Raw genomic sequence first — 50,288 nt, 5'->3', positions numbered from 1 at the left:
TTCCGATCTTCCAGATGGGAGGTACTATGTGTCCCTCCTCGTTGAGGATGGCCGAGAGCAACCTCCTCCTAGTCCTGAGGGGAAAGCAATAGGCATAGATTTAGGGCTGACTCACTTCGCAATTACGAGTGACGGCTCAAAGTTTGATCATCCTCGGCACTTAGCCAAACATGCTCGTAACCTAAAGCGCAAACAGAAGAAGCTTTCTCGCAAAAAGCAGGGAAGCAATAATCGCGATAAAGCTCGACAGCGAGTCGCTCGTGTTCACCATAAAATAGCTCGCTGTCGTGAAGATTTTCTACACAAGCTATCCCGCAAGATAGTCAACGACAACCAAGTGATTGCTGTAGAAAATCTTTATGTGAAGGGGATGGTGCGCAATCCCAACCTCGCTAAAGCGATTAGTGACGGTGGCTGGGGGATGTTTTGCACCATGCTCAAGTACAAAGCTGAAAGAGCAGGAAAGATATATATCGAAGTCAATCGTTTCTTTCCTTCTTCAACAACCTGCCATGTTTGCCTGAATCAAGTGGGTAGCCTACCGCTTGAGGTTCGCAATTGGAGGTGTGAGGTTTGCACTACAGAGCATGACCGAGATGTGAACGCTGCGATCAACATCAGAAATGAAGCCTTGCGGATATTGGAGCTAGGAACTCGCTCTACTGCCTTTGGGAGGGAACGTAAGTCATCTGGTAAAACGTCGGTTTTGCTAGATGCTGTCCCCGTTGAACAAGGAAGCCGCTTATCTATCGCGTAGCGATGATGAGCGGTAGTTCACGCTGTACTTTGGCTAGCGGCTCAGAGCTGTGTTTACAAAAATTCCTCGCAGTGTGCCACCCATAGCTGTTGAGGCTTGGGGGGCGGTATTCACATAGCGTGCCGAAGGCATAGCGACGGGCGACCAGAGGGAGTAATGAAGGGCATTGAAGGGCATCTAGGAAATAGGCAGACATGTCTTAGGCGATACTGGTTTGATGCTAAACATAACGTGGGCATTCAAGTTAGAACTAACTGCTGAGCAGGTTTCAAAGATTGAATACCAGAACTATCTCTATCTCTCCTTCAAGGATGGAGAGTTTCGGAGGTGCAGATGAGTCCATGGCAAACATTACGCCGCAATCCCCTAGTGATATTTGGCTTAGGGGTTTTAGTGGCGTTTTACCTGTTAGCGATCGCCGCTGATTTTGTTGCTCCCTATAACCCCTACGCCTTCCAAGAGGATGGTGCCCTTTTGCCACCGACCCGAATTTACTGGCGATCGCCGGCGGGGGAATGGCTCGGTCCCCACGTCTATCCCACCCGCTTGGGGCCTGTCAGTTTGGAAACAGGAGAGCGTCCCCTCATTGTGGATCGACAAGCCCCCTCCCCCATCCGTCTCTTTGTCAAGGGCAGTCCCTACCGCTTTTTAGAGCTAACCCTGCCGTTGCCTACCCGCTGGAGCCTTACCAATCCAGCCATTGAGCCGCGTACCATTTTTGCAGGCTTCCCTAGCGATCGCCACTTGTTTGGAACGATCGGGGCTGGCTATTGGAATATTCTGGGCACGGATGACCAAGGGCGAGATCAGTTCAGCCGTCTTTTGTTTGGGGCGCGCATCAGCCTCAGTATTGGTTTAGTGGGGGTGGCGATCGCCTTCCCCATCGGCATTTTAGTCGGGGCAATCTCTGGGTATTTTGGTGGCTGGTTAGATGCTATCCTGATGCGCGGCGTGGAAGTCCTGATGACCTTACCCACGATCTATCTGCTGGTGGCCTTGGCCGCCGTGCTTCCCCCAGGACTCAGTAGCGCCGAGCGGTTTTTACTGATTACCATTATCACCTCCTTTGTGAGCTGGGCTGGCCTAGCGCGGGTGATTCGCGGTCAGGTACTAGGGCTAAAAGCAATGGGCTTTGTGCAAGCAGCTCAGGTCATGGGCGGGCGATCGCTGTACATTATTGTTCGCCACATTATCCCGCAGACCGCCACCTATGTGATTATTGCTGCCACCCTGTCTATCCCCAGTTTTATTGTGGCTGAGTCTGTCCTGAGCTTAATTGGCTTAGGCATTCAGCAGCCGGATCCCTCTTGGGGAAATATGCTCTCCTTGGCAACCAATGCCTCGATTTTGGTGTTACAGCCGTGGCTAGTATGGTCACCCGCAAGCCTGATTATCATCACCGTTCTTTGCTTTAACCTCGTTGGTGATGGCCTCAGAGATGCCCTGGATCCGCGCCGCTCTCAGTAATCACGCCATCTCCTCTGATCAGCCTTGGGGGAGCACCCGCCGACTGCGCCGCTGAATTTCTTCGCGGATTCCCCGTGGTAGCTGTTGCTCTTTAGCCAGTGCCTGCTGAAAGTAGTGCCGACTTTGGGTCGTGTCACCGCTGGCCATCAAAATCTGTGCCTTTAGATATAACAGTTCCGGGTTGTTGGGAGCTGCCGCCAAGGCCTGATTCACCGCATCCAAGGCCGCTGACCATTGACGGCGATCGCGGTAAACTAGTGCTAGCCCCCGATACCGCAGATAGGAAGGAGCGGCATAGGTTTGTAGGGTTTCAATGGCGCGATCCATACTCACAAACCCCACATTGCTGGCAATGCCCCATTCCATAAAGCCACGGATGAGGTTTAGCTCTGGGTCTTGGGGGTTAACAGCCTGAGCACGGTTGATGTGATCTAGTACCCGCTGCACCCGTAACAGGGCGGCTGAAGCCCCCAGCACCGGCCCCGAGCCGGCATCGGAAATTTCATAGCCAGCAATTAGAAAATGCCCCACCGCTTGGTAGAGATTGCCCCGCAGTGGATCACGACTGGTCAAGGTTTGGGCAACCCGCAGGGTATCTTCGGCATAGCGCTTGTAGGCAGCCCAATCCTCATTGAGGTAGGCAATGGTGGCGGCTAAGGCGAGGGTGAGGGGTTCTTGGCGATCGCGCTCAAGGGCAGCAGGCAAGAGTTCTTTACCTTTCACATAGTTGCCATCGCGGAAGAGGGCTAAAAAAACCGCCTCGGTTTGCTCGGAGATAGGGCGTGCTTGAGTGCCACTGCGGAACGGATCACCAGCTAGCGCCGCTGTACTGAGTACCCAAGGGGCGATCGCCCCACTAAGATAAAGAGCAAGACGTTGCCATAACCGCTGTTTGCGTATTGGTTGTACCATTATTCCCTCCGGAGTCTGCATCTTGTTTACTATTCGCCATCTCAGCTATCATCCTGCGGCTACACCGCAGCCCATCTTAAGCGATGTCAACTTAGACTTAGACATGGGCGAATTAGGACTCATTATCGGCTCGAGTGGTTCCGGCAAAACTACGTTACTAGAAATTTTAGCGGGCTTAGCCCACCCAAGTCGGGGGGTGATTCAGTGGCACGAGCAGGTACTCACGCCTGAGCAGTTACAGCAGTTGGCAGGATTAGTGTTTCAGTTCCCCGATCGCTATTTTTGCGGCAGCACCCTTCTTGAAGAACTCCGCTTTGGCCATCCCGAGATTCCCTATGAGAACGTGTATCGCGCCCTTGCAGATGTTGGCCTCGATCACCTGCCCTTGCACACTCGCCCCGAGTCTCTCAGTGGGGGGCAACAGCGCCGCCTTGCCCTCGCTGTGCAACTCATCCGCCAACCCTACCTGCTGCTGCTCGATGAACCCACCGCTGGCTTAGATTGGTCAATGCGCCAGCAACTGGTACAGGTGCTGTGCCGCCTCAAGGAGCATTGGAGCTTATTAGTGGTGACCCACGAGGCCACGGAATTGCAGGAGATTAGCGATCGCTGTTGGCAACTTGAAGACGGCTGCCTTGTTCCCATCAGTTCGCCTGTGTTGCTTTAGTGTCTTCAATCTCTGAAGCCTGCTCAGCAGTTGGTTCTAGCTTGAATGCCCACGTCATGTTTAGCATCAAACCAGTATCGCCTAAGACATGTCTGCCTATTTCCTAAATGCCCTTCATTGCTCCCTCTAATCACCCGTTGCTATGCCTGCGGCACGCTACGCGAACAGCACCCCCAAGCCTCAACGGCTATGGGCAGCGCACTGCGATGAATCTTGGTAGGGCAGCCACCGCTATCCGTATCGTGTGTGTGCCTTACCGCTAAAATTGCTATATCACGTGGATGTGAACTAGAGATTAAAGCCATCGGGGCGCTTGTAAACCGTCCTGTAGGCTTCTAGTTCTCTGGCAAGATGACTGAAGTGCTGTTGCAAGCCCCTACTCTCTGTGTTAGGCAGGTTACGCAAATGTTCCTAGCAGTTGCAGACAGTGATGGCTGAGCCTCATTCCTTCTCTCAGATTAAGCGAGACATCCGATCGCCGTCGGGGAGGAAGTGGTTCGGTACGGAGACCCCTCGAACCCTTCTGTTGCTCCTCAGTGATCTTCTTGCCCTTGTGCTCGCTTGGACAATTGGGTTGCAACTGAATCGTCTCTATGCTCCCATTCCACCGGAACTGGTCTGGTGGCAGTTTCTGGGGCTTCCCAGCATTTTCTGGGTGTTGGCAGCGGCACTGTTGCTACTGGTGGCGCTGAGTGGCCTGTACCATCCCCACGGCCATTGGAAAAACTATTTGCGATTGGCCAAAGTAGTGAGTCTGGGGTATCTGCTGATTTTGGCGATCGGCTACTTTTACGATCCCAAGCTGGACTTGCCCCGGTCTCTTTTTTTTAGCGCGTGGGGCATGAGTGTTGTGTTTGCTGTGGGTCTGCGCCTAGTGGTTAGCCTTATGTTTAAGGTATTGCGTTCACGGCAACAGGTGCGAGTCTTCTTAATCGCGCCGGAGCACCGCCAAGACGTGCTAAGCAATATGCTACAGCGCAAGGAAAGTTACAGGATTGTCGGTATGGCTGCTGCGGCGGCAGCACACGATGCTGAGACGCTGCAACAGATTCTTGATAGTCGCGCCCAAGAAGTGGTGGTGGAGGGGCTACCGCCTGCCCACTTGGCCTCAACGCTGTACTGGCAACTGCGGCAGTATGGTATTCCGCTGCGGCTGGTTCCCTCTAGCCTAGAAATGCTCTACCGCCGTGGCACCCCGGAAGTCGTGGCGGCGTTGCCCACCCTGCGGGTCGATATGACCTACCTCAATGGCTGGGAATACCGCCTCAAGCGCTACCTCGATGTTGTCCTTGCCTTGGTAGGGGTGTTGCTGCTGGCTCCCTTACTCATAGGCGTGGCGATCGCCATTAAGCTGACATCTCCGGGGCCTGTGTTTTTCCGCCAAGAGCGGGTAGGCTTGCATGGGCGTGTCTTTCAAATGTGGAAGTTTCGTACCATGCGTGCCGATGCCGCCAAGCTTCAGGCAGAACTAGAAACCCAAAATGAATCGGCGGATGGGGTGCTCTTCAAGCTCAAAAACGAYCCCCGCCGCACTCCTTTAGGGGCATTTCTGCGCAAAACCAGTATTGATGAGTTGCCGCAACTGTTTAACGTTCTCTGGGGCGACATGAGTTTAGTGGGGCCGCGTCCTCTACCCTTGCGGGATGTGGCTCGTTTTAACTCGTGGCACCACATTCGTCACCACGTTATACCCGGTATTACTGGGCTGTGGCAAATTTCTGGGCGCTCTCACATTGGTCACTTTGATGAGGCTGCCCGCCTCGACCTGTACTACATCGACAACTGGTCACTGAACCTTGATCTTGAAATCTTGGTGGAAACCGTTCGCATTGTGCTGTTTGGTGAAGGTGCCTATTAGGCCACCCCTCAAATTAAATACTTTCGGTGTGGCTGAATGTGGCTATGAATTGCCCTCATCCCCAACCCTTCTCCTCGGGGAGAAGGGAGCTAAGAGTCTTGTTCCCTCTCCCAAAGGAGAGGGCTAGGGTGAGGGCGGCAAAAGACTCAAATCCGAAAATCATACGTCTATTCAGCAACGCCATACTTTCTTTTGCTGCTAATGGCAATCGATGCCAAGCGTTCAGATTCTTCAAGGGTGTTTAATAGTGGCCGGCAGTACCGCTGATACCCTGCATCTGTGGACGTGGCAAGCCCATCAGTCCTCTTTACTGGCCTTGGGACGCATCCCGAAGCCAACGCTGCAGAACAGTGATATCCCAATAACTGATGCATTGCAGTTGCCCATGCCAAAGGCTTAATTCAGGGGTGGTGCCAAGGGAGAGCGCGGCGAACAGTCTTGGCCTGCAATAGGCTTGATCGAGACGTGAGCACGGGACTGGTGCGATTTGAACGCACGACCTAGCGCTTAGGAGGCGCTCGCTCTATCCTGCTGAGCTACAGCCCCAGTGTCTCTATGGTATCGATTTTTGGTTGATACCAGTGACACTCCCCGCCGTAGAACGGCGAGGCTTCTCTAAGTTAGGCTAGAGCAAAACCAATCTGCCCTAACTTGACCTTAGAAGGGGCTGCCACAGCCCCTCTACACACTCCACTCAACTCGATATTGAGCTTTGTGCTTACCTTTCTCATGATATTGCAGGCTCCATTACAGTCTGCATTGATGAGCCATCCTTGAGCAGTTCGGTACAGACCTCTAAGAATTCGTTTTCCTGATGCCTTCCACCCTTCAGGTTTTTCGCCGAACGTAGGCAAGAAGTCATTATCAAAAAACGAGGCTTGAGACGTATATGATTCTTCGGTTTCGACTAATCGAATCCCGAAAATTAAACAAAGCTGCTCAATTCGTCCAAACAGCTTGTAGTGCGGAATTTGCACGAACTCCTGATTCGTTTTTGCACCCAAATTGATTTCATCTTTCTGCCCGTTGTTTCGACCGTAGATGATCGTATCGATGTCGTTTTCCAAGCAGAAGTTGACGACCCACCGTGCTGCTTTGTTGATGTAGTCTCGCACGTAGCAATTTCGCTTATGGGTATTAAGTTGGATTCGCTTCGAGGTCGCGCCCTTCATGGATGACTTGCCATGAGTCAGAATCGATTTGAATTTGGCAACCTGCTTATTGAACCAGATTTCGAGATTTCAACCCTCTACCATCCAGCACAAAGGCAAGTCCAGTATTTGTCACGCCGGTCAAGAGGTTATTCAGTCCTGGGTCAAGCGCTAAAACGTTCTCAGGACACAATTTGCAGCATTGAGCAGTCTTGCCCATCGTGAAGTGAACATACTCAACAACCCACTGCCCATTCGCCGGAATGAATCGCAGTTCTCGGATCTGCACATCCTTTAATCGTTCTGGTATCGGGATGTAGAACGCATCTCTTCCAAATGCAGTTTTTCCACCGTTGCCCAAAGGAACTCGAATCAAGCCTTTCTCTACTTTCAGGGATTGCCCCGTGAATACGACCCGATACAACCCGCCTTTGGTGCGGTATCGCGGCAATTTTGGTTCATGGTCGAACTGCCCCAGTTTGAACAGTTTTGAGAGGGATTTGAAGCTTTTGAACGCCTCATTCACAGATTTCAACACTTGCTGTGCAGCCTGAGAATGTAACAGCTTCCCGTTTTCACTCTCCTTCAGTTTTGCGTAGAGGTTGACATACTTCAGAACCTTGAACGGTTTCCGTCCTTGCTCAAAGAAGTATTGCCGAGACTCATACACGCCTTGGTTGTAGAGATTGTTGGCAAGACGCGCTAACTCAGTAAGCAACTGAGCAAGCTGCTTGTCAGGTTGAAAAACATCTTTTTGGACGGCTAAAAACATCATTGGGTTAAGATGGTATGCAGTTATTATAGAGGCCTATTTACGGAAATAGCAACCGTATGAGAAGTGCTAGCTTCTCAGGCGGCGAACATCATGAAAGGGTACAGTTCAAGACGGCTCAGAATGGAATTTCCACATCTCAAAAACCTGCATGAAAAATCCCAACTCTGGGCACACAGTTATTATTGGGGTACTACCGGGAACGTTTCAGCCCAGACAGTGAAACGGTATATCGAAGAATGTCAAGGCTGACTCTCCCTACTGCCGTAGGCGCGGGAACCGTTCTGTATTCCCGTCGTGAACGAGCAAGGTTTTATCCGGTTCCCGAACCCTCCGGTTTCTATAAAGAAGGTCTGTCTTTCCCTTGAGATATGATTTGGACATAGAACCACGCCACGTCTTTCACAGGGAACAGGTTAACTTTCCCGGCCGAAATGCTGATGTTGAAATGATTCCGCAGCAATTAATTCTCCGTAATTTTTTAAGTTATCGTCAGGCAATGCTCCCCTTTCGGGGGTTACACCTTGCCTGTATTTGTGGTGCCAATGGGGCGGGCAAATCCTCTTTATTAGAGGCCATTGCTTGGGCACTGTGGGGGCAAAGTCGCGCCAGCCGTGAGGATGATGTCATCTACTACGGTGAAGCTGAAGCCTACGTTGATTTTGAGTTTACGGTGCAAGGCCAAGGCTATCGCGTTGTGCGGGTTCGCCGCCGTCAACAGGGTACTGTCCTAGAGCTTCAGGTACAAACAGCGGTGGGCTACAGTTCCCTGACCCAGCGATCGCTGCGAGCCACCCAAGAGAAAATCATTCAAATTCTGCGCCTTGACTATCCAACCTTTGTCAACTCTGCCTATCTGCGTCAAGGCCGTGCTGATGAATTTATGGCGAAGCGTCCCAGTGAGCGCAAGCAACTATTGGCTGCGCTGTTGGGCTTAGAGCAATACGAGCCATTAGCAGAGGCTGCCCGCGATCGCGCCCGGGAGTACAAAGCACAAATCACCCTGCTTGAACAACGCCTGAGCGCTGAGGCCACTCAATTGGCGGCGCAGGCTCACCTTCAGGTGCAACACCAACACTTAACAGCGCGCATTGCCCAGCAGCGGCAGCACTTGCATCAGCAGCAGCGGGTTCTGCAAGAGCAGCAGGCCGCCTACCATGCCCAACAACTCCGGCAGCAGGAGTACCATAATCTTGTGCAGCAGCAGCATACCCTTGCCACCACCATTGAGCACCTCGAACAACAGTGCAATGCCTTAATCCAGCAACGGCAGGCGATCGCCAACTTACTGGAGCGAGCAGCGGAACTTGAGGTAGCGGCGTGCCAATGGCAGGATCTCACAGCGCAAGAGAGTGCTCTACAACAGCGCTTTAGTGACTACCAACGGCTGCGCCACGAGCGCGATCGCCAGCAGGCAATTTTAGAGGCGCAGCGTCAGGACTTACTGCATAGGCTGCACAAAGTGGATACCCAAATTCACCTGATCCAAGAACAGAGCCAGCACCTAGCCACCCTCATCGCCAAGGAGCCGGACATCCTCAGTGCCCTAGAGCAGCTCCAGCAGGCTCGTGCCCAGCTACAGGAACTAGAGGAACTGCAACAACAGGTCTTCCCCCTTCTGCGCGCCAAGCATCAGCTTGAGACCCAGCGGCAACAGCACTATGAGCATCTCAGGAGCCGCCGTGAGGAACTCCAGCAGCGATGGCACCACCTACAGGCGCAATTAAATCGCCAACCCGAGCTTGAGCAGGCGGTGTCGGTGATTACGGCGCAAATTGAGACCCTTGAAAAGAAACGCATCTATCAGGAGCACCTGCGGCAAAAGGGGCTTGAACGCCGTCAGTTTATGGAGCAATTGCAAGCACGCCAACGGGACTACGAGCGCCAAATTGGTCACCTTGATGAGTCCCTCGACCGTCTTGGCCAACCGGGAGCCGTCTGTCCGCTCTGTCAGCAACCCCTTGACGAGGAGCACTATCAGCAGGTGCTACGCCGCAATACCGCCGAAAAAGAAGACCTGCTCAATCAAGTGTGGGTTATTCGTGAGCAGCTAGCGGTCTCCGAGCGGGAAATTCAAGTCTTGCGCCGCGAGTATCTGGCGGTGGGGTATGAAGTCTCAGAACTCACGCAGTTATTTGAGCAGCGGGGGTACCTCCAACAGCAGATACAGTCCACCACTGATCTTGGCTCGCAACTCACTGCCCTAGCCACGGAACTGGAGGAACTCGATGCGCTCCTGCAAACAAAGACATGGGGGCAGGAGAGCCTAAGGGAACTAGAGGAGATTGAGGCGCACTTGGCCAGCCTGAACTACGACGAGAAAAATGTGGCGATCGCCCGCGCGCAGGTGGAACAATGGCGCTGGGCTGACGCTAAACAGCAGGAACTGCGTCACGCCAAACGGCAGTATCGTCAACTTCAGCAGCAACTCCCTCCCCTAGAAGCCCAGCAGCAACAGCTACAGCACGAGTTGGTAACCCTTCTGCACGACTCAGAGGCGGCGATCGCCCTGCGCGCCCTCGATGAGCAACTTGCCGCCCTCGCCTATGACCCCAAGGCGCATGCTGAGCTACAAGCTGCCTTAAGGGCGTTGCAACCCCAGCTAGAGGCCTATCAGGAACTACAGCGGGGGCGATCGCGCCTGCCCGAACTCGACCAAAAACAACAGGAACTAGAGCAAACCCTTGCCCTGCAAAGAGCCCAACGAGACAGTATTCAGCACCAACTGCAACAGCTAGCGCAATCCTGCACCGCCATGGCTGCCCAAGCCGCCACCCTTGAGCACCTCCAACAGCAGCTTACCCAGCAGCAGCACCACTTGGAAGCGGATTTGGCCGCTCACGGTAAACTAACAGCTGAGCTAGAACAACTGACGCGGCTGGCCAAGGAACACCAGCAGGGTCAGCAGCACCTTGAGCAGCTGCGCCACCACTTCCGTGTGTACAGTGAACTGGCTCAGGCCATGGGGAAAAATGGCATTCCAGCCATGCTCATTGAAACGGTGCTGCCCCACCTTGAGGCGGAAACCAATGCCATCTTGGGGCGGCTCAGCAACCACCAACTGCATATCCAGTTTATTACCCAGCGCAGTCGTCAGCGGGGCAGTGGTGACCGTAAACCCATTGAAACCCTTGATATTCTGATCGCCGACTGCCAAGGCACCCGCCCCTACGAAAGCTATTCCGGCGGTGAAGCGTTTCGGATCAACTTTGCCCTACGACTGGCCTTAGCACGCCTATTAGCACAACGCTCCGGTAGTGATGTCCAGTTTTTAATTATTGATGAAGGCTTCGGCACCCAAGATGCCCAAGGCTGCGAACGCCTCATTGCTGCCCTCAACGCGATCGCCCCTGAGTTTCAGTGTATTTTGGCCATTACCCACGTGCCCGCCCTCAAGGAAGCCTTTCAAACCCGCATTGAAGTGACCAAAGGCGATCAAGGATCTCAGATCAGCGTTATTGCCTAGGCATCCCGGATGGCAAAGCGGCAGCAGCAAAGACCCCTAGCAGATACAATGCCGATACAATAAAAGGCATAAAATACCGGTGCTCCTGCTGCCATGACGCGATCGCACCCTGTTGCTGCCACACCTGACCTCCTCCACGACCTGCAAGCGGTGCTTGATGACCTAAATAACTATCAACATGACCTCACCTACGAGGCAGCAAAAACGGCCTTAGAACAACTGCTGGCGGATTGTAGCGCCACTGCCGGTGAAACCTCACCCCTTGCCGGAGCGATCGCCCAGTTAGAAGATATGCTGGACAAACTCCACTACGGTGTGGTGCACATTGCTGTCTTTGGCCTAGTGGGGCGCGGTAAATCATCGCTTCTCAATGCCCTGCTGGGAGAGCCGGTCTTTGCTACAGGCCCCATCCACGGCGTGACCCAACAACAGGCAGCAGCACTGTGGCAGGTGTCTGACCCTGAAGGACACAGGCGATCGCCCATTCGCCTCATTGACACCCCCGGGCTGGATGAGGTCAACGGTGCCGAACGGGAAGCGCTAGCTCGGCAGGTGGCACAACAGGCGGATTTGATCCTCTTTGTGGTGGCCGGAGACCTGACGCGGCTGGAGTACGAGAGCCTCAGTCAACTGCGCGCCGCCAGTAAGCCCATGCTGTTGGTGTTTAACAAGGTGGATCAGTATCCAGAGGTTGATCGCCAAGCTATCTATGCCAAACTTCGCGATGAGCGAGTTAAAGCACTCCTCTCACCTGAGGAAATTGTAATGGTGGCGGCGGCGCCCCTAGTGCCCCACGTGCAGCAGGATGCCCAAGGCCGGGTGCAGGTGACCATGACGGTGGGCGCACCCCAGATTGAGCCTCTGAAAGTGAAAATCTTGGAGGTGTTGGCGCGCGAAGGTAAGGCGCTGATTGCCCTAAACTCGATGCTATTTGCCAACCAAATCAGTCAGGAGTTAGCACACTATAAACTCACACTGCGGGAGCAGGAGGCTAACCAACTCATTTGGAAAGGGGCAGTGGCCAAGTCCTTGGCGATCGCCCTCAATCCGGTGACGGTGCTAGATATGGTCAGCAGTGCCGTCATTGACGTAACAACCATTCAACTGCTCTCACGCCTCTACGACATTGAGATGACAGAGGCGGGTGCCAAAGACCTGCTGCAAACCATTGCGTTGGCCATGGGCGGCATTAGTTTGGGGGATTTTGCGGCCAACCTTGGCCTCAGTGCTCTTAAGGGGACATTGGGGCTAGCGGCGCCCGTCAGCGGTGGGCTTGCCCTAGGGCCTTACCTTGCGGTGGCCATCACTCAAGCCAGTATTGCCGGGGTCTCATCCTATACGATGGGGCAAGTGGCGAAAACCTATTTTGCCAATGGCGCTGGTTGGGGAGGGGCAGGGCCGAAAACCGTCGTCCAGAAAATTTTAGGCCAACTCGATCAACGGCATCTCCTGAGCCGTCTCAAAAGCGAAATTCAGAGCCAACTGCGCCCGCCAGCTAGGGAAGAAGCTTTTTGACCGTTGCAATGAGTTGAGCGGGGTCAAAGGGCTTGGTAATGTAGGCATCGACCCCTTGCTTTTTTCCCCAGTGAATATCAAAGTCTTCGCTTTTCGTCGTGCACATAATCACTGGCACATTCTGCGAGGCTGGCTCCCCCTTCACCCAACGGCACAGTTCATAACCATTCATGCGGGGCATGACCACGTCGAGAATGATGAGATCCGGGCATTGCGCTTTGATTTTTTCTTGAGCTTCTAGGCCGTCCTCAGCTTCAATAACCTCGTAGCGTTGTTCCTTCATAATTTCGACAATCATTGCCCGGAGGGTAGGACTGTCATCAACAACCATGACTGTGGCCATAAAAGTTCTGCCTGATACCGCTAAGAAACGATACTGTGATTATGGATGAGGTGGAGCGTACATTATAATATTGCCCATGGTATAGCCTATCATTTCTTACCCTGTTTGCAAAAATTGGCGGCAGACACTACCGGTGACCCAAGAGGTCACGAAACAGATCCCCTAGGGCGTGGCTAAACTCAGCAACGGTGCGAGGGGGCTGGCGCTGGCGGCGCCACGAGGGAGGGAGGCTCAACCAGAGGTTTAAGAGGGTGGGGATGCCAAGGCATTGGCTGCTAGCCTGCGTCTGCCATTGATCAAAGACCACATCGGAGCAATCGCTGACAACAACGTGGCCGTCGGCAAGAATAATAATCCAATCGGCCCAGCAGTAGGCAAAGTCAAGGTCGTGGGTTGCAATCACGATGGTGGTGCCAGCGGCATGGATGCGATCCAGCACCGCCCTAAGGTGCTCCGTTTGGGTGTGATCTAAATAGGTCGTTGGTTCGTCAAGGAGGAGCAGGGGGGGGGCTAAGGCCATCACCCCCGCCAGTGCGACGCGGCGCTTTTGTCCCAAGCTCAGGTGGTGCAGCGGACAATCAGCTAACTCCAGTAGCTCAAATTCCCGCAGGGTTTGCTCAAGGCGGGCTTCAATTTCAGGGGTGGGTAGGTCTAAATTGCACAAACCGTAGGAAATATCCTCCGCCACGGTGGCGGCCACCAATTGTTGCTCTGGGTCTTGAAACCCTAGCCCCACTCGCTGCCGCCATTGCCGCAATGCTGCGGGTTGATGCACGAGTCGCTGTCCTTGCCAGTACACCTCACCGCGATCGCAGCGGTAGAGTCCTGCCGCCACGTAAAAGAGGGTGGATTTGCCAGAGCCATTCAGACCCAGTAGGGCGGTTTTCCGACCAGCACCAAGCGCCACCGAGCAGTCTTGCAACACCGGTGTTAGGGTGTTGGGGTAGCGAAACCAAACGTGGCGAAACTCCAGCAGCGGTACAGACATGGTCTCAACCAAGGATACGATTGACTAGCAGCAGCAGGCCACCGCCAAGTCCTGCTTCCACAGCATACCGCTGGGAGTATGCGTAGGGCGGCGATCGCCACACCCGAAACTGTCCCGTAAACCCGCGACTCAGGAGTGCAAGGTTTGTGCCTTGGTAGCGCTGTAAGGACTGCCGAAACAGTTGTGCTGCCAACAGGCTGAGGCTATAGAGCCAGCGCGATCGCCGTTGATACCCCCCCCGTGCCCGCTGTGCGAGCTGGAGGCTGACGGCTGTGTCCAGCAGAATAAAAATATAGCGATACATGAGCATCAAAATATCCAGCAGAAAGGAGGGGACTGAGCGCCGCTCAAGTACCCCTAGCAGTTCTGGAAAGGGGGTCGTGAAAAGGATAAAGACCAAACAGCTACTGGCCACCAAGGTGCGCAGCCCCACCCCAAGGGCTTGAGTGACCTGTGCCTGCGGAATAAAGACCGACCATCCACCAACACTGAGGCGTCCCAGCAGTGGCTCTGTTGTTGTCGTCACTAAGCTTGTGGGTGCCACCTGCACTAACAGGCTGGGCAGGCTCAACACCCAAAATAGGGCGATCGCCCCGAGCACCGCAGCATAAACCCGCCACGGGATGCGAGCATAGCCAACAACCCAGACACTGAGCCAGAGCCACAACAGCCCTTGACTGAGAGGATGGGCAAAAAACGTAAACAGGAGCAGGGCGATCGCAAAAAGGAGCTTCTGCTCGGGCGGTATGTGCCGTAGCCCATTCCGGTAGGCGTAGGAGTCAAGGTGATGGTGCATGCAGCACGCTACCGTTACTTCTCCCGGCGAATTTGAAGACGTTTTTGGCGGTGGCGCTCGGTGTATTGCCCCACCACAAAGCCAATCACCCCCGCCCCCAGACTGGCTTGCAGGACAAAGAGTAGTGACTCAACCTCCGCACTCTGGGGTTCAAACACCGGCGTAGCCCAAGGAGTATAATCGGGTGCAATGTCGGTAATGAGGTCTTCCGCTTGGGCGTCGGCACCTTCAAACTCGGCGTTAACAAACAGCAGCGGTGCTGCCCCAAGGAGCACAACGGCACCAAGCAGCAGCCAAACCTGCTTCGCTTTCGAGTTAACCATGGTGACCACGCTCCTGTAACAGATTAAGGGTGCGTAATTCTGCTGCGCAGTAAGTGGTGAGCCAGTTCCAGACTAAAACCGTCAATAGACCCTCACTAATGGCAAGGGGAATTTGGGTGATGGCAAACACGGCGGCAAATTTGCCAAACGCGGCTGCCACCCCGCCAACACTATCGGGAAAGGCTAGGGCTAACTGCCATGCGGTGAGGGCATAGGTAATGACATTAGCGGCAAACGCAGCAGTAAACAGGGCGATCGCCGGCTTTCCGGTCAGACGCAAGATGCCGTTATAGCAGCCCCATGCCACCCATGGCCCGACCACTGCCATGGAAAAGCCGTTGGCACCCAAGGTGGTCAAGCCACCGTGGGCAATGAGCAACGCCTGAAACAGCAAGACCAACGTGGCCAACACCGTCATGATCGGTGGCCGAAAAAGAACCGTTCCTAGGGCAATTCCCGTCGGGTGGGACGAGCTACCGGTGACCGAGGGAAGTTTTAACGACGATAAAACAAATGCATAGGCACCCGCCAATGCGAGTAGTAGGGTGGACTCGGGCTGTGTCTTCACCTGTTGCCGCAGTGACCAGAGTCCCCATCCCAAAAATGGCAAGAACCCTAACCACCAGCCCAGCGCCCAGCCAACGGGTAAAAACCCTTCACTGATGTGCATTGCCACTGCCGCCCTCGGGCTGGCAATCACCATATACATCACCAGCAGGGCGATCGCCCCCAGCAGAGGGAGCCGCTTCCATTGCCTGACTTTCATTCATCTGTACCTCGCAGATATGCAACAATCCTCGGCGGGCATCCTGACTCAGAGCGGCCAAAAACCGTCATCACAGTTGCGGGACAGCGCCGGACTTGCACCGGACTTTCCCCCTTGCGTTCTGTGGCTGCTCCCCACAGAAACCGATTAGCGCTATTATAGGTCAGGACTGCTCGGTTACCCTTGGAAGCGTTTGCGCCTCAATGCAGGATGTCAACCCAATCGCGGCCAATGCGCACCGTTACATCCGACGAAATCACCCCAGTCGAGTTGGCCGACACCCGCCCAACCCCCAATACAGAGCGCACCATTTGAGCTGCACCCAAATCTCCTTGCTGCGCCAAGACTTCGGTTGCGGCGGCTTCTTGGTGCCAGTCATCGCTAATGATGACATTGCTGTAGCCATGATGGTATAGAAAGTCCGCCATATCTTGAGCCGCATCGGGACTCCCCGAGGCATTTTGCAAGGCAATGCGTACCGAACCACTTTCACTCCAAGTGGGGTCGGCTGCCACTGAGGGCGATCGCGCTGCAAAGTGAGTCTCAACGATGCGATCGATCCCGTCGTAGTCAAGGAGCCAGTAGCTGGCATCGTACCCATCACCACTAAACCGCCCGGGCAAGAGAATCATGCGCAGATTCTCAGGATCCGTGCGCAGGCTAAATTGGGCGATCGCCATCAGTTCGCCAAAGGTCAAATCGGTATCTACGTGTTTCTGGAGAACCTCGTGGAGTTGGGGGAGCCGCGTCAACATGACTGGATTCGCTAGTTTCGTTTGCAGCGCCTTGATCAACATTTGCTGGCGTTGTGCCCGGCCAATGTCACCGAGGTCATCGTAGCGAAACCGTACAAAGCCCTCAGCCTGCTCACCGTTGAGGGTTTGTAATCCAGGGTAAAGATCAATGTAGAGTTTTTGGGTGTGATCACTGTAATACATCCGCTTGGGAACATTGACCTCTACGCCCCCCACCAAATCCACAAGGGCACGAAACGCTCCCGGGCCAATGCGAATGTAGCGATCAACCGGAGTGTAGTTCAGGGTTTGACTCACCACCTTGGCAACTAGGGGGACATCACCATAGACATTGGCCGCATTGATTTTATCAACCCCATAGCCCGGAATGTCAACGCGACTGTCCCGAGGAATACTCAACACTGTGATGGTGTTGTCATCAGGGTTAAACCGCGCCAGCAAAATAGTATCGGTGCGGCCACGGAAACTTTCTGGCGAGCCTTCCGGTGCCCCCAAAACCTTGTCAACCCCTAGCACCAATAAATTGATAGGCCGACTCATCTTCCCTTGCAAGCTGCGAGCCATCACCTCAAAAAAAGAGGCCTGCGTATCGCCTCCCTGCTCTGCTTGAAAAGGCGACAGTAAGACAACACTCATTCCCGCAAAGGCCGAAATTAAAGACACCGTACCAAAGGCCGCCATCCAACCCAACACTCGCCATGGCGATCGCCGCGATCGCGCCTTAGTGTGCAGCGCCACTGCCTTTGCCCCTCGAGCCGCCGGAGCCGGATTCACTCGCTTGACCTGTTTAACGCCTCGTGCCACAACGTTAACTCCCACAACCTGCGACAGTCCCTAGGACTGGTGGACTCAATTGATGTTTCTAGTGTACGGGATGGATCACAAATCCAGTATTTATACTTAGGTACTTAAGTAGTCCGCAAAAAGGAATGGGTTCCGCAAGTTAGCCCCGCAGCCGCCCTGATTTCTGAGGACAACTCCCAAGTAACGGAGAGCGATCGCCATCGTTTAGTTCGCTATTATGCTGCCGCCTAATCAGTTTTGAAGACCACTAAAACTAGGCGTAAAACGGTAACGCGATCGCCCCGCTGGTACCCCCTGCCACTATCTGCCACGATTATGTATCGGACAATCCGCTAAGATTTGTATTAGTAGAGAGACGCATCTAGGCGTTGATGGGATTTTAAGGATTGTTACATTGACTCAGCCCGCTACTTCCCCCCTTGCCACCCCCCCAGCCGAGGAACAGGATCTGCAACGACAACTCATTGTCATCCTTGACTTTGGCTCTCAATACTCGGAACTCATTGCGCGGCGGATTCGGGAAACCCACGTTTACTCTGAGGTCATCTCCTATCGCACCAGTGCGGATCAGCTGGCACAGCTTGCCCCGAAGGGGATTATCCTTTCTGGGGGGCCAAACTCGGTTTACGATGACCACGCGCCGCAGTGTGACCCCGCTATTTGGGAGCTAGGGATTCCCATTTTGGGGGTGTGCTACGGCATGCAGTTGATGGTGCAGCAGTTGGGAGGCACTGTCGAGCGAGCAACGGCGGGCGAGTACGGTAAAGCAGCATTAAGCATCGATGACCCCACCGATCTGCTGACTAATGTTGAGCAAGACACCATCATGTGGATGAGCCACGGCGATAGTGTCTCTAAATTGCCGCCGGGCTTCCGCCGGTTGGCCCACACCCAGAATACTCCCATGGCGGCGATCGCCCACCCAGAGCGCAAGCTTTACGGGGTGCAGTTTCATCCTGAGGTGGTGCATTCCATCGGGGGCATTGCCCTAATTCGCAACTTTGTCTATCACATCTGTGACTGCGAACCCACCTGGACCACCGCAGCATTTGTGGAAGAAGCGATCCGTGAAGTGCGCGCTAAAGTAGGCGACAAACGGGTGTTGCTGGCACTCTCCGGCGGTGTTGATTCCTCTACCTTGGCCTTTTTGTTGCACCGTGCCATTGGTGATCAACTCACCTGTATGTTTATTGACCAAGGCTTCATGCGCAAAGGGGAACCGGAGCGGCTCCTAAAACTCTTTCAGGAGCAGTTTCATATCAAGGTAGAGTACGTGAATGCCCGCGATCGCTTCTTGGCACAGCTACGGGGTGTCACCGACCCCGAGGAAAAGCGCAAACGCATTGGCCATGAGTTTATCCGCGTCTTTGAAGAAGAATCCCGACGCCTAGGTCCCTTTGATTACTTGGCTCAAGGAACGCTTTACCCCGATGTTATTGAGTCTGCCAACACCAATATTGATCCCCAAACTGGCGAGCGGGTAGCCGTTAAAATTAAGAGTCATCATAATGTCGGTGGCCTGCCCGAAAATCTGCGATTTAAGCTGGTGGAGCCGTTGCGCAAACTCTTCAAAGACGAAGTGCGCCAAGTGGGTCGCTCCCTAGGCTTACCGGACGAAATTGTGCGGCGACATCCCTTCCCAGGGCCTGGCCTCGCCATTCGCATTCTGGGAGAAGTCACGCCGGAACGCTTGGACATTTTGCGGGATGCTGACCTGATCGTGCGCCAAGAAGTGAACCGCGCCCAGATGTACCATGACTTTTGGCAAGCTTTTGCCGTGCTCTTGCCCATTCGCACCGTTGGAGTGATGGGAGATCAGCGCACCTATGCCTACCCGATTGTGCTGCGGTTTGTCTCCAGCGAAGATGGCATGACCGCCGATTGGGCGCGCACCCCCTACGATCTACTAGAGCGCATTTCTAACCGCATTGTTAACGAAGTGCCGGGGGTTAATCGCGTTGTTTACGACATTACCTCAAAGCCACCGGGCACTATTGAATGGGAATAGTACCCCTGAACATTGCCAGAGTAGAGGGCGATCGGTTTAACTGGGAAAGATGGTGGTGTGAGTAACGTTCCATGAGTCGTAAATGGACACTGGCGATCGGCCTTGGTACAGCTTTCTTAGTGCCTGTTGCCGCCGTGGCACAGCCGAATGCGCCACAATGGCAGATTGAAGTGCCTCCTAGCACCAATCCGACCTTTGAGGTTGCACCTACCCCAGCCACCACCCCTCAATGGCAGACCACCCCTCCGCTTCCGACAGAGCGGACATGGCAGCAGCCAACCCCTGAAGAGTTAGCCCAACCTATCTTGCCCCCCGTTGCCGAGGAACCCACACCAGCCCTAGTCGTTGTCGAAGAGCCTGCCTTCCGGATTCCTCCCTTGATGCGCCCCCCCACGCGGCTGTTTAACTTAGAAACCGCCAATATTCTCTTGGAGCAGACGGCAGAATTGCGGGGCGGGATTCGAAATTACGATCCAAAGGTTGCTGGAGGCGGCGGTGGTCTGCAAACCTTTTTTGGCTCCATAGACTATGCGTTTAATGACCGCTTGCAACTGAGTATTAGCGGCAATTATTTTGATGACCCCCTAGGCCGCCTTGTCAATGGACTGCAACCCAATGTCCAGTTGGGAGCCATTGCTGGCGGACTCAAGTATCAGGTTTATCGCAATGACACTGTGGCCGTTGCCCTTGCTGGCTCTGTTGAAGCAGTGCGAGTGCGGTCTGACAATTTCCTCTTTGTCCCTGGGGCAGACGTTGTGGGCACATGGACGGTGGCAGCCTCCCTCCAAGCCCCGATCACCTATACCCTTAACCCTCAATTGCAGTGGCACTTTACCCCCAATCTCACCTATTTTCCCGACACAATTAACAACGGTGCTGACTTCTACGGTACGAATTTTAACTTCGCTACGGGGCTGAGTTGGCAACCCCATCCCCGCTTTAACCTCTTTGCTGACCTGAATATGCCGGTGGGGCCGGGGGGGAATGCCGTGCGCAGTAGTAACGGTGCCATTGTTAACTTGCCGGTGTGGAGCGCCGGGTTCCGCCTCTTGGTTAACCCGTCGGTTAGTCTTGATCTTGCGGCCACCAATGCTTTTGGCATAACGCCAGCAACTCGCACCTTGGCCTTCCTGCCGGGTGCCGATCAAGTGGGGGTGATGGCAGGGTTGAGTTACACGCCTAATATTGGGCCTGACTTTGCGCCACCGTTCCTTGCGAGTTTTCGGCGTGGGCCACGGCAGCCGCTGAGCGATCGCGATCGCCAACTGATTCTAGATGGCATTACCCTTACCTCCGCTAGCACCCTCGATCCCGGGATGTTCCGCTTCAAAGGGAATACAGGCACCGTGGGCACAGGCGTTAACGTTGGCGTTGGATTAGCCTACGATGCCCAGTTTGCCGTGGCGATTGAGCAATTTGAACGCGGTGAAACCCTCATTGAAAACCTTAATTACAGCGGCAACCTGCAACTGGGGTTGGCCGCCAAGCTACGGTTTCTCGACCAAACCCAAGGGGATCCCTTTTCCTTGGCCTTTCAAGGTTCCTTTAACCGAGGCATTGCCCAAGGCGGTGGCAGCAGCCGCTCCATCGGTGGCTTAGAGCTAGCCTTTATGTTTCAGCCCACTGAACCCGTTGCCCTGTACTTCAACCCGAAGTTGGGGCTTTTTAACCCCAATCAGCAGTTAGTTGCAGGGATCGGGATGGGGGTCAATGTAGAAGTTGTCCGCAACGTCCAGCTGATGGCCGAGGCGACCCCTGTATTTGGCGAAACTGGCGTATTTAGTGCTGGGTTGCGCTACGTGATCCCGCAGTGGGGGTTAGGCATTGATCTCTACGGCAGTAATGCGGCGGGAACGAGTATCCCCAGTGGCGGTTTAGTGGGGCAAGGCTCGCCCGGCGTGGGGGTCAACCTGCATTGGTTATTTGGAGGTTCAAGTCGGCGCAATGATCAAAAATGACATCTGGATTCGCACAATGGCAGCTCAGGGGATGATCCAGCCCTTTGAGGGTCAACTGGTGCGGCGGCTGGCCGATCAGCCGGTGATTAGCTTTGGCTTGTCGTCCTATGGGTACGATATTCGCCTCAGCCCCAAGGAATTCCGTATTTTCCGCCATGTCCCCGGTACGGTCGTTGACCCAAAGAACTTTAATCCTGCCAACCTAGAGTCAGCCCCATTACACAGCGACAACAGCGGTCAATTTTTTATTCTGCCGGCTCACTCCTACGGGTTAGGGGTTGCCCTAGAGCGGTTGCAGGTGCCTGAAAATGTAACGGTGCTCTGCATTGGCAAAAGCTCCTATGCCCGGGCAGGGATTATTGCCAACCTCACCCCCGCTGAAGCCGCTTGGCGAGGTCACTTAACGCTGGAATTCTCTAACTCCTCAAGTGCCGATTGCCGCATCTATGCCAATGAGGGAGTAGTACAGCTGCTGTTTTTTGAAGGTGAACCCTGCGATGTTAGCTATGAAACCCGGCAGGGCAAGTATCAAGATCAGCCGGAGGCGGTGACGTTGGCGCGAGTTTAACAAATGTCGTAAGAAGTCCCCGATTCTACCGCAGGTGAATCGTGTGATGAATGGCGACCCATAAATCAACGTGCGTAGCACATCCTCTTTGCTATCTGGTAGGATATTATCAGTAACATCCAAAGACGCTAAATGTTGCAAGCGTRGGTTGGATAGGCTCTGAACTTGTACGCTTGCAACATTTAGCGTCTTTGGATGTTACTGATAATATCCTACCAGATAGCAAAGAGGATGTGCTACGCACGTTGATTTATGGGTCGCCATTCATCCCACGATTCACCTGCGGTAGAATCGGGGACTTCTTGCGACATTTGTTAAAATGATGTGCGGAATTCCCGACCGTCTAGACCGTGGGGATGGATAGCACCCCCTGATTGGCTCTGGATATACTGTTTCACTATTTCTAGGGGTGCACCACCGCACGAAACAATACACTTGGAATTATGCCAGAGTTTTGCTTTCCCCCAATATACCTTGTCTATTTCTGCTTTGAATTGCTGTCTCAACACTCAACTTGATGCTGACTTTAGGGACGAGACCAGATGAGAAATGTTGTTATCGGGATGCAAATCAATCAATAGATGCACATGATCTGACTCACCATGAAATTCCGTTAGCCAGCTGCGATTCGCAGATAGCACGCATTCTAAAATAGGTTTCATTGCGTCTAACATTGGCTGAGTCAGAATTTTACGCCAGTATTTCGTAACAAACATGATGTGTAGGTAAATTCTAAACACAACATGAACACCGCTTCTAAGCTGGTTCATCCAATCCCTACAACTTCAATGCGTGCTAGACTAACTAATTGTACACAGGCGACTGAAGTGTATAACGTGGACAGCAACACCACTGTAAATAGAAGACAGACATTTCGACTGTACCCAACCAAAGGACAGGAGAAACTCTTGTTGTCTGCCCGTCGCTTGCACTGTTATTGGTAGAATGCTTGCGATCGCCCACCGTTTATACAAGAGTTGTTTCTGAAGCCTAACCGCAGAGTCTGTTTGTAAGCGTTCTGCAATAGGAATATCTTGATCCATGCTCACACCCGCTAAGCGTGTTTCCTGTTTCGAGGATATATGATACTTGTCTAAAAGGTGCTCTCCACGGGGTTGAGCAATTCCCAGAGTCGTAGGGTACCATCGTCGCTGCTACTCAACCAAACATGATGCTTTTCACTATAAATCAAGCCAGTAATAGCCGATTCATGACCGGCTAATATACCGACTAAGGATTGAGAAGGAATAGACCAAAGCTCAATGGAACCTTCATGGTTGCCGAAAGCTAATATATTATGTGATTGACTTATTGCTACTGAGCGAATAAATAAAGAATTTGTAATCCACTGGCGATCTAACTCACCGGTAATTAACCAAATACAAATTTGCCCATTTTGGCTAGCCGTTATAATCCTTGAGTTATCAGGAGCTACCGTTAATGCAGAAACAGGATTGCTGGAGACCTTAAAACGGTGTAATAATTCGCCAGTATTGGCTTGTTGGATATAAACTATAGAATCTTGTCCAATACTAATGACTAATTTGCCGTCACTGGTTGTCGTTAATGCTCTTAATCCACTTTTATGCTGGCAAATTGGTCATCCACCACTTTTTTTTTGATAAATTCCAAAGACGAATAATACCATTTTGGCTACCACTTAAAAGATGGGAGCAATTGTGGGGAAAAGCTAGAGAAATTGTTGATTCCTGATAACTAGCTAGGGTTTGAAGTAATGAACCAGTTCTTGAATGCCAAATTTTGATATTACCTGATGCTGCGGCACTGGCTAGTCGTTCACCATCATAACTCCAAGTCAACGATTGAACACGACTTCGATGAGCTTGCACCTCATGGAAGCATTGCTTACTTTTAAGATTCCAAAAAAGTATTTTGCCATCACAATGACCTGTCACCAAAATTAGCTGATTAGGGGACAGCGCCATCGTTGTGAAACCATTGTGGCTAGCCCCTAAGACTGAGTGCAGCGCCAAGTTTGAAGCTGACTGGCAGACGAAGACTCATCACGAGCATTAGACCTAGCGTTCGGTGCTGATTCAGTGTTCTGAAACTGAGCTTTTAGTTCTAAAGCCTTGGCTTTTTTGAGATCAGCAGTAGCGGATAGCTCCAAGCCTAAAACTGAGTAGATGAAACCACGATGGCGGTAAGCCTCTACATAGTTTGGGTTTAAGCGAATAGCAGTTGTAAAGTTCGCAATTGCCTCTTGATAACACTGCTTTTTTGCATACTGACACCCCAAGTTATAAAACTCTACTGCACCAGTAGCGCGAGTCTGAACACTAAGATCACCAGAAGAAGATGTTGTTGAATCCGAAATTGCTTGACACTGTTGATCTTTGTATTCCAGAAGCTTTTCATAGGCGATATTAATTTTTTTGATATTCTCTTCAGCGTTTGTTTTTAGAACTGAATCATGGGGGTACAAGTCAGGATGCCAACGACGTACCAGACGACGGTAGGCTAACTTGATTTCTTCAATAGAAGCGTCTGGGGTTAATTCTAGTACTTTCCAGTATTTTTCTAAATTCAGCATCTGAATTAACCGTTCGTTTATCTTGATTACACTGTTTTAATCACTGAGATCGAACCTGAAATATTGCTGCTAGTTCATAAGGCTGCTGAATATCTTTATATTGAGATTCATATTGAGAAAAAATATTAACTTGATAGTCTGTTCCCATATCTATCAGTGGGATTTTAACGTCTCTTTGAGAGCGTAAGACTTTCAAATCTTTTTGTTGATTACTTGATTGATGTATTGGTTGATAAGTGGCGACTACATCAACTTCTAAGGGAGCACGAAGAGTAATTTCATCGAAATGCTTAAGGCTGATGGTATAGTCTTTAGGTTCAACAAGCTCTAACTTCTGATCAAAGAAATGTGGTTTTAGAAGAGGAAATTTTTCAAATGCTTCCCGTGTTATTTTTTGCGGTAATAATTGCCACTCAGGAATTTCAGGAAAGTGAGAATATTGGACATCATAACGAATGTTATGGGTAATCCAAACATAAGCAATTCTAGCTTTGTCTTGCTCAGTATTAGCACGTTGAGACAAAATCGCAGCTAATCTTCTAACCGATGTTCCAGTGTAAGGAATATGTTTACCATCAAAATCTATTTTTTCAAAGTTGACTTGAGATAGCCCTGAGCCACTAATTTCAGATGCTTTTGGAATGCGATGAATTGGAGGAACTAAAGGTGAAATACTAAATACTGTTGGTGTATTGATTGCTATTTGTCTTGATGCATCGGTTGACAAAAATAGATTAGCTGCTTGTTTATTTATTTTGTTGGCAATAATGATGAGAGTAAGGATACCAAGGGACAAGGATAGCCATTGAGCAAATACGCTGTAGCTGTAGGCTTTACCTCGATATCTAGGGGAACGTTTCATGAGCCTTATTCTATGCTCTATGCTAATTTTGAGTCAAAACGATGTTCACCGCAACGGTAGTCCTAAAGATGTAAGGATAGGCAAGAGACGTTGTCTCAATTACCAGTGCTATTCAGTACAAGCCAATGCGGCTAACACTCGTTGCCGCGCCTTATGATACTGCTGGAGCCGTTGCCAATCCCATTCGGTTAAGTGGATGAGTCGGGTGGCATCCATGTTGTCTTCTAAGTCATACAACTTGACTTGGGTGGCCAAAGGATTTGTGAGGATGCGATCAATAAATTCATCATAGGTCTCGTTTGGACGACGACTCAGGCAATCAATCGCAGCAACAATATCGGCTGGGAACCCTGCAGCAGCCAATTGATCTAATGTCCAGTCCGTATCTTCAACCACATCATGTAACACAGCAACGATTTTTTCGGCCTGTGTTGCCCCTCGCATCATCATCCGCAACGGATGCAAGATGTAAGGATTGTTGGCTTTGTCGAATTGGTGTTGATGAGCTGTTGCAGCGATGGCGATCGCGCTAGCAAGTAAAGCAGGGGCGTTGTCCAACATTTTTCCAAGGCTCCGTTTCAATCCTTGATCGCCCCGAAGGACGATCGCAACTCGCCGTTACCCCAGTCTAGCGTCCCCAAGTTTTGGTTTCAATCCTCGATCGCCGCGTCAGCCGGGTCTGCCATTCGCAGCAAAACCTCTGAATCACCTTGAGACATTTTTGCTGCCTGCGCTTGGCGGCAATGTTCCGCCCGCTGGCGATCGTATCCCAAGCTAAATAAAGCAAGCGTAGTCACCCCAAACTTTGACACTCAGTAATGGGTTCATAGACAGTACTCGAGCTATAGCGTATGAATACTCCTCCACCTGCTACGGGAGGTGGCGGTGTCTTAATTAGAAGGATTTATCCCTCCCGACAGGCGGTATTCTCGCCGTGTTCTGGGAACTTTTGCCCAGAGACACCCCCAAGTCGTTTCCGCTATGGGGCTTTGAGTGACACCTTGACCCAGAGTCCGACCTATATGAAGCGACTCTCTAGGATTTATAGGGTGCTTCTCCATCACTTGAGAGGTCGTGTCTCCGAAGTGTTCGGAGCTCTCAGTTCCGCCCTTTACCGTACCGCTCAAGATGTATAGCATCATACCATAGAAACCGCCGCTCCTTGACCCCCACCTGTTCCGAGGTGGGGGAATGCGTTGCTAATTTTGTTCAATCCTCGTCACCAGTTACACAGCCGGTGATGCTCAAGGTCTAGTTTAAGCTGGACTCGTTTTAGGTCTCGACTCAAGAGGATGTTTTTTGTTGGTTTTTTCTTGATTGTCATAATAAATTTATAGTTGGTTCAATAATGGGTATAAGCTGGCGCAGTCACAAAGGAGACTAGTATGGATGACCTGACGCTGCCACAGCAATTGAGCTTTCCGTGGAATCCAGTTGTGACTGAGAACCAAGTGACACTGGCTCATTCTGTTGCCGATAGCCCCCAACAGCGTGTCCAACAACTAGAGCAGATCCTTGATCAATGTCAAACCTATATTGATGAACTCAAGCAACAACTCCGTAATCAGCAGTTTCTAGAAGACTTGCTAGCCCGCACTGAAGAAACCGCCCTCATCCAGCAGCAGGCCATCCTCACCCTACAAGAACAGCTTCACTCCCAAGCCACCTGCGCCCACCAGTTAGCAGAAATGACCAGTCGTCGCCAATCTTTGGAGATCATGGTGCAACAATCGCAAACTGAAATTCAGCACTTACATCAGGAGGTGGATCGGCTGCTGCACATTCAAGATGCTCTCGAAGCAAAATTAGTCAACAGTCATCGGTTGCTGCGGCAACGGGAGCACGACTTACAATTACTGGAATCGCAGCAACGGCAAGCTCATGAAGAAAAAGGGCTGCTCCAAACTCGCCTAGAGCAACTGCAACAAGAACTTAGCGATCGCGAAAATGACATCCGTGATCTGAGCAGTCGCCTGACTCAAGCCAATTACCTGATTGAGACCCAAGAACGAGTCATTAGTGCCCTGCAACAAACTCAAGGTCAAGAGTCCAGCAAAAATACAGTAATTCAGGGGCTTAGTAAAACCCTCTTGAAAACCCAAAAGACGCTGCAAGACCTAGAGCAAGAGTACCAGCTTCAGCGGCTGCAATACATGAAAGTGCAACACTACACCCAAGAGATAGAAGGTCGCTCCACGCAGCAACAGGCACGCCTCCAAAAGTTGGAAGCTCAGGTAGCCGAGCTTCAAGAGCAAATTCTGCATCAAGCCCAACAAGCCCGCGAGCAGGAAACCGCCATTCAGCATTGGAAGGATCGCTATAGCGCAGCGGAACGGGTGATTAGTCAACTGCAACAGGTGATTACCCAAATGGCGGCGGATAAGCCCACGCCACTCAATTCCCTACCATCAGGAAGCAGCTCCTAGACGTAATTGAGAGATCGATCGGGGTTCGCTATACTAATTCATAGTCGTTATGAGTTTGTTTTATGCTGAAGTTTATTGGCTGGGCGGGTAGTTTACGGGATGGCTCTTACTCACAAATGGCCTTGGACGCAGCGATCGCCAAAGCAGCGGCTCAGGGAGCCACCGTAGAGCGGCTGGATCTACGGCAACTGAACCTCCCCTTCTGTACTGGAGCGGATCACTACCCCGATCACCCCGATGTAGCAGTATTTCAGGCCAAAGTTACGGCAGCGGACGGCATTCTGCTGGTGACCCCTGAGTACCACGGTAGTGTCAGTGGGGTGCTGAAGAATTCCCTTGACCTGCTGAGCTTTCCGGAACTCAGTGGCAAGGTGGTCGCCATGATCAGTGTGCTGGGTGGCCAGGCAAACAGTAACGCCCTCAACGACCTGCGGGTGATTCTCCGCTGGGTACATGCATGGGTAATTCCAGAGCAGGTGGCGATCGGTCAAGCGTGGCAAGCGTTTACGCCAACAGGTCAACTCAAGGACGCTAAACTGGACGAGCGGCTAGACAAACTGATTACCAGTTGGCTTCAGACGACCCAACAATTGCGGCAACCCGTCTCCTCAACCTAACTGAACCTAACTGAGATCCTCCTGTAGCCATTGAGCTACCTGTTTGGCATGGTAGGTGAGGATCACATCTGCCCCTGCCCGCTTAAACCCGAGCAGGGTTTCCAAGACCACTTTTTTCTCATCAATCCAGCCATTGCCAGCGGCGGCCTTAACCATGGCGTATTCCCCAGAGACATTGTAGGCTGCCACCGGCACATCACTCACCTGCTTAAGCTGAGCAATCACATCCATGTAGGCTAGGGCAGGCTTAACCATGACCATATCTGCCCCTTCTTCAAGATCTAGGCTCACTTCCCGCACAGCTTCGCGCACATTGGCTGGATCCATCTGATAGGTTTTTTTATCGCCAAATTTCGGGGCTGAATCTAGGGCATCCCGAAACGGTCCATAGTAAGCCGAGGCATACTTAGCTGAGTAGGCAAGGATACCCACGTGGGTGTAGCCCGCTGCATCTAAGCCCGCGCGGATTGCGCCGATGCGACCATCCATCATATCTGAGGGGGCAACAAAATCCGCACCGGCGGCGGCTTGACTGACGGCTTGTTTCACCAGTACCGCAACGGTTTCATCGTTGAGGATTTCACCATTTTTGACGATGCCGTCATGACCTTCACTGCTGTAGGGGTCTAGCGCCACATCCGTAAAGATGAGTAGGTCTGGCAGGACGGCCTTGATGGCGCGCACCGATCGCTGCACCAGTCCCTCCGGGTTGTAGCTTTCTGTGCCTGCATTGTCTTTCAAGGCTTCGGGGACAAGGGGAAACAGGGCGATCGCCCCAATGCCTAAAGCATAGACATCTTTTAGCTCCAGAATGAGGCGATCAAGGGTATAGCGAAAGCAACCGGGCATCGAGGGGACTTCTTGAACCTGATCGTCCCCTTCCATCACAAAGACTGGATAAATCAAATCGGCGCTGGAGAGGGTATGTTCGCGCACGAGACGACGTAGTTGAGGGGTACGGCGCAACCGCCGCGGGCGATGGGTTAGATCCATAAATTCTCAATTAAAATGGAATGCGCTAAAAAGTGTCTAGCAAACACGATCAGGTTGATTATCCCATTTCCGTGCTGCATTTTAGAGGGCTTCTGCTTTCACATCAACCGTGGTTTCCGGTACATCCGCGCGACTTTTTTTGCTTTTGAGATGCTCAATAACAATCTGGGTGACCTCACTGGCCAAAATCATCATTACGGTAATGTCATCCAACTGGCCAATCACAGGAATCAAATCTGGGGCAATATCGATAGGGCTGAATAGATAGACAAAACTAGCAATAATGATGAGCCAGCGGTATTTAGGGTGACGTAGCAATGTCCGATACCAGTTGTAAAACGCAGCCATAGGGGCAAAACCTCAGAACCTAATTTCTATTATGTCGTGCTCCTTGCCGTAGGGTTTGTTGACTGCTGATGAATCCTGCATGGGTTCGACACTGGCGTGCTAAGGGTTGCGACCGCACTCCATATATCTATAGATGCAAGAACTGTATCTTGCGCTCTCGCCACGGCCAAACCGTTTCCTTAAGCCCCTGTCGCGCCTATACTATAGAGGAGTCCCCATCTAATCAACAGTTTGTTATTGTTGGCCAATGATTGATCTTAGTGCCTTAAAGCGAGATTTGACAGCTCTGAACACTCGTCTGGGTCACGCCCAGCACTATCTTTGACCCTGCGGCGCTCACTGCTAAGATTCACGATCTTGAGCATACGGCAGCCCAGCCTGACTTTTGGACTGATCAAGCTGCTGCCCAAGCGACTCTGCAACAGCTTACTGAGGCTAAGGAAGCTCTAGCGCAACTCTCAAGCTGGCAAAAGAGTGTTGAGCATGTTGAAGCTGCGCTGGAACTGCTGGAGCTAGAGAGTGATCCGGGGCTTTACGATGAGGCGATCGCCCTGCTGCAACAGCTAGAGGCACAACTCAGTCGTTGGGAACTAGAACAGCTTCTGAATGGCCCCTACGATAAAAATAATGCCATCCTAACGATTAATGCTGGAGCAGGGGGCACCGATGCCCAAGACTGGGTGGAAATGCTGCTGCGTATGTACACCCGCTGGGCAGAGCGACAGGGGTACCAAACCCACATTGCTGAATTATCGGAGGGGGAAGAAGCTGGCATTAAGTCTGTAACGTTGGAAGTTAAAGGTCGCTATGCCTACGGCTATTTACGCTCAGAAAAGGGAACGCATCGCTTGGTGCGAATTTCTCCCTTTAATGCCAATGGCAAGCGGCAGACTAGTTTTGCTGGCGTGGATGTCATGCCAGAGTTGGATCAGTCCGTCACCCTTGAGATTCCAGAAACAGACCTAGAGATCACGACGTCCCGCAGTGGCGGCAAAGGAGGGCAAAATGTCAACAAGGTGGAAACGGCGGTGCGCATTGTCCATAAACCCACTGGCCTAGCTGTGCGCTGCACTCAGGAGCGATCGCAACTGCAAAACAAAGAAAAGGCACTGGCCATCCTCAAGGCAAAGTTACTGGTGATTGCCCAAGAGCAAAAAGCGAAAGAGATTGCCGATATTCGCGGCGATGCCGTGGAAGCCGCGTGGGGCACGCAAATCCGTAACTACGTGTTTCACCCCTACCAGTTGGTTAAAGACCTGCGCACTGAGGTAGAGAGCACCGCTGTGCAAGATGTGATGGACGGCGATATTGATAGATTCATTCAAGCGTACTTGCGGCAGCAAACCGATGCCTAGAAAAATTCCATCGCCTATCTCAATCATGGTGAACTACCGCTCATCATCGCTACGCGATAGATAAGCGGCTTCCTTGTTCAACGGGGACAGCATCTAGCAAAACCGAAGTTTTACCAGATGTCTTACGTCCCCTCCCAAAGGCAGTAGAGCTAGTTCCTAACTCCAATATCCGCAAGGCTTCATTTCTTATGTTGATTGCAGCATTTATATCCCTATCATGCTCTGTATTACAAACATCACAGGTCCAATTGCGAACATCAAGCGGTAGGTTACCCACTTGATTGAGGCAAACATGACAGGTTTTTGAGGAAGGAAAGAAACGGTCTACTTCTTGATAAACCTTTCCTTCTCTTTCAGCTTTGTACTTGAGCATGGTACAAAACATCCCCCAGCCAGCATCACTAGTCGCTTTGGCTAGCTTGGGATTTCGCACCATCCCTTTCACATGCAGATTTTCTACAGCAATCACTTGGTTTTCGTTGACTATCTTGCGGGATAGCTTGTGCAGAAAATCTTCACGACAGCGAGCTATTTTATGGTGAACGCGAGCGACTCGCTTTCGAGCTTTATCTCGATTGTTGCTTCCCTGCTTTTTGCGAGAAAGCTTCTTCTGTTTGCGCTTTAGGTTACGAGCATGTTTGGCTAAGTGCCGAGGATGATCAAACTTTGAGCCGTCGCTCGTAATTGCGAAGTGAGTCAGCCCTAAATCTATGCCTATTGCTTCCCCCTCAGGACTAGGAGGAGGTTGCTCTCGGCCATCCTCAACAAGGAGGGACACATAGTACCTCCCATCTGGATTGAGCGAAACCGTAGCCGATTTGATTTTTCCCTCAAACTCTCGATGTTGACAGCAGTACAATTTCCCAACGTTTCCAAGGAGTTTAACGTCATCCCCTTCTACTTTGACGTTTTGAGGGTAGGTCATCGATTGACGACCTTTTTTGGATTTGAATCTTGGTAGCTTAGCTCTTCCCTCGAAAAAGTTCTTGTAAGCCGTGGATAAATTTAGAGCCACAACCTGCAAGCACTGCGAGTAAGCTTCCTTCAGCCAAGGGTGCTCCTTCTTTAAGCTAGGGAGTACTCCCTGAATAGCTGAGCGTGATAACCCTTTCCCAGTTGATTGGTAGGTTTCTTGGCACAAGTTGAGCGAATAATCCCACTACCAGTGACAGCAGCCAAAGCTTTTGGCTAGGGCTAATCTCTGTTCGTTGGTTGTTTTTATTGGCCGCAATTCATCTCCCGATTCACCTGCGGTAGCATCGGGGACTTCTTGCTACATGTCGTTAAATCACAGGCAAGAGGAAAGTGATGGGTTTTGCCACACGCCAACGGTCATGCAGCACCGAAGCGCTGAACAATTTGACGGTGAACAGTGAAATAGCCTGACACACAATGCTGGAGATGAGGTTTTAGCAGGATGTGGGCGTGTGCAAGAGTATGGAAGGGAATAGAGGGATAGAGGTGGTGCTCGGCATGGTAGGGCATGTTCCACATCAGCAGGCGAACCGGCCATAGGGTGAGGGTGGTGCGGGTATTGGTCAGGCCATTGCTATCTTGGGTGCAATCGGTGTGCTCCGCCAGCAAAATAAACCGCAGCACTGGCTGGCCTAGCACCAAGGGAAATGCCCATCCCACCAGTAGCCAAGGATAACCAACTACTACCGAGAGTGCTGCGGCAATTCCATAGACACCGAGTTGCCAGCGGGCAGACCAAACGACCTCGGGGCGAACTTCGGCGCTGATGTAGGGGTAGCCCTCTAACCGACCGCGAACGAGGTTGGCAAAGGTTTGCACCTTGCCCCACCACCACGGTATGCCACTCAGTTCCCAAAGGTACTGTTGCCAGTTAGTGGGCTTAGGAGCATCGAGTTCTGGGTCTTTGCCTAGAATTTGGGTGTAGCGATGGTGCCACTTGTGGTACCGCCGATAAAAGTCACTGTTGTAAAAGCAGAGTAAGCCCGCTAGCCAAGCCACTGTGTCGTTGAGGCGTTGATTTGCAAATGCAGTGCGGTGAGAGCACTCGTGTAGGGTCGCAAACATTGTTGCCAAGCTAGTGCCGTAGAGCAGTAAGGCGGGAATGGCTAACCACCAACGGTGTCCCAGTTGGGTCATCCAGACGCTGCCACTCAGCACCAGAAGACCCACATGAAGTGCGAGTTGGCGGATCCCTGCCCAGTTTGAGCGCTGGTTTAAGGTCTGGAGTGTGGCAGTGTCGATGAGAGGCTGCGCAGACGTGATCATGACATCAAGGGCAGTTTGCAATAATAATGGGGGGCTAACTCGCCAGCTTAGCTTGTTTTTCCATCCTGTGGCTACTGTTTAGGTTTGGGGAATCTAGCGGTCTTTGCGCCGTTGCAGCCCAGTGGCGATCGCGATGTAAATGAGGCTATGGAGCAGGAGTACACCCCAGTTCAACAGCAGGTTTGTCGGGGTTGGGTCATAGACAGGACTTGGATCAAAGGGTTGGGGCGGTGGCTCAAAGAGGCCAAAGTCAAGGGGGGGCGGTACCATGGCATTGACGTTAATTAAGGCACCGTAGGCTCCCATGCTCCAACGGCCAATTGTTACCCACGAGAGGATCACGGCTAATCCTTGAAGCTTAAATAACACCCCTGCAAAAATAATTTGTGGCAACAGCAGCGGGGGTAACACTTTACTGGCTTGATCGCTATTGCTGACCGCGCTGGAAACTAACAGCCCCAAGCTAAGGCTGGCCACAAGGGTCAAAAAGGTTGTGACGGCAACGCCCAACGGCCAAGGCATGAGCGCCCCGGTGGGCACACCAAACCCAAGGACGACAACCACCGTAATCAGCAGCGTTTGGACAGCAGCCATTGCCTTGCCAAGGGTGAGCTTGGCAGCCATGTAGGCCGGAAGACTGAGGTTGGCGAGGCGCTCGCGGCGGTAAATGGGGACTTCGGTAATCAGAGCCTGTGCCCAACTGGATAACCCCACCCATAAACAGGCGCAGGTAAACACAAAGAGTACCCGTAAGGTTTGAGCCGCTTGGAGCAGTGAGGGCGGATCTTGGGGTAAGAACGGTGAGGTCTCAAGAGCAAAACGGGTCAGCAGGAGGGCAATGGGCACACTCACCAGATTCAGTGCCAAACTGAGGCGATCGCGCTCCATCAGCCGCCACTGCCGTTGACACAGTACTTGCCACTGGTACAGATGATTGGGGGCGGGCTGTTGACTTGGCGCAGGGACGTTGGGGGTACCACTCCCAAGGGCAACATCGGTATTATTGGGGGCACAGCTAGCGCTGAGGCGGTTTTCTAGGTAGTTTTTGTAGTCTGGGGACTGTCGAAACCGCTCACTCCATTCGTAGGCGGCGCGATCGCCCTCGCCTGCGGCCAAAATGCCGTAGATTTCAGCCACAGACCCTAGGGGGGGCGACCCATTAGGACTAAAAAACTGACACGCGCGCTCCGCAGGCCCGAAATAGCAGAGGCGACCACCACGGCCGAGAATCGCGAGGCGATCGCACAGATGCACATGGCTAGTGGCATGGGTTACCAGAATAATTGTCCGACCTTCGTCCGCTAGTTGGCGCAGCAGTTGCATCATCGATAAATCAAGCCCAGGATCGAGGCCAGAGGTGGGTTCGTCAAGGAAAAAGAGCTTGGGATTAGCCAATAACTCAACGGCAATACTGACGCGCTTGCGCTGGCCACCGCTGAGATCCGCCACCAATTGCTGGGCAACAGGGGTTAACTGCACTTGCTTGAGAACTCGCTGGACACTCTCGTGGCGGGTGGTGGCATCGGTATCTGCCGGCAGACGAAGTTGGGCAGCAAAAGTTAGCACCTCGGTGACCGTTAAGCGGGTATGCACAATATCGTCTTGGGGCACATACCCCGTTTGGTGGCGATAGGCGCAGCGGTTTTGGTACAGGTCTTGGCCATTCAGGAGGACTTTACCCGCTTGGGGAGGCGTAAGCCCCATGAGGACTTTCAGCAGGGTTGACTTGCCGGTGCCACTACCGCCAACAATGCCAATAAGCTGCCCGGGTTCAGCCACAAAGGTCACCCCTGCCAACAGGAGGCGATCGCCGTGGGGTGTCGTTACTCGCCGTTGCAGATGGTAAGCATCTAGGCGAATTTGACTACCTTGATCCGTAACCTCCAGTATCTCATTGCGGTAGAGCAGCGCAAACGGGCCAATGCGGATTTGGTCACCATTGCGCAGGGTGTAAGGAGCTTTGAGGAGTTGGTTATTCACATAGGTGCCGTTACTACTGTTTAAGTCCCGCAGGACGTAGAGACCCGCAGTGGTACGGTCAAGACTGGCATGGCGTTGGGAGACAGTGGGAGCGTTAAGCTGCCAGTGCTGATAGCTGTTTGTTGCGTCTCGCCCCAGCGTGAGAGGCCATTGGCTGAGTTTTTTCAGATTCAGCCGTCGTTGCTGGGGTAACGGCGGCGGTGTTGCAGTGCCTGCCGACTGAATTTGGACAAACATCTGTACTTTGTTCGCGGGGTCTTGGCCAATTTCAAGCCGTAGGGTGTCCGCCAGCTTAAACCCTTCTCCAACACCAACCCGAGTATGCTGATGAAAAATACCATTAGTGCTGCGGCGCTGTTCGCCATCCCCATCCCAGAGATAATAGCTTTGGCCTTCTTTCGCAAACACTGCATGACGACTGGAAATAACTGACCAGATAGGAGCATCGGGAACCACTAAATCTGCCCACTGGCGATCGCGCCCCAAGCGATGCTGGGATTGGGTGAGGTGATAGGTTAACGTCTGCCCTTGACTTTCAAGGATGAGTGTTATCGTTGGTCGATCAAAAACCGTCTTGGCAGACATGGCGCAGGTGACATACTCCGGACACTCATGCTAACGCATAGCATGCGAGCTTCTCAGTGCCCCCCAAGATCTCATCGGGCGTATCCTGAGCTTTATTGACGGAATGCCCTACCGCCAAGTGTTTGATATTGATTGCAGCATTATACCCACGGGACAATGCCAAACCGCAAACAGGGCAACGATGCCAGCGGTCTTGAAAAGCGCAAAATGCCCCCTGCCCTAGGCAAAACCAGCGTACATACTGGCCTCGTTCTTCTGCCTTCAGGCAAGGGGTGCTAAAACAAGGGTATGGGGTTACATCATCCCCATACCACCCATGCCGCCCATACCGGGGTCAGCCGCAGGTGCCGGTTTAGGTTCTGGTTTTTCCACCACTAAGGCTTCTGTGGTTAGCACCATCCCAGCAATGGAGCCAGCATTTTGCAAGGCGCAGCGCACGACTTTTGCTGGGTCAATAATGCCGGCGCTGATCAAGTCTTCGTAAGCCCCTGTAGCAGCATTGAATCCATGGCTAAACCCGGCTGAGCGCACATTTTCAACCACAACTGAGCCTTCCGCGCCAGCATTTGCTGCAATTTGAGCTAAAGGTGCCGCCAGAGCCGTTGCCACAATCCGCGCACCCGTTTGCTCCTCGGCACTGAGGCTGGGCAAAAGGGCATCAATACGGCTGGCAAGGTGCAGCAGCGTTACACCACCCCCCGGCACAATTCCTTCTGCAACGGCGGCTTTGGTGGCATTGAGGGCATCCTCTAAACGGAGCTTGCGATCCTTAAGTTCAGTTTCGGTGGCTGCGCCCACTTTAATGACGGCTACACCGCCCACCAGCTTGGCAATCCGCTCCTGTAGCTTTTCCTTGTCATACTCGGAATCGGTGTCTGCTAGTTGCTTTTTCAGTTGCTCAACCCGCTTTTGCACATCCGCTGTATTCCCCTTTTCCGACACTAGGGTGGTTGTATCTTTGGTAATGGTGACGGAAGAGGCTTCCCCCAACATGGTGATTTCCACATCTTCTAGGGTGAGGCCAACCTCTTCAGAAATGACTTGCCCCCCTGTGAGCACGGCAATGTCTTGGAGCATGGCTTTGCGGCGATCGCCAAAGGCCGGTGCCTTAACCGCGACCACGTTCAGAACCCCCCGCAGTTTATTGACCACTAGGGTGGCTAAGGCTTCCCCCTCCACATCCTCAGCGATAATGACTAACGGACGGCCACTGCGGGCAACCTTTTCAAGGGTGGGAATCAGATCTTGAATGCTGCTGATTTTTTTATCCACCAAGAGCAGATAGGCACCGGTCAATTGCACAATCATTCGCTCAGGATCGGTGACAAAGTAGGGGGAAATATACCCACGGTCAAACTGCATCCCTTCAACAATTTCCATTTCAGTATTCAGGGATTTTGACTCTTCAATGGTGATCACCCCATCTTTGCCCACTTTGGCCATGGCTTGGCTCAGCATGGTGCCCACCTCTGGGTCATTGCCCGCAGACACAGCGGCAACTTGGGCAATCATGTCTCCCTCAACCGGCTTGGCAACTTCGGCGATACCGGCAACAACGGTGTTGATTGCTTTTTCTATCCCCCGCCGCAGTGCCACTGGGTTTGCCCCCGCCGCCACGTTTTTTAAGCCTTCGCGGATGAGGGCTTGGGCTAAAAGCGTTGCCGTTGTGGTGCCATCCCCAACGACATCATTGGTTTTGGCCGCCACTTCCCGCATCAGTTGGGCACCGGTATTTTCGTAAGCATCTTCTAGTTCAATTTCTTTGGCAATGGTCACGCCGTCATTGACAATTTGGGGGGCGCCATACTTTTTCTCTAGCACCACATTGCGCCCCTTGGGACCGAGGGTAATTTTAACGGCATCGGCAAGGGCATTAATGCCACGCTCTAAGGCACGGCGTGATTCTTCATGAAAAACAACTAACTTGGCCATAGGTGGCTATCCTTACGGGGTAACTTTGGTTCAGTCGCGATAACTTGCAACAAGTGGCAGACTTAAGTGCCATGTAACACCATACTCTGGGGGTGAATGGCAGAGCAATACAACTTGATGTAGGGTATTCCGCACTTGCTGCCCCCGTTCCAGCCAACCTAAATCTAACGTAATTGAGGCACAGTGGCTCATGGGCAAGCTCCCAGCGTCTAGCCACCATGCCTTGATCCAGTCGCTTGTAGCTAGGTTGCAACTACCGCAATTATTACTGTTGTTGTTGCGGTCTCATCGGTCGATTGCCGGGGCGACGCTGCTGCATTTGAGTTGCTAAGGTTTGGCGTTGCTGTGGGGTCAGAATACTACGCATGGCTAGCATACTCTCAAACCGCAGGGATGCCAGTTGGTTTTCTAGCTCCCGAACTTGCTGGTGCTTGGCACGAATCTGATCGTCACTGGCAGTGCCACTCATCATCTGCCGCAGTTCTTCTTTCGCAGTGCGCAACTGGTTACGGGTTTGCTCCATGCGGCTTTGATATTGCTGCCGTACGGCTTGTAGTTGTTGCCGCTGCTCTGGGGTAAGGTTGAGGTTCTCGAAGTTACGATAGCCGGGGGGCGTGTGTGCAGGCTGCGCTACCGTAGCAGGGGCAATGGCTAGCATGGGGCTGAGGCTACCACACAGGAGTAGGGCGGTTAGGCTTTGTTTTAACATGGGGATTCTCCGAGTTTGTCACGAATGGTATAGGGCGTACACAGGCCAATGAGGCTAGTCAACAACTGTGAGGTCAGAACCAGTCGAGAGGTCAGATTCGTGAAACATCACCTGCCAGTTATGGCTGATAAAGGCTTCCACAGAATCGGGTGAGTCGTCTTGAGCAACTTGGGGGGGCGGCTTCAACAGCCACGCGGTTGTGACGGTGGCGATCGCCCCGGTGCTCAGCAGAGTGAGTGTGCGCCACCAGCGTTTTGCTTGCTGTTGCTGTTGCAGCGCGGCTTGCACAATGACGCGATCAAGCTGGGGATGGGGGGGTGGCGGAGTGCCTGCATAGGTTCGCAAAAAATTAACCAAGACGGTATCCTCGCAAGACTCAGATGACGGCGGGAGGTTCATAGACTCACTCCTGCATTGGTAAAGTAGGTGCGTAAGGTTCCCCGAGCACGAAACAAGCGGGACTTAACCGTCCCCACAGGAATGCGTAAAATTTCGGCAATGTCCTTTTGGGGGAGTCCCTGTAAATCGTGCAGTACCAGTACACTACGGTAATCTAAGGACAACTGAGCTAGGCCCCGCTGGACTAAATCTTCGTAGTGTAATTGCTTCAAATCGGGACCGGGGGTGAGGGGTTCGCTGTTGTGAAGGTACTCATGGTGACGGGATTTGCGGGTGGCAAGCTGGCGGCGATAGTCGCAGGCCACGTTCCATGTAATTCGGTACAACCATGTGGAAAACGTTGCTTCGTGCTTCAGCCCCCGCAGACCTTTCCACGCCCGCAAAAACACTTCTTGAACCAAATCATCGAGGGCGATCGCCCCACAGAGCTGAAAGAGTAGCGATCGCACCCGCTGCTGGTGCCGTTGATACAGTTCACGAAAGCCATGGGGATGTCCAGCAAGGCATTGCTCAATCACTGGACGGTCAGGGTCAGACACCTTGGCTTGTGGGTGTACGCTTGGTGCAGCCGTCATCAACGGTAGGGGTATAGATACACTCATCGGAGGTATCGCTCCATTAACGTAATCACCTATTCAGACTCAAGGAGCCGAAAAGGGGTTCACACTGGTTGATCTATAACTGATCTACTTGAAGGTTTCCTTAAGCACAGTTCGGGCGGCTAAATGGTTGCGTGTTGTTGTTAAGATTTCTGCTTCCCGCAGCAGGCGATCGTAGGTGGACTGCAACTCTAGAAGGCTCTGTTGCTCCTGAGCTACACCCCGAAAATTACTGGCAATCCAGTAGGATAACTCAAGAGCGGCTGTGGGAACATCTGGCGGCAATTCCATGGCTTGATCTGTCAGCTTGGCAGACAGGCGCACCACATCATCGAGAAGTTGTCGTACTTCCGCCGCAAGAGGGCGCAAATCGATAGTGGTCGGCTCGTCGTCTATCCACTCCACTAAGCCAACTCGATAGGGCTTTTCACGGGTGTAATCTAAAATACGAAAGCGTTGCTGCCCTAAGGAATCCACGAGCATCCGATCGTCCGGTAAGCGCTCGTAGCGACGCACTTCGGCGCAGCACCCCACAGTGGCTGGACGACCCGTTTGCGGATCCCACATCACAATCCCGAAGCGGCGATCGCCCTCAAGGATTGTGTTCATCATAATCCGATAACGAAATTCAAAAATGTGTAGGGGTAAGGGGCGCCCAGGAAATAGCACCACATCCGGCAACGGAAAAATGGGCAGCTCGCGAACAGCAATGGACGAAAAGGCCATAGGAACAGTCAACGGATGTCAGTGCCTCTATCGTACCCTACTTTCAGGGAGCAGAGGATGCGGAACCGGGGACTTGAACCCCGAAGTCCTTGCGGACACTAGAACCTGAATCTAGCGCGTCTACCAATTCCGCCAGTTCCGCACTTGCGACAATTTGGTCAGCGATCCTTTATCGTGCCTGATAGGGGGAGTATCTGTCAATGTATTATTGCGAACTATTATTGCGAATTGCCGCGAAAGGTAATAAAAAAGGTTTGGCCATCAAGTGTGCCGTTGGCTGTAGCACTTAGAATGCGTTGATTGGCTCCATAGCGAGCAGTGACACCACCACTGGCATCGGCCATGCCCGAGCCACTCAGGCGAATATCTAGGGTGTAAGCGTCTCCCTTGATGAGAGTACCCCCAAAAGAGATCAGGCGGCCATCAGCTAAGCGAATGGACATATCCACCTTGTTATCGGCCTCTATGGCAATGCTCATAAAGGTCACACCAATGTTAGGGCGACCGGCTAGGCCAAAAATACCTGTACCGTTTTGGGCGTAGAATGTAGTTGCTGTCGGGGTTTCCTGTACGGGCGCAGGGGGCGAGTTGGCGATCGCCCCTGGGGGTAAGCCCAGTAGGAGGCTGAGAATCAATCCTAGGGTTTGCATACTGAGTTAAGTTCGTAACGCTCTAAGGGTAAAGACGATGATTACCTTGCAAAAGTTACCATCAGCAGTCCCCCTGTGAGGGCAAGCGTGACAAGACAAAGCTGGCGGGTTAAGGCAAGTGCCATACCAACTGTAGCGGGTTCAATAGGATGTAGCGGCTCACCGAGGTATGGTTTAACCTTTATTTGACCCCGGTAGGTGTTGACTCCCCCCAACTGCACCCCTAAGGCTGCCGCGTAGGTACACTCGCTCCAGCCAGAGTTAGGACTCGGATCCTTGGGGGCATCGCGCCAACACCACTCCCACACCCGCTGCCAACGGCCTGAGCACAGTGCCCCAAGGAGTACCAAAAAACGACAGGGGAACCACGTCAGTAGATCATCGGTTTTAGCGGCAAACCATCCCCAGTGGGTATAGGGTGGCTGGCGATAGCCAATCATCGAGTCAAGGGTACTGGCCGCTTTGTAGGCCATGACGAGGGGGAGTGGCCCCACCTGCGGGACAAAGAGGCTGGCGATCGCCCCGTAAAAGAGTGGCGCAATGACCCCATCCGTCGCATTTTCGCTAACGGTTTCCAGGACGGCTCGCAGAATCTCAGTTTCGTCTAGCTGAGCGGTGTCTCGCCCCACGTATTTGGCTAAGCATTGCCGTGCCTGCGGTAAATCGCCTGCGTGTAGCGCCTGCAGCACCTCCTCGGCGGCCTCCCGTAAACTGCGCCCCGCCAAACCACTGGCAGTCCCCACCACTGCTAGCCCCCACCCCAGCAGCGGTGAAAGGTCGGTTGCGGCTTTAACAATTCCCCAAGATATGCAGGTCGCACCGCCAATCAAACTCACACTCAGGAGAGCACCCCCAAGGCGCTGCCCCCACATTGGCCACCCTTGGCCATAGCGACAGCCGTTGCTCACCCATTCAATATAGGTTCCCATCCAGCGCACCGGATGCGGCCAGCCCCACGGATCCCCAAGGCCATAGTCCAGTAGGGCAGCGGCAATCAGAATGGTATAGGCAATTTGCGGGGAGAACACGGGTGCTTGAGGAGGGACTGCTGGCGAGCAATAGCTATCTTAACTGTCCGGTTCCGGCTGGGTTTCTGCGCGCTCAAAGGCGGGGCAATAGCCCTCTGGTGCCACTTTGAAGTTATACAAGGCGGAGGCTTCATTCCAGCAGCGTTGCCCGCGATAAAACTGGCAATTAAAACAGCTTTCCTGCTCAGGGGCGATCGCTGCGGTCATTCCCAAAACTTCTTTGGGGGTCATTCCCCGCACCAGCAATTGCTCTCCCTGCCATGAGGCTAAGATAAATCCTGTATCTGCTAAGCGGCGCCAGCGGGGATCGGCGGTAATGGCGGCCGGCAGACGGATGAGGGCATCGTCATTCCACTCGCTAACTTCACCTTCGTAGGCAAGCTGCACCAAGGAACTGGGGGTGGAAAGGGTGAGTTGGCCAATGGGAAATTGAATTGTGGAGCCACTGGTGGGGGTATGCAGGTGGTAGCGATTACTCAGCTCATTGAGACTGGCCAAATCTGCTAAGTAATTTGGATCACCGTGAATGAGGACAACGTGTTGGGGGCGAATATTGTGGATGAGTTGGGTCGTGGCAGGACCATCAGCGTGCAATGACAGCAAAAAGCTATCCACTTCGACCTGGGGGAGTTGACTGAGTTGCGGGTCAAGATCCCGAAAGGGCTGACCATAAAGTAACCGGGGATACAGCACCAACCACGGGCGATCGCCGCGCTCTAGGTAAGGCAATAATTCCTGCCCTTGATCCACAAGGACAATGGTGGCTTGCTCTGGACGGGGACTAATTTGGTCAAGGCTGCTCAGGGGTTGAACTTGGGGCTTGACCCGCTGATCCCAAAAGAGGGCTTGATGTTGGGCAAAGTTTTGGATCGCTGTGGGTAGGTGGGGCAACACCGTTAGGTAAGCATCGCAACTGCGGGCAATTGCCGTTGTCACCCAAATCTGAATTGGTTGACCGGTAAATAAATGGTGGCTGCGCAACAAAATGAGGATTTCTTGGGCTACCCCAAGGGGAGGCAAGGGCAGTAGGACGTTGTACCCCTGATCGACCGCGGTGCGGATGCGTTCGGCCAATTGATTTTCCTGCTGGCGACGGTGGGGATGCCGCGCTGTCCCAAGGCTGGCTTCAATAATGAGCACATCCGGCTGCAACCCCCGCAGATCCGCAAGGGGTAACCCCTCAGCAAAACGCGTATTAGAGAGAAAAAAGTCCCCTGTATAAACCACACTCAGGGGCGGCTGCTCAGGGTTCGCCTCTTGATAGGTCAAGGCAAACACGGCGGCTCCGGGTAAGTGACCCGCGGGAAACAGTTCTGCTGTTAAGCCGTCTCCAAATTCCACTGGCGATCGCCATGGCAAGGCACGACAAAACGGTGGCACCTCTTCATCCGGCCAGTTCAGGGGTAACAGTTGAGCGGTAACTTCACTGGCATAGACGGGGATGTGGGGAAAGCGTCGATGGAAAGCGAGTAAACTCTGGGCATGATCGGCGTGGGCATGACTGCATAGCACTAGATCAAACGGATGCTCTTCAATTTCCTCTAGCGGCAACACTGATAGAGATGGAATACCACAGTCTAGGAGAATACGATAGGTGCCAAGCTCTAAACCAATGCACACCCCTTCCCCTGCGTGACCCACCCCATAGTTGAGGCACTCGATCATCAACTCCGATCAGTGACCCTCCTTAGTGCGCCGAGCCATTGCCATGATAGTTATCGCTATCGTAGTAGCCATTCTGGGTGCCAAAGACGAGACACAATAGAATAAAGACTGGCGTAATCCCTAATAGAATAGGCTTAACGCTGATGACAACATCCATGGATTTGACTCCTAGTTTGGCTCAAAATGGCATAGGCTGCTGCTATTCAGTTTAGCGCAGAGATTTAGGCTAGAGCTGCAACGGCCAACGTTCTCCCTGCTGGCGATCGCCCCTGTAACGGCGGAGCGAACTACTCAACAAGCGTGCTGATCACTGTTCCGGCCTCTATGGTTAATCCACGATTTATTTATAGCGATCGCTTTCTTGATCACCGCTGCCGCCAGTTTCATTTTGAGCGCCCAGAGCGGTTGACGACCATTTGTCAGCACCTACACACCGCATTTCCCAACGCAGTATGGCGGGAACCCACCCCAGTGAGTGAGGGTTTGCGATGTTGGCTCGAGCAGATTCACAGTCCTTTGTACCTACAGCAGTTAGCCGATATTGCAGCAGCGGGGGGAGGGTGGCTGGATGCCGACACCTACCTCAATGAACACAGCTATGATGTTGCCCTGCTCGCCGTCCAAGCTTGGCTGGATGGAGTCAATGACACCTGCTACACTCAATCTCCCGTGTTTGTGTTAGCGCGCCCCCCGGGGCACCATGCACTGCGGGAGCGGGGAATGGGCTTTTGTTTGCTGGCGAATGCCGCGATTGCGGCTCACTACGGACTCAGCGTAGCAGGAATTGAACGGGTGGCGATCCTCGATTGGGATGTTCACCACGGCAACGGCACCCAAGCCTTAGTGCAACATCACCCGCAAATCGCCTACTGCTCCCTGCACGAGAGTCCTGCCTATCCCTATACCGGTGCTGAGAGCGATCGCGGCTGCCACGGAAATGTGCTTAACCTACCGATGGCCGCAGGCGCAACCGGCGCCACCTATCAACTGGCGTTTAGAGAGCGCGTCATTCCCTTTTTACAGGAATTTGAGCCAGACCTATTAATTCTTAGTGCTGGCTACGATGCCCACCGAGATGACCCACTTTCGGGGATTGACCTTGACGACACCGACTACGGCTGGATGATCGGCCAGTGCTTGCAGATCACTCACCGTATCGTCGTTGGCTTAGAAGGAGGGTATAACCTCGATGCGTTGGGGCGCTCAGTGGTTGCGACTGTGCAGGCAATAGCTCACTGATCTAAACTGATCTAACACGTCTAAAACAATGTATTGATAGCCCTTAAGCCACTGCTATACATCTGCCCCTTGCCGCTACCCCTGAGGACGGTCACGCTCCAGCAACCCGCGTCACTTCAGGTGAGTTAGCGGAATCACGCTCTATGTAGTCATAGGATAGCCAGTTGTAGTGGACTAAACCCACGGCGTGGGCAAAGAGTTTGGCAGGCTCTGCTGTCAACAATTCGTCAATATCGTGTGGGTGCAACCACTGCTCAACGTCATCGAGTAACTCCAGTTGTACCGAGGGAACGACCTGCTGGAGATTTGCCCGGGAGTACTCGGAATCGTCAACGTGGAGCTCATCGTCACCCCAATTACAATGGTAGCGGCTAACTACGGCACCGCGATTGTAGAGCGTAAACCCCCAGCCATAGTCTTCAGCATAGACATAGTGAAGCAGGGGATGGACGGCGGCGGCAACAATCCGCTCGTCTGGCTCAAAGGTGCTCCCCTCAGCTAAAAAGGTTACCCAGCCATTGCTTGGCCTATAGACGTAACCGTTGCATTGTATAGAGCGCAAGATCTCGATAGCATCTTCCGGTTGCTCACTGCGCAGATGATAGCTTTCACTGAACTCACTCATCGTGGGTACCCATACTCGGCTATCGATTAATGTATCGCTCCAAAAGCTGCCGAATCGCCTGAAGTTCCGCCAAAATACTACTGAGCAGTTGCTCGGGTTGATCCTGTGGTACTGTTTTTAGTTCGACGTGAAGCTCGGTAAACCCCATAACATCACGGGCAAACCGTGCTACCTCGTTAGGGTGAAACAATAATGGTTCGCGGCGACTGCTACGGCGCTCGGGATTCAGACGCTTGGGATCAAAGGGAGGATTGATAACGTAGTTGTCACTATTGACGTAGCGGTAGATAGAGGCTCGGGAACGATGGAGGGTTTGCTGAACTTGTTCAATTGTCATCAGGTTGCTATCACTAGATAGTAATTTAGATCGCCGCATCAAAACTATTACTGAGGGTTGTTGTTATCGATTTTATTTCAATGTAAGTGTAGAGGGATCAACTGTCAAGATTTAATGCGAATCTTCTGATTTAATTGCTGAGTTTGCCGCTGCTGCTGTTGTTCTAACAAACGACGAGCAAAGGACAGGGCGGCTGCAGAGCGATCGCCCCCGGCCAAGTCCGCCAAGGCATGAAGGCGTTCTTCTCCATGGAGGGGATATACCGCAACCGTTGTTTGTTGCTGGTGTGCGGCGCTGAACTTTTGAACGTGGTAGTGGTGATCTGCCGCAGCAGCGATCAGGGATTGGTGGGTCACGCAAAGGGTTTGGTGGTGGCGGCTCAACCGGTACAAACTGTCGGCGATCGCCCCAGCAATACGCCCGGAGACCCCCGCATCAATTTCATCAAAAATCAATATCTTCGCTGTTTGTTGTGTTGTTAGGCAGGTTTCTAATGCCAGTAAAAACCGACTAATTTCACCACCGGAGGCAACCTCCCCAAGGGGTTGTAAGGGTTGGCCAGGATTGGCACTCCACAGAAAGGTAATGTGATCACTGCCGTGGCTGCTGGGAGCTATGGACTCCAGTTGTACTTGGAAACGAGCATGGGGTAGCCCAAGGGGCTGGAGATGCTCAAGGAGTTCCGCTTGCAGTTGATCTGCAGCAGCAGCGCGCAGTTCATGGAGACGAGCGCTGGCAGTGGTTAGCTCTGTCATCCATGCCTGTACATGGTGCTCGAGATGCTCGTGAGTCATGGTGTGCTGCTGGATCTGGCTGAGTTCGGCAGCAATGCAATCGCGGTAGGCCATAACGCTCGCCAAGTCAGGCCCATACTTACGACACAGCCGTTGGAGCTGATGAATGCGGTTGCCAATCCTATCGAGGGTCTCCGGATCGGCCTCTAGGCTCTCAGCATAGGTGCGCAGGTGCCGTGCGGCCTCTTCGCCTTGGGCGATCGCCCCTTCGAGGAGTTCTAGTACTGGAGCAAGGGAGCGATCTAAGGGCAGGAGCGCCTGTAGCGCCATTTGGGCTTGCCCCAATAACCCTGTGGCACTGGGTTCCTCCTCGTAGAGCCAGTAGTAGGCGCGCTGAGTGTGCTCCTGTAACTCATGGATGTGGCTTAGCCGCTGATACTGTTGCTGGAGGGTCTCCAACTCGTGCGGGTCGTTCAGGTTGGCTGGCTCCAGTTCACTTAGTTGCAATTTCAACAGGTCTAGCCGTTGCAGTCGTTGTTGCTCTGCTTGGGTAAACTCTGCCAATTGGCGCTGACTTCTCTGCCACGCTTGGTAGCATTCAGACACCCGCTGACGCTGCGCCAGTAGCTCGACTCCCCCGTAGTGATCCAGCCAATCGCGCTGTTGGGCTGGGCTGGCCAGTTGAATGGCTTGCCCCTGCGCTGTCAAACGCACCAGATAACGCCGTAGTTCCTGTAGCTGTTGCCGATTGACAAGAACTCCATTTACCCGCGTGCGGCTGCGGAAGGTCTCTCCCTTGAGGCTAAATTCACGACTGCACAGCAGTTCTCCCCCCATATCTTCAATCTCTAGGCGCTGGAGCCATGCCTGTACCTCCGGGGTGAGGGTAAACACCGCTTCAATGTGTCCTTGGGTGCTCCCAGAGCGCAGGTGCCGCACCGTTAGTTTGCCCCCAAGGAGAGCATCAATGGCATCCAAGAGAATCGATTTCCCTGCCCCTGTTTCCCCCGTCAGCACGTTCAGACCAGGGTGAAATGTGACCTCTAACTCCGTGACAAGGGCAAAATTCTTAATCCGCAGTGTTTGCAGCATTCCCTTTAGGACTCCGGCAGCCAAGCGACTCTATTGTGGCACTCTTCCTTTCGTTGGAACGAGGACAGCTCACTTTTGCCATAGTGCGACTTGATTTTGTACCGCAGATTAGCCTACATAGTAGAAGGTAATATTTTGCAACATTTTGAGGAGCAACTGCTCGGATGATCACGGAGGCAGCAGCGATCCCAGCAACGGTGCCCAAAGAGTTTTTGGGGCCACCAATGGGGTTTAATCCAACCTTAGTCATGTTTTTTGCCGCATTTGCGATCGCCATTCTTTCGACGTGGGGATACGTTCAGGGAGACTGGCCGGGTTGGGTTTGCTTTGGCGCCAATATGCTGGCTCTACACCTAATGGGAACGGTGATTCACGATGCCTCTCACAATGTTGCCCACAGCAGTCGCCTTGTCAATGCCATTATGGGCCACGGCAGTGCCTTACTCCTTGGCTTTGTATTTCCGGTCTTCACACGGGTGCACATGCAGCACCATGCCAATGTCAATGATCCCGAGAATGACCCAGATCACTATGTGTCTAAGGGGGGGCCTTTGTGGTTAATTGCCCCCCGCTTTTTCTACCATGAAATTTTCTTTTTCAAGCGGCGGCTCTGGCGGAACTATGAATTGCTGGAGTGGGCAATTAGTCGGCTAATCTTAATTGCTATTGTGGTGTTTGCGGCTACTAGTGGCTACATGCACTATGTTCTAAATTATTGGTTTCTGCCCGCCGGGGTGGTTGGGCTGATGCTGGGGCTCTTTTTTGACTATTTTCCCCACCGTCCCCACACCGAGCGCGATCGCTGGCACAATGCCCGGGTCTATCCCAGTCCAATTTTGAACTTGCTTATCTTTGGTCAAAATTACCACCTGATTCATCACCTGTGGCCGAATATTCCATGGTATAAGGTGCAGCCTGCCTACCATGCCGTCAAACCGTTACTAGATGCCCACGGCTGTAAACAGACCCTTGGTATATTGGAACCGGGGAATTTTCTCCCCTTTTTATACGATGCTTTAGTGGGGCTGCACTTTCATCGGGTCGCCCCACCCTCTAAGACTCCTCCTCCCTCTTGAGGTGTTCCATGGTGGCTGAAGTCAGCGGCGATCGCCCCTCTGTTGTGGTGGTCGAAAACCTACAAAAGTCCTATCGGACAGGGTTTTGGCTGCGCACAGTCATCACCCCCCTGAAGTCCGTTTCCCTGCAGGTGTACCAAGGAGAAACCTTTGGCCTCCTCGGCCCCAACGGGGCAGGCAAGACCACGTTACTCAAAACTCTGTTGGGGTTGGTACAACCTAGCGCTGGGCATGGCTTGCTGCTGGGGCGACCCTTGGGCGATCGCGCCATTCGCCAGCACATTGGCTATCTACCGGAAAATCCTTACTTTTACGACTATCTGACGGGTTGGGAATTTCTCGAGTTTACCGCTGGCCTGTTTGGCCTTAGCAAAGCCACTCGCCAAGAACGAATTCCACTGTTGCTAGAAATGGTGGGCTTAACCCTCAAGGATGCCCGCAATAAGCAAATGCGCCGTTACTCGAAAGGGATGGTGCAGCGGGTCGGCCTCGCCCAAGCCCTCATCAACGACCCAGACGTCGTGTTCCTCGACGAACCCATGTCTGGCTTGGATCCCCTTGGCCGCTATCAAATCCGTGAGATCATCCTATCTCTGAAAAAGCAGAGCAAAACCATCTTTTTTAATAGTCATGTTTTGGCAGATGTGGAGGCCATTTGCGATCGCATTGGTATTTTGGCCCAAGGGGAGCTAATTTGTACCGGTGGGGTGAACGAGCTCCTTGGCAGTAGCACGAGCTACCATGTGGAGGGCACGGGTGGCCATGTCGATGGTCTGCAGGAGTGGCTACACCCTTTAGAGATTCAAGGCGATCGCTGGCAAGGCGTGATTAACGTTTCACCGCAGCGCTTTTTAACCCTTGTGGAGGAAATGGGAGGACAAATTTTACACCTACGCCTCGCCCGCCCCACCCTTGAAGAATTTTTTGTCGAACAGTTGCGCCAGCGGGGGATTTACGTGAGCCATTAGGGATACAGGCCGCTGCTGGCAAAATCCCACCGCAGGCGTTGCTGAATAGACGTATGATGTTCGGGTTTGAGGCCTTTGCCGCCCTCACCCTAGCCCTCTCCCAAAGGCGAGGGAATAAGACTCTTAGCTCCCTTCTCCCTAGGGAGAAGTGATTATCTTAAAAGTCAAGCAAATGATGATGCTGGAACAGCCGATGGACTCCCATCTGAGTTGGACGGCTGCCAGTCCGTACCATGTTTGAGCATGGCATTGAGAATTGTTAATAGCTTATGCATACAAGCCACTAACGCTACCTTGGTAGCCTTGCCCTTCGCTAATAAGCGGTGAGAGAAGACGCGAATCACTGGATTATGGCGCACCGCCACCAAAGCTGCCATGTACAACAGTTGACGCACAGCAGCACGACCACCAACGATAGCGCGTTTGCCTTGCTTCTGCCCACTATCTCGGTTGAATGGGGCAACGCCCACCAGCGCACTGATTTTTCGAGTGGACAACTGTCCCAGTTCTGGCAACAGGGCTAACAAGGTAGCGGCGACGACCTTGCCCACCCCTGGAACCGTCATCAGCCGCGTCTGTTTTGCCTGCCAGGGCTGACATGGATGGATTTGGGTGGCGATCTGCTCGTCTAGTTGCTGAATGCGGTCTTTGAGCCATGCAATGTGAGCTGCTAT

The 50,288-nt window shown here is 52.7% G+C and carries 48 protein-coding genes, 2 tRNA genes, 2 pseudogenes and 1 riboswitch; of the genes and pseudogenes, 16 read left to right on the top strand and 36 right to left on the bottom strand.

Features of this window, described 5'->3' with window-relative positions:
• Positions 1-757, top strand: a 757-nt coding sequence (locus L5220_RS09210) for an RNA-guided endonuclease InsQ/TnpB family protein (protein ID WP_499573153.1), incomplete at its 5' end; no start/stop codon positions are given.
• 333 nt (positions 758-1,090) lie between these two features.
• Positions 1,091-2,224: an ABC transporter permease gene (locus tag L5220_RS09205; RefSeq protein ID WP_448514769.1), complete on the top strand. Its 1,134-nt coding sequence runs from the start codon at positions 1,091-1,093 to the stop codon at positions 2,222-2,224.
• Positions 2,225-2,242: 18 nt separating this feature from the next.
• On the opposite strand, the gene L5220_RS09200 is transcribed toward L5220_RS09205, so the two are convergent.
• Positions 2,243-3,136: a Sll0314/Alr1548 family TPR repeat-containing protein gene (locus L5220_RS09200; protein WP_227517370.1), complete on the bottom strand. Its 894-nt coding sequence runs from the start codon at positions 3,134-3,136 to the stop codon at positions 2,243-2,245.
• A gap of 22 nt (positions 3,137-3,158) precedes the next feature.
• Between L5220_RS09200 and L5220_RS09195 the strand changes: the two genes are divergently transcribed.
• Positions 3,159-3,803, top strand: coding sequence for an ABC transporter ATP-binding protein (locus L5220_RS09195; RefSeq protein ID WP_099799366.1), 645 nt, complete (start codon positions 3,159-3,161; stop codon positions 3,801-3,803).
• Between the two features lie 430 nt (positions 3,804-4,233).
• The gene (locus L5220_RS09190) at positions 4,234-5,661 is read left to right on the top strand and encodes a sugar transferase (protein ID WP_448514770.1); all 1,428 of its coding nucleotides are present in this window, start codon (positions 4,234-4,236) and stop codon (positions 5,659-5,661) included.
• A 472-nt stretch (positions 5,662-6,133) separates the two neighbouring features.
• On the opposite strand, the gene L5220_RS09185 is transcribed toward L5220_RS09190, so the two are convergent.
• The 3 genes from L5220_RS09185 to L5220_RS09175 form a co-directional block, all read right to left on the bottom strand.
• A tRNA-Arg gene (locus L5220_RS09185) sits at positions 6,134-6,207 on the bottom strand.
• A gap of 74 nt (positions 6,208-6,281) precedes the next feature.
• The gene (locus L5220_RS09180) at positions 6,282-6,833 is read right to left on the bottom strand and encodes an IS200/IS605 family accessory protein TnpB-related protein (RefSeq protein ID WP_499573150.1); all 552 of its coding nucleotides are present in this window, start codon (positions 6,831-6,833) and stop codon (positions 6,282-6,284) included.
• A gap of 46 nt (positions 6,834-6,879) precedes the next feature.
• Complete coding sequence (locus L5220_RS09175) at positions 6,880-7,587, bottom strand: RNA-guided endonuclease InsQ/TnpB family protein (RefSeq protein ID WP_499573149.1); 708 nt, start codon at positions 7,585-7,587, stop codon at positions 6,880-6,882.
• Between the two features lie 63 nt (positions 7,588-7,650).
• On the opposite strand from L5220_RS09175, the gene tnpA (L5220_RS09170) reads away from it, so the two are divergent.
• From tnpA (L5220_RS09170) to L5220_RS09160, 3 genes are all read left to right on the top strand, one after another.
• A complete protein-coding gene (gene tnpA, locus L5220_RS09170; protein WP_448514922.1) occupies positions 7,651-7,836 on the top strand; it encodes an IS200/IS605 family transposase in 186 nt (61 codons plus the stop codon).
• Positions 7,837-8,032: 196 nt separating this feature from the next.
• The gene (locus tag L5220_RS09165) at positions 8,033-11,050 is read left to right on the top strand and encodes an AAA family ATPase (protein WP_499573147.1); all 3,018 of its coding nucleotides are present in this window, start codon (positions 8,033-8,035) and stop codon (positions 11,048-11,050) included.
• 93 nt (positions 11,051-11,143) lie between these two features.
• On the top strand, positions 11,144-12,565 hold the full coding sequence (locus L5220_RS09160) for a DUF697 domain-containing protein (protein WP_499573145.1): 1,422 nt from the start codon (positions 11,144-11,146) through the stop codon (positions 12,563-12,565).
• On the opposite strand, the gene L5220_RS09155 is transcribed toward L5220_RS09160, so the two are convergent.
• The 6 genes from L5220_RS09155 to L5220_RS09130 all read right to left on the bottom strand — a co-directional run bounded on the left by L5220_RS09155 (position 12,546) and on the right by L5220_RS09130 (position 17,340).
• On the bottom strand, positions 12,546-12,908 hold the full coding sequence (locus L5220_RS09155) for a response regulator transcription factor (RefSeq protein WP_099798163.1): 363 nt from the start codon (positions 12,906-12,908) through the stop codon (positions 12,546-12,548). The genes L5220_RS09160 and L5220_RS09155 overlap by 20 nt on opposite strands.
• Before the next feature lie 127 nt (positions 12,909-13,035).
• A complete protein-coding gene (locus tag L5220_RS09150) occupies positions 13,036-13,896 on the bottom strand; it encodes an energy-coupling factor ABC transporter ATP-binding protein (protein ID WP_099798162.1) in 861 nt (286 codons plus the stop codon).
• 4 nt (positions 13,897-13,900) lie between these two features.
• Complete coding sequence (gene cbiQ, locus L5220_RS09145) at positions 13,901-14,692, bottom strand: cobalt ECF transporter T component CbiQ (RefSeq protein ID WP_499500223.1); 792 nt, start codon at positions 14,690-14,692, stop codon at positions 13,901-13,903.
• A 14-nt stretch (positions 14,693-14,706) separates the two neighbouring features.
• On the bottom strand, positions 14,707-15,015 hold the full coding sequence (locus tag L5220_RS09140) for an energy-coupling factor ABC transporter substrate-binding protein (RefSeq protein WP_499573143.1): 309 nt from the start codon (positions 15,013-15,015) through the stop codon (positions 14,707-14,709).
• Complete coding sequence (locus L5220_RS09135; RefSeq protein WP_227517524.1) at positions 15,008-15,781, bottom strand: energy-coupling factor ABC transporter permease; 774 nt, start codon at positions 15,779-15,781, stop codon at positions 15,008-15,010. The genes L5220_RS09140 and L5220_RS09135 overlap by 8 nt, the downstream gene beginning before the upstream one ends.
• A 16-nt stretch (positions 15,782-15,797) precedes the next feature.
• Positions 15,798-15,944, bottom strand: a riboswitch (cobalamin riboswitch).
• 37 nt (positions 15,945-15,981) lie between these two features.
• Positions 15,982-17,340: an LCP family protein gene (locus L5220_RS09130; protein ID WP_499573141.1), complete on the bottom strand. Its 1,359-nt coding sequence runs from the start codon at positions 17,338-17,340 to the stop codon at positions 15,982-15,984.
• 394 nt (positions 17,341-17,734) lie between these two features.
• On the opposite strand from L5220_RS09130, the gene guaA reads away from it, so the two are divergent.
• The 3 genes from guaA to dcd all read left to right on the top strand — a co-directional run bounded on the left by guaA (position 17,735) and on the right by dcd (position 21,874).
• On the top strand, positions 17,735-19,348 hold the full coding sequence (gene guaA, locus L5220_RS09125; protein ID WP_227517523.1) for a glutamine-hydrolyzing GMP synthase: 1,614 nt from the start codon (positions 17,735-17,737) through the stop codon (positions 19,346-19,348).
• Between the two features lie 71 nt (positions 19,349-19,419).
• Positions 19,420-21,306 (top strand): hypothetical protein, encoded by a 1,887-nt coding sequence (locus tag L5220_RS09120; protein ID WP_499573139.1) that lies wholly within the window; start codon positions 19,420-19,422, stop codon positions 21,304-21,306.
• Positions 21,293-21,874, top strand: coding sequence for a dCTP deaminase (dcd, locus tag L5220_RS09115; protein WP_099798158.1), 582 nt, complete (start codon positions 21,293-21,295; stop codon positions 21,872-21,874). The genes L5220_RS09120 and dcd overlap by 14 nt, the downstream gene beginning before the upstream one ends.
• A gap of 314 nt (positions 21,875-22,188) precedes the next feature.
• On the opposite strand, the pseudogene tnpA (L5220_RS09110) reads toward dcd, so the two are convergent.
• From tnpA (L5220_RS09110) to L5220_RS09080, 7 genes and pseudogenes are all read right to left on the bottom strand, one after another.
• Positions 22,189-22,644 (bottom strand): annotated as a pseudogene (gene tnpA / locus L5220_RS09110) (IS200/IS605 family transposase).
• Positions 22,645-22,967: 323 nt separating this feature from the next.
• Positions 22,968-23,381, bottom strand: a complete 414-nt coding sequence (locus L5220_RS09105) for a WD40 repeat domain-containing protein (RefSeq protein WP_499573155.1) — start codon at positions 23,379-23,381, stop codon at positions 22,968-22,970.
• Positions 23,382-23,457: 76 nt separating this feature from the next.
• The gene (locus L5220_RS09100; RefSeq protein WP_499573137.1) at positions 23,458-23,868 is read right to left on the bottom strand and encodes a WD40 repeat domain-containing protein; all 411 of its coding nucleotides are present in this window, start codon (positions 23,866-23,868) and stop codon (positions 23,458-23,460) included.
• On the bottom strand, positions 23,847-24,428 hold the full coding sequence (locus tag L5220_RS09095; RefSeq protein ID WP_499573135.1) for a J domain-containing protein: 582 nt from the start codon (positions 24,426-24,428) through the stop codon (positions 23,847-23,849). The genes L5220_RS09100 and L5220_RS09095 overlap by 22 nt, the downstream gene beginning before the upstream one ends.
• A gap of 40 nt (positions 24,429-24,468) precedes the next feature.
• Positions 24,469-25,290 carry a hypothetical protein gene (locus L5220_RS09090; protein ID WP_499573133.1) on the bottom strand — a complete coding sequence of 274 codons (822 nt, stop codon included), beginning with the start codon at positions 25,288-25,290 and terminating at the stop codon, positions 24,469-24,471.
• A 108-nt stretch (positions 25,291-25,398) separates the two neighbouring features.
• Positions 25,399-25,851, bottom strand: coding sequence for a GTP pyrophosphokinase (locus L5220_RS09085; protein ID WP_499573131.1), 453 nt, complete (start codon positions 25,849-25,851; stop codon positions 25,399-25,401).
• An 89-nt stretch (positions 25,852-25,940) separates the two neighbouring features.
• Positions 25,941-26,087: a hypothetical protein gene (locus tag L5220_RS09080; protein ID WP_499573129.1), complete on the bottom strand. Its 147-nt coding sequence runs from the start codon at positions 26,085-26,087 to the stop codon at positions 25,941-25,943.
• Between the two features lie 588 nt (positions 26,088-26,675).
• Between L5220_RS09080 and L5220_RS09075 the strand changes: the two genes are divergently transcribed.
• Together L5220_RS09075 and L5220_RS09070 are read left to right on the top strand one after the other, a co-directional pair.
• On the top strand, positions 26,676-27,716 hold the full coding sequence (locus L5220_RS09075; protein ID WP_499573127.1) for a hypothetical protein: 1,041 nt from the start codon (positions 26,676-26,678) through the stop codon (positions 27,714-27,716).
• Between the two features lie 62 nt (positions 27,717-27,778).
• Positions 27,779-28,333: an NADPH-dependent FMN reductase gene (locus L5220_RS09070; RefSeq protein WP_448534246.1), complete on the top strand. Its 555-nt coding sequence runs from the start codon at positions 27,779-27,781 to the stop codon at positions 28,331-28,333.
• A 6-nt stretch (positions 28,334-28,339) separates the two neighbouring features.
• On the opposite strand, the gene hemB is transcribed toward L5220_RS09070, so the two are convergent.
• Together hemB and L5220_RS09060 are read right to left on the bottom strand one after the other, a co-directional pair.
• Positions 28,340-29,326 (bottom strand): porphobilinogen synthase, encoded by a 987-nt coding sequence (gene hemB, locus L5220_RS09065; RefSeq protein ID WP_448515190.1) that lies wholly within the window; start codon positions 29,324-29,326, stop codon positions 28,340-28,342.
• Positions 29,327-29,407: 81 nt separating this feature from the next.
• Positions 29,408-29,674 (bottom strand): YkvA family protein, encoded by a 267-nt coding sequence (locus L5220_RS09060; RefSeq protein ID WP_448515189.1) that lies wholly within the window; start codon positions 29,672-29,674, stop codon positions 29,408-29,410.
• A gap of 247 nt (positions 29,675-29,921) precedes the next feature.
• Here L5220_RS09060 and prfB point away from each other — a divergent pair.
• Positions 29,922-31,029 (top strand): peptide chain release factor 2 gene (prfB, locus tag L5220_RS09055; protein ID WP_448515188.1). Its coding sequence is split into 2 segments (ribosomal slippage): positions 29,922-29,996 and positions 29,998-31,029, totalling 1,107 coding nucleotides; the frame shifts between segments, so codons are not numbered across the junction.
• A 49-nt stretch (positions 31,030-31,078) separates the two neighbouring features.
• On the opposite strand, the pseudogene L5220_RS09050 reads toward prfB, so the two are convergent.
• The 13 genes and pseudogenes from L5220_RS09050 to L5220_RS08990 form a co-directional block, all read right to left on the bottom strand.
• Positions 31,079-32,176: pseudogene (locus L5220_RS09050) on the bottom strand (RNA-guided endonuclease InsQ/TnpB family protein); the annotation flags it as partial.
• Between the two features lie 185 nt (positions 32,177-32,361).
• Complete coding sequence (locus L5220_RS09045) at positions 32,362-33,270, bottom strand: fatty acid desaturase family protein (protein ID WP_499573126.1); 909 nt, start codon at positions 33,268-33,270, stop codon at positions 32,362-32,364.
• Between the two features lie 93 nt (positions 33,271-33,363).
• The gene (locus L5220_RS09040; protein WP_499573124.1) at positions 33,364-35,835 is read right to left on the bottom strand and encodes an ATP-binding cassette domain-containing protein; all 2,472 of its coding nucleotides are present in this window, start codon (positions 35,833-35,835) and stop codon (positions 33,364-33,366) included.
• A gap of 294 nt (positions 35,836-36,129) precedes the next feature.
• Positions 36,130-37,767: a chaperonin GroEL gene (gene groL / locus L5220_RS09035; RefSeq protein WP_499573122.1), complete on the bottom strand. Its 1,638-nt coding sequence runs from the start codon at positions 37,765-37,767 to the stop codon at positions 36,130-36,132.
• A 265-nt stretch (positions 37,768-38,032) separates the two neighbouring features.
• Positions 38,033-38,476 carry a Spy/CpxP family protein refolding chaperone gene (locus L5220_RS09030; RefSeq protein ID WP_448515063.1) on the bottom strand — a complete coding sequence of 148 codons (444 nt, stop codon included), beginning with the start codon at positions 38,474-38,476 and terminating at the stop codon, positions 38,033-38,035.
• 54 nt (positions 38,477-38,530) lie between these two features.
• Positions 38,531-38,875 carry a hypothetical protein gene (locus L5220_RS09025; protein WP_499573120.1) on the bottom strand — a complete coding sequence of 115 codons (345 nt, stop codon included), beginning with the start codon at positions 38,873-38,875 and terminating at the stop codon, positions 38,531-38,533.
• Complete coding sequence (locus tag L5220_RS09020; RefSeq protein ID WP_499573119.1) at positions 38,872-39,477, bottom strand: sigma-70 family RNA polymerase sigma factor; 606 nt, start codon at positions 39,475-39,477, stop codon at positions 38,872-38,874. Before L5220_RS09020 ends, L5220_RS09025 begins: the two co-directional genes overlap by 4 nt.
• 84 nt (positions 39,478-39,561) lie before the next feature.
• Positions 39,562-40,200, bottom strand: a complete 639-nt coding sequence (locus L5220_RS09015; protein ID WP_099798179.1) for an LON peptidase substrate-binding domain-containing protein — start codon at positions 40,198-40,200, stop codon at positions 39,562-39,564.
• A 58-nt stretch (positions 40,201-40,258) separates the two neighbouring features.
• Positions 40,259-40,342, bottom strand: a tRNA-Leu gene (locus L5220_RS09010).
• A gap of 76 nt (positions 40,343-40,418) precedes the next feature.
• A complete protein-coding gene (locus L5220_RS09005; protein ID WP_499573118.1) occupies positions 40,419-40,850 on the bottom strand; it encodes a hypothetical protein in 432 nt (143 codons plus the stop codon).
• Between the two features lie 41 nt (positions 40,851-40,891).
• Positions 40,892-41,878: an adenosylcobinamide-phosphate synthase CbiB gene (cbiB, locus tag L5220_RS09000; RefSeq protein ID WP_499573116.1), complete on the bottom strand. Its 987-nt coding sequence runs from the start codon at positions 41,876-41,878 to the stop codon at positions 40,892-40,894.
• 39 nt (positions 41,879-41,917) lie between these two features.
• Positions 41,918-43,543, bottom strand: a complete 1,626-nt coding sequence (locus L5220_RS08995) for an MBL fold metallo-hydrolase (RefSeq protein ID WP_099798182.1) — start codon at positions 43,541-43,543, stop codon at positions 41,918-41,920.
• A 22-nt stretch (positions 43,544-43,565) separates the two neighbouring features.
• Positions 43,566-43,700, bottom strand: a complete 135-nt coding sequence (locus L5220_RS08990) for a DUF8629 family protein (protein WP_257790494.1) — start codon at positions 43,698-43,700, stop codon at positions 43,566-43,568.
• Positions 43,701-43,867: 167 nt separating this feature from the next.
• On the opposite strand from L5220_RS08990, the gene L5220_RS08985 reads away from it, so the two are divergent.
• Positions 43,868-44,782, top strand: coding sequence for a histone deacetylase family protein (locus L5220_RS08985; RefSeq protein ID WP_499573114.1), 915 nt, complete (start codon positions 43,868-43,870; stop codon positions 44,780-44,782).
• A gap of 91 nt (positions 44,783-44,873) precedes the next feature.
• Here the strand turns inward: L5220_RS08985 and L5220_RS08980 are convergent, their stop codons facing one another.
• The 3 genes from L5220_RS08980 to recN form a co-directional block, all read right to left on the bottom strand.
• Positions 44,874-45,407 (bottom strand): hypothetical protein, encoded by a 534-nt coding sequence (locus L5220_RS08980; RefSeq protein ID WP_499573112.1) that lies wholly within the window; start codon positions 45,405-45,407, stop codon positions 44,874-44,876.
• Between the two features lie 19 nt (positions 45,408-45,426).
• Positions 45,427-45,744 (bottom strand): DUF8631 domain-containing protein, encoded by a 318-nt coding sequence (locus L5220_RS08975; RefSeq protein WP_227517525.1) that lies wholly within the window; start codon positions 45,742-45,744, stop codon positions 45,427-45,429.
• 104 nt (positions 45,745-45,848) lie between these two features.
• Positions 45,849-47,570: a DNA repair protein RecN gene (gene recN, locus L5220_RS08970; protein ID WP_499573108.1), complete on the bottom strand. Its 1,722-nt coding sequence runs from the start codon at positions 47,568-47,570 to the stop codon at positions 45,849-45,851.
• Positions 47,571-47,734: 164 nt separating this feature from the next.
• On the opposite strand from recN, the gene crtR reads away from it, so the two are divergent.
• Positions 47,735-48,646 (top strand): beta-carotene hydroxylase, encoded by a 912-nt coding sequence (gene crtR, locus L5220_RS08965; RefSeq protein WP_099798186.1) that lies wholly within the window; start codon positions 47,735-47,737, stop codon positions 48,644-48,646.
• Positions 48,647-48,654: 8 nt separating this feature from the next.
• Complete coding sequence (locus L5220_RS08960) at positions 48,655-49,614, top strand: ABC transporter ATP-binding protein (protein ID WP_499573106.1); 960 nt, start codon at positions 48,655-48,657, stop codon at positions 49,612-49,614.
• Between the two features lie 164 nt (positions 49,615-49,778).
• Here the strand turns inward: L5220_RS08960 and L5220_RS08955 are convergent.
• The coding region (locus tag L5220_RS08955) for an IS110 family transposase (RefSeq protein WP_499573104.1) at positions 49,779-50,288 on the bottom strand (510 nt) is incomplete at its 5' end.

The sequence above is a fragment of the Synechococcus sp. PCC 6716 genome (assembly GCF_022570815.1).
In the GTDB taxonomy this organism is placed as follows: Bacteria; Cyanobacteriota; Cyanobacteriia; order Thermosynechococcales; family Thermosynechococcaceae; genus Thermosynechococcus; species Thermosynechococcus lividus.
Note: the sequence above shows the minus strand (reverse complement) of the source record. Positions and strands in the feature narration are given on the sequence as shown.

Excerpts from the sequence above, each read along its gene's own strand:
- L5220_RS09205 (WP_448514769.1), top strand. The coding sequence starts at position 1,091 with ATGAGTCCATGGCAAACATTACGCCGCAATCCCCTAGTGATATTTGGC.
- L5220_RS09200 (WP_227517370.1), bottom strand. The coding sequence starts at position 3,136 with ATGGTACAACCAATACGCAAACAGCGGTTATGGCAACGTCTTGCTCTT.
- L5220_RS09180 (WP_499573150.1), bottom strand. The coding sequence starts at position 6,833 with ATGAAGGGCGCGACCTCGAAGCGAATCCAACTTAATACCCATAAGCGA.
- L5220_RS09175 (WP_499573149.1), bottom strand. The coding sequence starts at position 7,587 with ATGATGTTTTTAGCCGTCCAAAAAGATGTTTTTCAACCTGACAAGCAG.
- L5220_RS09165 (WP_499573147.1), top strand. The coding sequence starts at position 8,033 with ATGATTCCGCAGCAATTAATTCTCCGTAATTTTTTAAGTTATCGTCAG.
- L5220_RS09160 (WP_499573145.1), top strand. The coding sequence starts at position 11,144 with ATGACGCGATCGCACCCTGTTGCTGCCACACCTGACCTCCTCCACGAC.
- L5220_RS09155 (WP_099798163.1), bottom strand. The coding sequence starts at position 12,908 with ATGGCCACAGTCATGGTTGTTGATGACAGTCCTACCCTCCGGGCAATG.
- L5220_RS09150 (WP_099798162.1), bottom strand. The coding sequence starts at position 13,896 with ATGTCTGTACCGCTGCTGGAGTTTCGCCACGTTTGGTTTCGCTACCCC.
- cbiQ (WP_499500223.1), bottom strand. The coding sequence starts at position 14,692 with ATGCACCATCACCTTGACTCCTACGCCTACCGGAATGGGCTACGGCAC.
- L5220_RS09140 (WP_499573143.1), bottom strand. The coding sequence starts at position 15,015 with ATGGTTAACTCGAAAGCGAAGCAGGTTTGGCTGCTGCTTGGTGCCGTT.
- L5220_RS09135 (WP_227517524.1), bottom strand. The coding sequence starts at position 15,781 with ATGAAAGTCAGGCAATGGAAGCGGCTCCCTCTGCTGGGGGCGATCGCC.
- L5220_RS09120 (WP_499573139.1), top strand. The coding sequence starts at position 19,420 with ATGAGTCGTAAATGGACACTGGCGATCGGCCTTGGTACAGCTTTCTTA.
- dcd (WP_099798158.1), top strand. The coding sequence starts at position 21,293 with ATGATCAAAAATGACATCTGGATTCGCACAATGGCAGCTCAGGGGATG.
- L5220_RS09095 (WP_499573135.1), bottom strand. The coding sequence starts at position 24,428 with ATGCTGAATTTAGAAAAATACTGGAAAGTACTAGAATTAACCCCAGAC.
- L5220_RS09090 (WP_499573133.1), bottom strand. The coding sequence starts at position 25,290 with ATGAAACGTTCCCCTAGATATCGAGGTAAAGCCTACAGCTACAGCGTA.
- L5220_RS09085 (WP_499573131.1), bottom strand. The coding sequence starts at position 25,851 with ATGTTGGACAACGCCCCTGCTTTACTTGCTAGCGCGATCGCCATCGCT.
- L5220_RS09075 (WP_499573127.1), top strand. The coding sequence starts at position 26,676 with ATGGATGACCTGACGCTGCCACAGCAATTGAGCTTTCCGTGGAATCCA.
- L5220_RS09070 (WP_448534246.1), top strand. The coding sequence starts at position 27,779 with ATGCTGAAGTTTATTGGCTGGGCGGGTAGTTTACGGGATGGCTCTTAC.
- hemB (WP_448515190.1), bottom strand. The coding sequence starts at position 29,326 with ATGGATCTAACCCATCGCCCGCGGCGGTTGCGCCGTACCCCTCAACTA.
- L5220_RS09060 (WP_448515189.1), bottom strand. The coding sequence starts at position 29,674 with ATGGCTGCGTTTTACAACTGGTATCGGACATTGCTACGTCACCCTAAA.
- L5220_RS09045 (WP_499573126.1), bottom strand. The coding sequence starts at position 33,270 with ATGATCACGTCTGCGCAGCCTCTCATCGACACTGCCACACTCCAGACC.
- L5220_RS09040 (WP_499573124.1), bottom strand. The coding sequence starts at position 35,835 with ATGTCTGCCAAGACGGTTTTTGATCGACCAACGATAACACTCATCCTT.
- groL (WP_499573122.1), bottom strand. The coding sequence starts at position 37,767 with ATGGCCAAGTTAGTTGTTTTTCATGAAGAATCACGCCGTGCCTTAGAG.
- L5220_RS09030 (WP_448515063.1), bottom strand. The coding sequence starts at position 38,476 with ATGTTAAAACAAAGCCTAACCGCCCTACTCCTGTGTGGTAGCCTCAGC.
- L5220_RS09025 (WP_499573120.1), bottom strand. The coding sequence starts at position 38,875 with ATGAACCTCCCGCCGTCATCTGAGTCTTGCGAGGATACCGTCTTGGTT.
- L5220_RS09020 (WP_499573119.1), bottom strand. The coding sequence starts at position 39,477 with ATGAGTGTATCTATACCCCTACCGTTGATGACGGCTGCACCAAGCGTA.
- L5220_RS09015 (WP_099798179.1), bottom strand. The coding sequence starts at position 40,200 with ATGGCCTTTTCGTCCATTGCTGTTCGCGAGCTGCCCATTTTTCCGTTG.
- L5220_RS09005 (WP_499573118.1), bottom strand. The coding sequence starts at position 40,850 with ATGCAAACCCTAGGATTGATTCTCAGCCTCCTACTGGGCTTACCCCCA.
- L5220_RS08995 (WP_099798182.1), bottom strand. The coding sequence starts at position 43,543 with ATGATCGAGTGCCTCAACTATGGGGTGGGTCACGCAGGGGAAGGGGTG.
- L5220_RS08990 (WP_257790494.1), bottom strand. The coding sequence starts at position 43,700 with ATGGATGTTGTCATCAGCGTTAAGCCTATTCTATTAGGGATTACGCCA.
- L5220_RS08985 (WP_499573114.1), top strand. The coding sequence starts at position 43,868 with ATGGTTAATCCACGATTTATTTATAGCGATCGCTTTCTTGATCACCGC.
- L5220_RS08980 (WP_499573112.1), bottom strand. The coding sequence starts at position 45,407 with ATGAGTGAGTTCAGTGAAAGCTATCATCTGCGCAGTGAGCAACCGGAA.
- L5220_RS08975 (WP_227517525.1), bottom strand. The coding sequence starts at position 45,744 with ATGACAATTGAACAAGTTCAGCAAACCCTCCATCGTTCCCGAGCCTCT.
- recN (WP_499573108.1), bottom strand. The coding sequence starts at position 47,570 with ATGCTGCAAACACTGCGGATTAAGAATTTTGCCCTTGTCACGGAGTTA.
- crtR (WP_099798186.1), top strand. The coding sequence starts at position 47,735 with ATGATCACGGAGGCAGCAGCGATCCCAGCAACGGTGCCCAAAGAGTTT.
- L5220_RS08960 (WP_499573106.1), top strand. The coding sequence starts at position 48,655 with ATGGTGGCTGAAGTCAGCGGCGATCGCCCCTCTGTTGTGGTGGTCGAA.